The sequence below is a fragment of the Pseudoalteromonas sp. 78C3 genome (assembly GCF_002836695.1).
GTDB classification, from domain to species: domain Bacteria; phylum Pseudomonadota; class Gammaproteobacteria; order Enterobacterales; family Alteromonadaceae; genus Pseudoalteromonas; species Pseudoalteromonas arctica.
The window spans coordinates 57314-99784 of record NZ_PJAV01000147.1 but is presented as its reverse complement, the minus strand read 5'-3'; the positions used below and the strand labels follow the sequence as shown (position 1 = coordinate 99784).

General features: G+C 39.5%; 30 protein-coding genes, 1 pseudogene and 1 riboswitch (1 of these 32 running past the window's edge). Of the genes and pseudogenes, 15 read left to right on the top strand and 16 right to left on the bottom strand.

Annotated elements, in window-relative coordinates; all coding sequences use genetic code 11:
* The 6 genes and pseudogenes from CXF76_RS11885 to CXF76_RS11860 all read right to left on the bottom strand — a co-directional run.
* A pseudogene (locus CXF76_RS11885) lies at window positions 1-694 on the bottom strand (sensor histidine kinase); the annotation flags it as partial.
* A complete protein-coding gene (locus CXF76_RS11880; protein ID WP_101163764.1) occupies window positions 694-2025 on the bottom strand; it encodes a sigma-54-dependent transcriptional regulator in 1332 nt (443 codons plus the stop codon). The gene CXF76_RS11880 and the pseudogene CXF76_RS11885, both read right to left, overlap by 1 nt.
* 71 nt (window positions 2026-2096) lie before the next feature.
* Window positions 2097-3305: an ABC transporter permease gene (locus CXF76_RS11875; protein ID WP_101163763.1), complete on the bottom strand. Its 1209-nt coding sequence runs from the start codon at window positions 3303-3305 to the stop codon at window positions 2097-2099.
* A gap of 11 nt (window positions 3306-3316) precedes the next feature.
* Window positions 3317-4630, bottom strand: a complete 1314-nt coding sequence (locus CXF76_RS11870; protein ID WP_101163762.1) for an ABC transporter permease — start codon at window positions 4628-4630, stop codon at window positions 3317-3319.
* 3 nt (window positions 4631-4633) lie between these two features.
* Window positions 4634-5344: an ABC transporter ATP-binding protein gene (locus CXF76_RS11865; protein ID WP_101163761.1), complete on the bottom strand. Its 711-nt coding sequence runs from the start codon at window positions 5342-5344 to the stop codon at window positions 4634-4636.
* 42 nt (window positions 5345-5386) lie between these two features.
* On the bottom strand, window positions 5387-6640 hold the full coding sequence (locus CXF76_RS11860) for an efflux RND transporter periplasmic adaptor subunit (protein ID WP_101163760.1): 1254 nt from the start codon (window positions 6638-6640) through the stop codon (window positions 5387-5389).
* Window positions 6641-7338: 698 nt separating this feature from the next.
* On the opposite strand from CXF76_RS11860, the gene gltB reads away from it, so the two are divergent.
* From gltB to CXF76_RS11840, 3 genes are all read left to right on the top strand, one after another.
* Window positions 7339-11796 (top strand): glutamate synthase large subunit, encoded by a 4458-nt coding sequence (gene gltB, locus CXF76_RS11855; RefSeq protein WP_101163759.1) that lies wholly within the window; start codon window positions 7339-7341, stop codon window positions 11794-11796.
* A 9-nt stretch (window positions 11797-11805) separates the two neighbouring features.
* Window positions 11806-13221: an FAD-dependent oxidoreductase gene (locus CXF76_RS11850; protein WP_007375839.1), complete on the top strand. Its 1416-nt coding sequence runs from the start codon at window positions 11806-11808 to the stop codon at window positions 13219-13221.
* A 923-nt stretch (window positions 13222-14144) separates the two neighbouring features.
* A complete protein-coding gene (locus tag CXF76_RS11840) occupies window positions 14145-15167 on the top strand; it encodes a GGDEF domain-containing protein (RefSeq protein WP_332870244.1) in 1023 nt (340 codons plus the stop codon).
* A 371-nt stretch (window positions 15168-15538) separates the two neighbouring features.
* Here the strand turns inward: CXF76_RS11840 and recN are convergent, their stop codons facing one another.
* The 3 genes from recN to nadK all read right to left on the bottom strand — a co-directional run bounded on the left by recN (window position 15539) and on the right by nadK (window position 18807).
* Entirely contained in the window at window positions 15539-17212 is a 1674-nt protein-coding gene (gene recN, locus CXF76_RS11830) for a DNA repair protein RecN (protein ID WP_007584560.1), read from the bottom strand.
* Between the two features lie 75 nt (window positions 17213-17287).
* Window positions 17288-17845, bottom strand: a complete 558-nt coding sequence (locus CXF76_RS11825) for a hypothetical protein (protein ID WP_007584558.1) — start codon at window positions 17843-17845, stop codon at window positions 17288-17290.
* A gap of 77 nt (window positions 17846-17922) precedes the next feature.
* Entirely contained in the window at window positions 17923-18807 is an 885-nt protein-coding gene (nadK, locus tag CXF76_RS11820) for an NAD(+) kinase (RefSeq protein WP_004335384.1), read from the bottom strand.
* A 154-nt stretch (window positions 18808-18961) separates the two neighbouring features.
* Here nadK and CXF76_RS11815 point away from each other — a divergent pair, with 154 nt between their 5' ends.
* Together CXF76_RS11815 and grpE are read left to right on the top strand one after the other, a co-directional pair.
* The gene (locus CXF76_RS11815) at window positions 18962-19927 is read left to right on the top strand and encodes an HrcA family transcriptional regulator (RefSeq protein WP_024590838.1); all 966 of its coding nucleotides are present in this window, start codon (window positions 18962-18964) and stop codon (window positions 19925-19927) included.
* Between the two features lie 58 nt (window positions 19928-19985).
* Window positions 19986-20597 (top strand): nucleotide exchange factor GrpE, encoded by a 612-nt coding sequence (gene grpE / locus CXF76_RS11810; RefSeq protein ID WP_007375833.1) that lies wholly within the window; start codon window positions 19986-19988, stop codon window positions 20595-20597.
* 34 nt (window positions 20598-20631) lie between these two features.
* Here the strand turns inward: grpE and CXF76_RS11805 are convergent, their stop codons facing one another.
* Window positions 20632-21834, bottom strand: coding sequence for a Bcr/CflA family efflux MFS transporter (locus CXF76_RS11805; RefSeq protein ID WP_010553412.1), 1203 nt, complete (start codon window positions 21832-21834; stop codon window positions 20632-20634).
* Window positions 21835-22031: 197 nt separating this feature from the next.
* Between CXF76_RS11805 and CXF76_RS11800 the strand changes: the two genes are divergently transcribed.
* Complete coding sequence (locus CXF76_RS11800; RefSeq protein WP_010553413.1) at window positions 22032-22829, top strand: M48 family metallopeptidase; 798 nt, start codon at window positions 22032-22034, stop codon at window positions 22827-22829.
* 234 nt (window positions 22830-23063) lie between these two features.
* Here CXF76_RS11800 and CXF76_RS11795 read toward each other — a convergent pair whose 3' ends face one another.
* The 3 genes from CXF76_RS11795 to CXF76_RS11785 all read right to left on the bottom strand — a co-directional run bounded on the left by CXF76_RS11795 (window position 23064) and on the right by CXF76_RS11785 (window position 26477).
* Window positions 23064-24080: an alpha/beta fold hydrolase gene (locus CXF76_RS11795; protein ID WP_101163756.1), complete on the bottom strand. Its 1017-nt coding sequence runs from the start codon at window positions 24078-24080 to the stop codon at window positions 23064-23066.
* A gap of 161 nt (window positions 24081-24241) precedes the next feature.
* Complete coding sequence (locus tag CXF76_RS11790) at window positions 24242-25030, bottom strand: nucleoside-binding protein (RefSeq protein ID WP_101163755.1); 789 nt, start codon at window positions 25028-25030, stop codon at window positions 24242-24244.
* Window positions 25031-25163: 133 nt separating this feature from the next.
* A complete protein-coding gene (locus CXF76_RS11785; protein ID WP_024607544.1) occupies window positions 25164-26477 on the bottom strand; it encodes a Na+/H+ antiporter NhaC family protein in 1314 nt (437 codons plus the stop codon).
* A gap of 372 nt (window positions 26478-26849) precedes the next feature.
* Between CXF76_RS11785 and dapB the strand changes: the two genes are divergently transcribed.
* The 6 genes from dapB to ribB all read left to right on the top strand — a co-directional run bounded on the left by dapB (window position 26850) and on the right by ribB (window position 35348).
* Window positions 26850-27653, top strand: coding sequence for a 4-hydroxy-tetrahydrodipicolinate reductase (gene dapB / locus CXF76_RS11780; RefSeq protein WP_024592675.1), 804 nt, complete (start codon window positions 26850-26852; stop codon window positions 27651-27653).
* Between the two features lie 362 nt (window positions 27654-28015).
* Window positions 28016-29152 carry a glutamine-hydrolyzing carbamoyl-phosphate synthase small subunit gene (gene carA, locus CXF76_RS11775; RefSeq protein WP_007375827.1) on the top strand — a complete coding sequence of 379 codons (1137 nt, stop codon included), beginning with the start codon at window positions 28016-28018 and terminating at the stop codon, window positions 29150-29152.
* Between the two features lie 16 nt (window positions 29153-29168).
* Window positions 29169-32387 (top strand): carbamoyl-phosphate synthase large subunit, encoded by a 3219-nt coding sequence (carB, locus tag CXF76_RS11770; protein WP_010553418.1) that lies wholly within the window; start codon window positions 29169-29171, stop codon window positions 32385-32387.
* 48 nt (window positions 32388-32435) lie between these two features.
* The gene (gene greA, locus CXF76_RS11765) at window positions 32436-32912 is read left to right on the top strand and encodes a transcription elongation factor GreA (protein WP_010553419.1); all 477 of its coding nucleotides are present in this window, start codon (window positions 32436-32438) and stop codon (window positions 32910-32912) included.
* Between the two features lie 241 nt (window positions 32913-33153).
* Window positions 33154-34212, top strand: a complete 1059-nt coding sequence (locus CXF76_RS11760; RefSeq protein WP_101163754.1) for a S66 family peptidase — start codon at window positions 33154-33156, stop codon at window positions 34210-34212.
* A gap of 80 nt (window positions 34213-34292) precedes the next feature.
* A riboswitch (FMN riboswitch) is annotated at window positions 34293-34459 on the top strand.
* Between the two features lie 235 nt (window positions 34460-34694).
* Window positions 34695-35348, top strand: coding sequence for a 3,4-dihydroxy-2-butanone-4-phosphate synthase (ribB, locus tag CXF76_RS11755; protein WP_101163753.1), 654 nt, complete (start codon window positions 34695-34697; stop codon window positions 35346-35348).
* Window positions 35349-35427: 79 nt separating this feature from the next.
* Here ribB and CXF76_RS11750 read toward each other — a convergent pair whose 3' ends face one another.
* On the bottom strand, window positions 35428-36084 hold the full coding sequence (locus tag CXF76_RS11750; RefSeq protein ID WP_101163752.1) for a nitroreductase family protein: 657 nt from the start codon (window positions 36082-36084) through the stop codon (window positions 35428-35430).
* Between the two features lie 133 nt (window positions 36085-36217).
* Here CXF76_RS11750 and CXF76_RS11745 point away from each other — a divergent pair, with 133 nt between their 5' ends.
* The 3 genes from CXF76_RS11745 to rhlP all read left to right on the top strand — a co-directional run bounded on the left by CXF76_RS11745 (window position 36218) and on the right by rhlP (window position 38620).
* Window positions 36218-37153 carry a LysR family transcriptional regulator gene (locus CXF76_RS11745; RefSeq protein ID WP_101163751.1) on the top strand — a complete coding sequence of 312 codons (936 nt, stop codon included), beginning with the start codon at window positions 36218-36220 and terminating at the stop codon, window positions 37151-37153.
* A 13-nt stretch (window positions 37154-37166) separates the two neighbouring features.
* The gene (locus tag CXF76_RS11740; RefSeq protein WP_231620504.1) at window positions 37167-37511 is read left to right on the top strand and encodes a lactoylglutathione lyase; all 345 of its coding nucleotides are present in this window, start codon (window positions 37167-37169) and stop codon (window positions 37509-37511) included.
* Window positions 37512-37825: 314 nt separating this feature from the next.
* Complete coding sequence (rhlP, locus tag CXF76_RS11735) at window positions 37826-38620, top strand: rhombotarget lipoprotein (protein ID WP_101163766.1); 795 nt, start codon at window positions 37826-37828, stop codon at window positions 38618-38620.
* 69 nt (window positions 38621-38689) lie between these two features.
* Here the strand turns inward: rhlP and CXF76_RS11730 are convergent, their stop codons facing one another.
* Together CXF76_RS11730 and CXF76_RS11725 are read right to left on the bottom strand one after the other, a co-directional pair.
* Complete coding sequence (locus tag CXF76_RS11730) at window positions 38690-39580, bottom strand: dienelactone hydrolase family protein (protein WP_004335418.1); 891 nt, start codon at window positions 39578-39580, stop codon at window positions 38690-38692.
* 228 nt (window positions 39581-39808) lie between these two features.
* Window positions 39809-42471: the 3' portion of an efflux RND transporter permease subunit gene (locus CXF76_RS11725; RefSeq protein WP_101163750.1), read on the bottom strand. The gene runs 487 nt beyond the window's last position; 2663 of the gene's 3150 nt are visible here — the last part of the coding sequence; its start codon lies off the right edge, out of view; it ends in the stop codon at window positions 39809-39811.

Genomic DNA, 42471 nt, shown 5'->3' with positions numbered 1-42471 from the left:
ACACGGCAACTTCTTGGCGACTAAGCTCACGGGTTAATTGTTTAAATATATATAAATGATGCTTTTGGTTATTGAGTAAAAACTCCCCGATGGCTAAATGCCAAGTTTGCGAGTCTTGATTCTCTATTTCTATATTAAAGAGGCCATCAACACCGTGCTCTATAGCTGCTATTAATTGCAGGGGCGAATTTTCGAGCAATTTACTTAGCTGCATACCTTCAAGGCGGGTTGCGCTATTAAATAAACTACGGCTAATTAAATTACTAAATACCACCGTATTATTATCATTGACCAGCAATAACGCTTGCGGCGAGCTTTGCAATACTTTATCAAGCATTAACTCGCGCTGGTAAATCCATTGTTTTTCTTGGCGAAGCTGTTTAGCGGTTTGATTATAAAGTCGGCATAGTTTTCCAAGTTCATCATTACTTTTATACGCTAGTAAGCTGGAGAGCTCACCATCTTTAAAATTAAGCAACCCGGTTTCGAGCGATTGCATACCAAGCTTTATTGGTTTGGTGAGAGCTCTTGAAAGCAAGGTGCTAAATGCAAGCGTTAGTAATATTAAAAACAGAGTGTAGTACATATCAAAACCACTAAGTGCGGCAATAATAAAAACAGGCAGCGCGCTACAAAGTGCGCAAATTAACACAACCTTTTGGCTTAGGGTAAAGTGGCTAATAATGTTTGGCATTAATAATCAATACCCATTTTTTGTAATCGACGATAAAGAGCTTGTCGGCTTAAACCAAATTCACGGGCCACTTTGGCTATAACACCTTGATGAGCGCGCATTGCGTGTTCTATTTCCTGTTTGGTCGGTTCTGCTTTTGCTTCTTGTTGAGCAGTAACCGATGACGAAAGTGCAAAGTCATCGACTGTAAGCGCACCTGTTGGTTTTAGTACCGCTACACGTTTACAAGCATTTTCTAGCTCTCGAACGTTACCTGGCCATTTATAATGTTGAAGTGCTTGCTCTGTGTTTATAGTCAGTTCTCGGTGAGGTAAGAAGTGGCTAATGAGTGCTAAAACATCATCTTGCCTTTCGCTAAGGGCAGGCACATTGAGTTCAATTACATTAAGGCGATAATATAAGTCTTCCCTAAATCGACCTTGTTCAATTGCTTGTAGTAAGTTTTCGTTAGTGGCCGATATAACCCGCACATTTACCTTTCGTGTTTGTGTTGAGCCTAAACGTTCAAACTCGCCGGTTTGTAGTACGCGTAGTAATTTTATTTGTCCTGAAAGTGGTAAATTACCAATTTCATCTAAAAATAACGTACCACCATCAGCTGCTTCAAATCGACCAATACGTTGTTTGGTAATCCCCGTGTATGCACCTGCTTCAGCGCCAAAAAGTTCGGCCTCTATAAGTTCTTGCGGTAGTGCACCAGCGTTTACCTTAATAAAAGGCTGCGATACAAGCGGGGAGTTTTTTTGAATAATATGCGCAATGCACTCTTTACCACTCCCATTAGGGCCTGTAATTAATGCAGATATATCAGATTTAGCCACTTGTAGCGCCATAGTGACCAGTCGTTCCATAGCCGTGCTTTTAAATATTAGCCCAGCAAGGTCTGCATTTTTAAATGTACCTTCACGTTCTTGTTGATGGCGATTAAGTGTCGCCATTATTTTTTTAGCACTGCCTAGCTCTATTAAGTTACCGATACAAACTAGTAGTTTTGCATCATCCCAGGGTTTTGGTAAGTAATCAGCAGCACCGGCTTTTACAAGCTCAATGGCGGTGGCAAGTTCGGTCCAGGCTGTAATAAGTATAATAGGTAGGTGTGGGTTTATTTCTCGTAGTTCATAAAACAACGCTTTACCTTCTTCGCCAGAGGTGGTGTCGCTGGTAAAGTTCATGTCTTGAATTACAAGCTCAATTCGTTGATAGCGAACTATTTGCAGAGCATCAAATGGATTTGTTGCAGTGACTACCGAAAAGTCGTGGATCTCGAGCAACAATGAAAGTGCGTCGAGTACTGCTTGGTTATCATCAACAATGAGTATTTTATGAGTCATAGGTTATTTTTATAATTTTTTAATGGCTACACTGCCTTACTAAGCAGTGTAGCATAGTGATTTACATATTATTAAATAGTGCGAGTTGCGATACTGGGCGAAATATTGGCAGCGCGTTTGGCCGGCGCTAATACTGCAAGTAAACTCATTAAAAATACGGCAATGGCGGTAACGGCTATATAACTTGGCGGTAGTGCGGCTACAGAAAAATACTGCATTAACATTTTCCCAAGTAGTATTGCTGTTACTACACCTAAGGCTAAACCTAGGCTACAAATTAATGCATTTTCTACTAAAAAGTAGCTAACAATAGCTGACTTTCTTGCGCCAAGTGCTCTGCGTGTACCAATTTGCTTAGTACGTTTGCTAATATTAAATAAGGTTAAGCCAAAAATACCGAGAGCGGTTATAAGTACTAAAATAGTGATTAATACTATGAGCATGCGCATCATAAGGCGATCTTGAGCGGTATACTCATTTTTTAATTCATCAAGCCCTTTAATGTTGTTAATAACGCGTTTGCTGTAGTTTTCGAGCATAGCATTTTCTATTTCTTTCATTACAGCTGCTCGCTGACCAGGCTTAGTACGAACGGCAACTTGTGCATAACTTGCTGCTTTAATATAAGGAATAAACGCAAGATTATCGGGTTTACTGTCTTTGAGCCACGGGCCTTTCATGCTTCCGATCACGCCAATAATTTTAAGTGGTAGGTCACCAAAATAAACTATTTTCCCTAAACCATCTCCATCAGGGTAGAGCTCATCAAGTAAGGCTTTAGTGACTATAGTGACGTTGGTACGCTTTTGTGTAATTTCGTTTGTAACGAGCACTTCATCTTCGGTAAAGTTTCGCCCTGCAATTAAGTTAACGCCGTAGGTATTAATTGCGTGGTCATCTATAAAAATATAAGCGGTCCTGACACTTAGGCCTTCTTGTGGAGCAGGTTTTAAATTAAAGCTCGAAGCGCTGCCACCCCCTGATAGCGGAATACTACTGCTTAATGCGGCATCAACTACGCCTGGCATTTTTCTAAGCATGCTTTCATCAAGCTCAAACTGCTGACTTAAGTTAATATCAGTACCAAAGGTCATTACATTAAACTTAAATATATCTTGTTCGGGGTAGCCCGTTTCTTGGTTTAAATAGCTAATTCTGTCTTGAATAATAAATGCAGCATTACTAACTATAGCTGTAGTAATTGCAATTTGAATTAGCAGTAATACAGCGCCCACCTTTGAGCGGCATAAGGCGTTGAATATAGGTTTTATTTCTAACATTGTGACATTCCTTATTGGCTCTTAAGATAAATAGCAGGATTGGTTTTACACACTAACCAAGCTGGGTACAAACCAGCTAAAATGCAGGTTGTAATTGCAATCAATGGGGCGCTCAATAGCATGGTTAAATCCATTGTCGCTAAGTTTTCATAGTAGTCGTAGCTTTGCCCTACGCCCATTAAGCCAAGTTGTGCTAGTACAATTCCTAGCATGCCACCTATAAAGCCAAGCATGGCGACCTCAACTAAGTGCTGTAAAAATATTTGCCTTTTACTAGCACCTAATGCGCGTCTTACACCTACTTCTGGCGCTCTGCGTAAAAATTTAGCTAAAAGTAAACCTAAAATATTGGCTAAGCAGACACCTAAAAACATAAAGCTCAGGCCCACTAAAATTTTATTGTCTTCGGTGACGACGTTGTTGTATTGCATCCATTGGTTTACATCGCGAAGTTTATACTCAAGTTCTTTACGATTAAATCGACCACGTTTTTGTTGTTCTTGCATATAGGCTAATAAGTAATTTTGATAGGCTTGTTTTTGTTCAAGCGTATTTAGCTCTGCCCAAAACTGGATCCATACTTGCTCAGATTGCAGTTTATCTGCAAAGGTTGGTGTGTTTTCGTGTTTCCATCCATTGCTATTGCCCCAACTTACGAGCTCTTTTGCCTTTATTAAGCTAAAGGGCATAAATAACTCTTCTACTTGATTAAATGCACCGTTATTTAAATCATAATACTTAATATTGAGAGGCCAATGGTTAATAACACCAACTACTTGATAGCTTGCATCATCTAAGTAAATCAGTTCTCCGACGGAGTTTTGTCCTGCAAATAGTTTATCGTTTATCTCTTGAGTAATAACAACCACAGGTGCGGCTGAGTTTTCTTGCTCTTTGCTCCAAGCCCCCCCGTATAAAAATGACAAATTAAACATGCTAAAAAAGTCAGGCGTTGTCATGCGAGCATTACCTATAAAAGGTTTTATTTTGTCGGAGTCCAGATAAACTGAAAAGCCGGTACGCATCATAGCCACTTTTTTCTCTGGCGTGGGTGCGTTTAATAAGTTCTCTGCATCTTGATAGGTCAGTTGCAGTGGCATGTTATCTTCTGTCCACCACGTACTACCATCGTCCATTGTTTGTAATTGCACACTGTAAAGTTGGCTGCTTCTATCTGGGATAGGATCGGCCGACATCATATGATAAACACTAAGGCTGGTCATTGTTATGCCTATACCTATCGCAATGGCAAGTACCATTAAAAAGCTAACCAGTGGGGTGCGCTTGAAGCTGCGCCAACTTAAATCTAAATAATGAATAAACATTAGTTAAACCCCCGATGCTGTTTTTATAGTTTGCGCGCCTTGATAAAGCGTAAAGTCGGCAAGTTGTCCATCAACTACTTGAATATTACGCGGAGCACGGCGGGCTAATTCGCTATCATGCGTTACCATTACAATAGTGGCACCGTCGCGATTGATTTGTTCAAGTAACTCCATAACTTGGCGAGCCATTAAGCTGTCAAGGTTACCTGTTGGCTCATCGGCAAGTAAAAAACGAGGTTCACCAGCAAGCGCACGGGCTATTGCCACACGTTGTTGCTGGCCACCGGAGAGTTGTTGAGGTAAGTGTTTAGCGCGAGATGCTAAACCAACTTGTTCAAGGCATTGCTCAATTCGACGTTTTCGCTCATTTGCTTTAATCCCTCTGTAGCGAAGAGGAACTTCTATGTTTTCATATAAATTTAAATCGGGGATCAAATTAAAGCCTTGGAATATAAAGCCAATTTTTTGATTACGTAAATCAGCACGTTGGTTATCGTTTAGGCTGCCAACATTAAAGCCATCCAACAGGTATTCACCTTCGTTAAAAGGCTCGAGCATACCTGCAATATTTAAAAAGGTTGTTTTTCCTGAGCCGCTAGGACCGGTAACAGCAATAAATTCGCCTTCGTTTACTTGCAGATTAAAATCTCGAAGCGCATGGGTTTGTACCATTTCTGTTTGGTATACTTTACTTACATTGTTCATTTGTAACATGGTTGTTCCTAATTATTTTTAGCGTTGGTTGAGAACGTCTGTTTAATTTAATAAAATCGTGTTGGCTTGCTTAAAGTCGCTGTAGCTTGAAATAATAATTTCATCGTTTTCTTTTAGTCCGCTTAAAAGCTCAACCGCATTAATGCTGGTGGCGCCTATTGTAATAGGTATACGCTTTGCGATATTGCCATCGACTTTATAAGCTATAATTCCGCCTTGCTGCATAAATGCACCACGCTTTACTTGCATTACACCTTCTCGGTTGTCGAGTAAAATACGTGCAGTTAAGCGTTGGTTCTGACGAATGTTGTTAGTAACACCTTTAAACCGGACGCGTGCTGTTACTTCACGATTATTAACTTCTGGTGATATGGCGGATAAATTCCCCATCACTGTTTCATTGCCTAACTTAAGCTCTACTTCCATACCGAGCCCTAATTCGTTTGCGTAACTTTCAGGAACTTGGAGTTCGGCTTCAAAATTACTTAAGTCGACGAGAGTCATAAGAGGTTGGCTTTGCGTCACTGCGGCTTTTTGTTGCACTAATAGGTTACCCACGATCCCTGTAACGGTAGCCTTAATAGATAGGTTGCTTACTTTTCGGATTAAGTCATCAACAATAAGTTGTTGGCGGGTCACATCACTTTTAGCAGCTTGTAGTTCAAAAGTGAGCGTGTCTTTGGCAAGCAATACCTCTTGCTGCGCATGCTTATAGGAGAGCTTAGCTCGGGATAAATCATCAACTGCTTTTTCTAGATCAATTTGGCTAATTAAGTGCTTTTGTATTGATAACTGTGCGCGACGATTTTCGCGCTCAGCGGCGTTAAGCTCGACTTGTGCCATATCGAGTGTTTTATTTAAGGTGAGTGTTTGGCGTCTTGCTTGCAAATGCTGCCTTTGCTGTTCGCCTTCAAGTCTTTTAAGTACAGACTCCTGTTGCTTTAATTCATTAGTTAACTCAGGGCTTTGCAGCAGGGCAAGTGTGTTGCCTTGCTTTACTGTATCGCCGGCCTTTACTTTTAAATCTATAAATCCCCGTTCTGGACTGTAGATTTTAGGGGCATTAGCAGCAACAATTTTACCACTGGCGGCAATGTCTCGAATGAGCGCTTTAACATGTACTTTTGCAATCTGTACTTTTGAGCGGCTAATAGAGCTTTTAGCGCTATGGCTCGTTAAAAAAATATAAGCAATTGCAGAGACCACAATGAAAACAATCGCAGTGATCATCGCGTATTTTTTATAGCTTATAGGTGCCTTTACCTGTACGTCTTGTGCGCTGGTATCTTTAATCATTTAATTTCCCCTAAATTGCTTTTATGTATTTTTCGCACAGCAGTAATAAAGCTGCTGTGCAAATAGCGGCAATAGGAGAGAGTAAAAATAAGCTTAGAGTAAACATAGTAATTCCAATTAGCGATTATATATAAAGCTATACGATTAATATGCCAACTATTATCTTATTGATATTTAAGTAATTTTATTTTTTTGTTATTGAAATTTATGTCCGCGGACAGTTTATGTGTCCGCATCGGACATAGTTTTAAATAAAAATTCACTATTAACGTACAAAAAATGACATGAACTTTCATAACTATACTAATGAGCAGCAATAATCAGGGATGTTAAGCCATTAAAGTAATGAAATAGCATAAAACTATCTAAATGTTAACTGAATAGCCCCTTTAGCGCTGAATACTTATTCACTTTCGGCTGCCTTTACGTTTACGTAAGCTGGCAGGCTGAAGGCTCGTGTTTTTTACAATATGTTAAACTTGACACCAGTGTCATGAAAAAATAGTGGTTAAAATAACGCTAAATGTTAAAAATAATGATAAAAAGAAATCTTGCTATGAAGTGAGAAATATTCAAGAATGTGAATATGTATTCAAAGTGCTATTGACTCTATTTAAGATAGAGGCTAGTTTTGTCCGTCTGTTAGCAAATCGTCGAGCAGTTCATCCACGCTAACAGTGCAGCAAGGGGAGGGGTCTATGTTATACGACTCAAAGTTAGAAAAAGAAAATTGTGGCTTTGGCTTAATAGCCCAAGTTAATGGTCAAGCTAGTCATAGGCTTATTCGTACTGCTATTACGGGGCTTGATCGCATGCAGCACCGTGGTGGTATATCTGCCGATGGTAAAACAGGTGATGGCTGTGGTTTATTATTACAAAAACCAGATAGCTTTTTCCGTGCTATTGCTAGTGAACATAACTGGCACTTAGGCAAAAACTACGCAGTGGGTATGATATTTTTAAATTCAGACCCTGTTTTAGCGCAAGCTGCAAAACAAATACTTAGCGAAGAATTAGAAAAAGAAACGTTAAATATTTTAGGTTGGCGCGTTGTGCCAACCGACCCATCTATGTTGGGTCCTATTGCTGTACAGCAATTACCAGGTTTTGAACAAATTTTTGTTAGCGCGCCAGAAGGTTGGCGTTCTAAAGACTTAGAGCGTCGCTTATATGTAGCACGCCGCCGCGCTGAAAAGCGCATTGTTGATGACGAAGCTTTCTATATCGCAAGTCTATCTGGTTTGGTAACTATCTATAAAGGCTTAATGATGCCTGCAGATTTACCAAATTTTTACCTAGATTTAGCTGATATTCGTATGACGAGTGCGATTTGTGTTTTCCATCAGCGCTTTTCTACTAATACTCAGCCGCGTTGGCCTTTAGCTCAACCTTTCCGCTATTTAGCACACAATGGTGAAATTAATACTATTGAAGGTAACCGCCAGTGGGCACGCGCACGCTCATATAAGTTTGCGTCACCGCTTATTCCTGATTTACAAAGCGCAGCACCGTTTGTAAACGAAACCGGCTCTGATTCATCAAGCCTAGATAATATGCTTGAGCTATTTTTAGCTGGTGGCATGGATTTATTCCGCGCTATGCGTATGCTCGTACCACCTGCATGGCAGAAAAACCGTGCAATGGACGACGATTTACGTGCATTTTACGACTTTAACTCTATGCATATGGAACCATGGGATGGCCCGGCAGGTATTGTTATGTCGGATGGTCGTTTTGCGGCTTGTAACCTTGACCGTAATGGACTTCGCCCAGCGCGTTATGTAATTACACAAGATGGCTTTATTACGCTTGCATCAGAAGTGGGTATTTGGGATTACACTGCCGATGAAGTAGTTGAAAAAGGCCGTGTTGGTCCAGGTGAATTATTAGTTATTGATACTAAGCTTGGCAAAATTTGGCACTCAGATGAAATCGATCAAGATTTAAAGTCTCGCCATCCTTACAAGTCGTGGCTTGAAGAGAACGTTAAACGTTTAGTACCATTTGAAGAGCTTACTGAGCAAGACGCCGGTAATCGCTCATTTGATGACGAAACGCTAGCTAAATATCAAAAAATGTTTGGTTATACCAACGAAGAGCTTGATAGTGTTATTCGTGTAATGGGTGAAAACGGCCAAGAAGCAACCGGCTCAATGGGTGATGACACGCCATTTGCAGTGCTTAGTGAAGGGCATCGTTCGCTTTATGATTACTTCCGCCAAAAATTTGCGCAAGTAACAAACCCACCTATCGATCCACTGCGTGAAAATCATGTAATGTCACTTGCGACATGTATTGGTAGTGAGCAAAACGTATTTAACGAAACAACAGGCCACGCTAAGCGCCTACAGTTTGATACGCCAATTTTAATGTACGCAGACATGCAGCAGCTATTAAATGCTGATGAAGCGCATTACAGCTACTGTAAAATTGATATTACCTACACAGTTGAAGAAGGTTTAGAAAATGCGGTAACGCGTATTTGTGACCAAGCACAAGAAAAAGCAGCCGCTGGTTGTATCATGCTTATTTTAACTGACCGTAACTTTAATGAAGCAAATTTGCCGATTCCAGCAGCTATGGCTGTAGGTGCGGTACAAAAACGATTAGTTGATAACAATCTTCGCTGTGAATCAAACATTATCATTGAAACCGGTAGCGTGCGTGATGCGCACCAGTTTGCTGTGTTATTAGGCTTTGGTGCTACGGCAATTTATCCATACCTTGCGTATGAATCGTTAGTTGCGATGAGCGACAGCAAAATTATTAATAAGTCGTATTGCGAAGTAACTCTTGCTTACCGTAAAGCCATTAACAAGGGCTTATACAAAATCATGTCTAAAATGGGCATAAGTACGGTTGCTTCTTATCGTTGCTCAATGTTGTTTGAAGCGGTTGGTTTATCTGACGCTATTGTACAAATGTGTTTTAAAGGTGTTGCGAGTCGCATACAGGGCGCATGCTTTACCGACTTTGATGACGATCAGCAAAGCTTACACAAACTCGCTCTAAGTAAGCGTAAATTATTAAGCCACGGCGGCTTGTTTAAGTACGTACATGGCGGCGAGTATCATGCTTATAATCCTGATGTAATCCAAACCCTGCAAAAAGCAGTTCGTTCTGGTGAATACAGTGATTACAGTGAATATGCAAAACTTGTTAATACGCGTCCTATTGCCACTTTACGTGACATGCTTGCGCTTAAAATTCCAGAGCAAGGCATTAGCATCGATGATGTAGAGCCTGCAGAAAACCTATACAAGCGTTTCGATTCAGCAGCAATGAGTATTGGTGCATTATCGCCAGAAGCGCATGAGGCTCTAGCAATTGCAATGAACCGCTTAGGTGGTTGTTCAAACTCTGGTGAAGGCGGTGAAGATAAGCTGCGTTATGGTACCGAGAAAAACTCGCGTATTAAGCAAGTCGCTTCAGGTCGATTTGGCGTAACGCCGCATTACTTACGCAGTGCTGACGTTATTCAAATTAAAGTAGCGCAAGGTGCAAAACCAGGCGAAGGCGGTCAATTACCGGGTGAAAAAGTAACCCCATATATTGCTAAGCTTCGTTATTCTGTTCCAGGTGTTACATTAATTTCGCCACCACCACATCACGATATTTACTCAATTGAAGATTTAGCACAGCTAATTTTCGATTTGAAACAAGTAAACCCTAAAGCACTTATTTCTGTAAAACTGGTTTCAGAACCAGGCGTAGGAACCATTGCAACGGGTGTTGCTAAAGCGTATGCCGATTTAATTACTATTTCTGGCTACGATGGCGGTACAGGCGCAAGCCCACTTACTTCAGTTAAATATGCAGGTAGCCCATGGGAGCTAGGACTTGCAGAAACGCAGCAAGCCCTTGTTGAAAATGGACTGCGTCATCGTATTCGCCTGCAAACAGATGGTGGCTTAAAAACAGGTTTAGATATAATTAAAGCGGCAATTTTAGGTGCAGAAAGCTTTGGCTTTGGTACAGGTCCAATGGTTGCGCTTGGTTGTAAATACTTACGAATTTGCCATTTAAACAACTGTGCGACCGGTGTTGCAACACAAGACGAAACACTTCGTCAAAAGCATTACCACGGCTTACCAGAAATGGCGATGAACTACTTTAAGTTTATAGCGCAAGAAGCACGTGAAATCATGGCTAGCTTGGGTGTTGTAAACTTAACTGATTTAATCGGTCGTTTAGATTTGCTTGAAGCAATTGAAGGCAAAACAGCAAAACAGAAGAAAATTGATTTATCTTCCGTAATTGCTCAGCCTAATAACCCAACAGGTGAAACACTTTATTGCAGTGCGCCTAATAGCTCACATTATTTAGGAAAACTTAATGAGAGCCTACTTGCTAAGGCGCAAGACGCAATTGATGCTTCAAGCGGTATTTCACTAGTAAGTCGTATTTGTAATACGGACAGATCGGTAGGTGCAATGCTTTCTGGCTATATTGCTGATAAATATGGCAACCAAGGTATGGCGGCAGATCCTGTAGCAATTGAGCTACATGGTACTGCGGGTCAATCATTTGGCGTGTGGAATGCCGGCGGCCTTGAAATGACACTGGTTGGCGATGCAAACGATTACGTAGGTAAAGGCATGGCGGGTGGCAAGTTAGTTATTCGTCCACCACTTGGCTCGTCGTTCGAAAGTCACAAAGCCACAATTGCAGGCAACACATGTTTATACGGTGCAACAGGCGGCAAACTGTTTGCTGCAGGTTGTGCAGGCGAGCGCTTTGCAGTTCGTAACTCAGGTGTGCAAGCGGTTGTTGAAGGTGTAGGTGACAACTGTTGTGAATACATGACCGGTGGCGTTGTATGTGTACTGGGCAATGTAGGCGTTAACTTTGGCGCGGGTATGACCGGTGGTTTTGCTTATATTTTAGATGAGCGAAATGATTTTGAAAAACGCATTAATCCAGAGCTTGTCGAAATAGTAACACTAGACGAATTAACGTCGCATCAAGAACATTTACGCGGCTTAATTGCTGAGCATTTAGAGCTTACGGGTTCGTGCAGAGCAGAAAGTATTTTGGCTAACTTTGAATTGTACTTACCGATGTTCAAATTAGTAAAACCAATATCAAGTGACGTAAAAAGTTTACTCGGGCATCGCGCTCGCAGTAGTGCCGAACTACGTGTTCAGGCGCAATAAGGGGGCAGTATGAGCGAAAATGTATATCAATTTATAGACGTGCAGCGTGTAGACCCACGCAAAAAACCAATCTCGTCACGTAAAAAATCTTTCGTAGAAATTTACGAACCCTTTTCAGAGAATCAGGTTAACTCACAAGCTGACCGTTGTTTAGATTGTGGTAACCCGTACTGTGAGTGGAAATGTCCAGTACATAACTACATTCCACAATGGTTAAAGTTAATACGCACGGGCCGTATTATAGAGGCGGCTGAGCTTTCTCATCGTACAAATAGCTTACCAGAGGTTTGTGGGCGTGTTTGCCCACAAGACCGCTTGTGTGAAGGCTCGTGTACGCTCGATGAAGAGTTTGGTGCGGTTACAATAGGTAATATTGAAAAATACATTACTGATGAGGCATTTAAAATGGGCTGGAAGCCTGATATGTCTTATGTAACATGGACTGACAAAAAAGTAGCCATTATTGGTGCGGGCCCTGCAGGTTTAGGGTGTGCTGATATTTTGGTGCGTAACGGCGTTAAACCAGTAGTGTTTGATCGTCACCCAGAAATAGGTGGACTACTCACATTTGGTATTCCTTCTTTTAAACTTGAAAAATCAGTAATGCAAAAGCGCCGTGAAATTTTCACTGAAATGGGCGTAGAATTTAAGTTAAATGTTGAAGTAGGTGTTGATATTACACTTGATCAAATTTTAGCTGATTACGACGCTGTGTTTTTAGGGGTTGGTACGTATCAGAGTATGCGTGCAGGACTTGAAAATGAAGATGCACCGGGTGTTCACGATGCTCTACCATTCTTAATCGGTAACACTAACCGTGTAATGGGCTACGATGAGACAAAACAACCGTGTATTGATATGGCTAACCAAAAAGTAGTTGTACTTGGTGGTGGTGATACAGCCATGGACTGTGTGCGTACATCTATTCGTCAAAATGCCGCAAAAGTAACGTGTGCTTATCGTCGTGATAAAGAAAATATGCCGGGCTCTAAACGTGAAGTTAAAAACGCGAAAGAAGAAGGTGTTATATTTACGTATAACGTTCAGCCTAAAGGCATTGTATTGAACGATAAAGGTAAAGTGACCGGCGTTAAAATGGTTAAAACTAAATTAGGTGAACCTGACGCAAAAGGCAGAAGCCGTGCTGAAGAAGTACCTGGTTCAGAACATGTTATTGAAGCTGATCAAGTTATTATGGCGTTTGGTTTCCAACCTCACAAAATGGATTGGTTAGAAAAATACGATGTAGAAATAAACAACTGGGGCGGTATTAACGCACCAGAACAAGGTGAGTTTACACATCAAACTACTAACCCTAAAATATTTGCTGGTGGCGACATTGTACGTGGTTCAGATTTAGTGGTAACTGCTATTTTTGAAGGACGTAACGCTGCAGAAGGTATTATGGATTACTTAAAAGTTTAATTTTTCGTTTTAAAATAACGATATTTAAAGCAAGCCAAGTGGCTTGCTTTTTTATTTGTTTTATCCAAATGTAATGTCAACGTAATTAGTGACAAATGGGGCTATATTTATACCACCTTTTGTATGGCTTTCTTGAACAACACCTTTTGTTAGTAACTTCATGTAGAAACCTTATATAGTAACTTTCAGAGAAACTGCTTTGTTATTATGGGTTGCTCTTTATAAGCCAAATGCGATTTCTTTGGGTATCTACTAAGCGGCTTTCAGGGCTCGTTTCATATATATAAACGTTATCGACACTTCTTTCTTCTATGTCGTTTATATACTCCAATACCAATTCGCTTAATTAAGTGATCTATTTTGAGATAACAAAATTATGTCGATAATGAGGCTAAAGTTTCGTTACTTAGGTGTTCTCGGCAATTACCTCTACATTGCTTTGTATTCATGCAGTCGTATCTCGAAAGTTTTAACGCAGTTAGCGCCAAGTTCAATCCTTGAAATTGATTGAGTATTATCGCGGATTGGTATAATGCGTGTATTTTTTTTGTAACGGCACTTTTATTGATTAATGTGTTGTTTACTCGGTCCAGGCACAATTCATAGAATAGTTACTACCATCTTTAACTATGCAGGTTTAAATTATTTTTTGACTACCAGTCAGTTCGATTATTGCAGGAATAAAAGGGCGTACTTATATAATTTAGCAAATGGTATTAGTGCCAAGCAATTTAATATCGTAAAAATGTACTTACCTGAGATAAATGCAAGAGGCTAAAAATATGTGCACAATTGTCAGTGCTAATTACTAACCTTAATAGTTGATTTAAATATAAAGTAGGTTCATTATTGCACGCTGTTTACGGTTTGCTTACTTTATATCTATAAGTTTGCTTTTATACATTAATAAATAAATAGAAATTATGTACGAATATTCAAACAATTTAGAAAGGAAGCTCATTGTTCGGTTCTTTTCCTCAATAGGCTTTATAGCAACGTTTTCGATGGCTAGCTTAGCATTTATTAACAGCAGCTATTTATTAGCATTTACTTTGGTTGTTTCTTCGTTTGTTTACTTATCGGCGTTTAATATAGGCAGAGGTGTAGAGAAGTCTGCAACTGTAATTTTATATAACCTGTATGCACTGATGTTTTATCTGGTACTTACAGGAGGAGCACAAGGTACAGGGCCTATATGGATATTTATAGTGTCTCCTGTTACTTATTCAATTCGAGGGCTTAAACGAGGGACGTTTGATATTGTTTTATTTTTATCGGCGATTGTTCTCGGTTTCTATTGCGCTGATACATTTAATATATATGACTACAATCCTGAGCAGTTTCCAGTCAGAATCATACTCGCTTTTATAATTGTTGCATCGCTGAGTGGTTATTACGAATTTTCAAGAGAAAAATACAGCAGTAAATTAATTGCTTTAAGCCAAAAAAATGAATTTTTAGCAACTATAGATCCACTCACTAATCTGCCAAACCGCCGTTTCACTATGAATAAGCTTATAGCTTTTAAAAATGAGCTTAAAAATAATAATATCCCGTTTGTAATATTATTAGCTGATGTAGATAATTTTAAAAAAATTAATGATCAATTCGGCCATGATTTTGGCGATGAAGCTCTTATCCATTTAGCAAAAACGTTTGGAAATAATATTCCGCAAAATGCGATTGCTTCACGTTGGGGCGGTGAGGAGTTTTTAATTGTGATTCCAAATGTAACCGTTGATGAGGGCGAGCTCGTTGCAGAAAAAATCCATAATGCCCTTAAAGCTTCAGCTGTAAGCTTATTTTCAGATAGTGTAAATATAACGCTAAGCATTGGCATCACAGCTGCAAACGCTGAGCGCTCAATTGACCTAGATATTAAGCATGCTGATGAACTACTTTATAAAGCAAAAGAGCAAGGTAAAAACAGAACGTGCTCTTTTTAAATGTTTATTTACTTTAATCCATTGAAAACGAATCAAGGGATGGCCTTATTTTAGCCTTTCTGCGTTTTAAGCTCATGTAGCATATTACAATACACGCAATCTGCATTGTAATTAAAACCCAATAACTAACACCTAAATCACTTAGTCCATTTATTTTTTCGCTAGTAAAGTAATAGGCCACAACGATTAGTTGAAAAACTAAAAAGCTATTTAAAAACTTAAATAAACGTTGTTTAAAACAAGTATGTTTATATTTACTAAATATAATTAAACAGGTGCTTAGTACTAATAACAACCAACTTAAAATTATACAAAAATCAACTAAAGTACTGTGCATTATTTAATCCTTGAAGACGTTATTTACTAACACATTAGGCGTGAGCCATTATTAGTTCTTTAGCATTTGCTTTAGCTGTTTTGCTTATGTTATCGCCGCCAAGTAAACGGGCTATTTCATTAATACGGCCATCTTTATTTAAAGGCAGCATATGAGTAAACGTTTCGCCTTGTGCTATTTCTTTAGCTACAAAAAATTGCTGATGTGCACTACTGGCAACTTGCGGTAAATGAGTAACACAAATCACTTGAGTCGACTTACCTAATTGGCGTAATAGCTTACCTACAGCAGATGCCGTTGGGCCAGAAATACCTACATCAACTTCATCAAAAATAAGCGTTGGGGTTGTTACTTTTTGGGCAATAATTACCTGTATAGCAAGACTTATACGAGAAAGCTCACCACCTGATGCTACTTTAGCTAATGGCTGAAGTGGTTGCCCCGGATTAGTTGATACTAAAAACGAGACATTATCAAAGCCTAGGCTGTTTGGTGTACGATTACTCTCTTGAGTTAAGGCTATTTCAAAAACACCGTTTTCCATTGATAAATTAGCCATGCTTTCACTTATTAGTGTGTTAAGTGTATTAGCATACTCGCAGCGGCTTTTACTTAATTCATCAGCAGTTTGCTTGTAACTAAGTAACGCGCTTTCTATTTCTGACTCAAGCTGCTCCAGACGATTACTATTATTACTTATTGACTCAAGTTCTTGAGCAATCGATTGATGAAACTCAACTAACTGCTGTGGTTTTATATGATGCTTACGCGCTAAATCCATCGCTCCACTTAGCCTATTCTCTACTTCAACTAAGCGTGCCGGGTCTAAATCTGCTTGCTCAGTGTAATTGCGCACTTCGCGGCTTGCTTCTTCAACTTGTACAGCGGCTTCGCTAAGCATAGCAGCTACGCTTGCTAAACTTTCGTCATATTGAGCCAGTTCGGTAAATTGTTGAGCGCTGTGCTGTAGTAATGAGCAAGCGTTTTGCTCATCACTTTCATATAAGTGTTGTAACTCACGTTGGCACGATTCTAATATTGTTTGGCTATTGCTTAGTTTGTAATGCTCAGCCTCAATTAAATCAAACTCATTCTCTTGTAATGCAAATTCATCAAGCTCAGCAACTTGATACTCTAACAATTGTTTTTGCGCTGCTTGTTGCTGCTGTTGTTGTTCTAAGTGTTTAAATTCTTTTTGTAAGTTAGCAAACTGTTTATAGTTTTTATTTACTGAGTTTACTAAGTGGTGATGCCCTGCATAGGCATCTAAAAGCTGTAACTGATGCTCAGCTTTTAATAAATATTGGTGGGCATGTTGTCCATGAATAGATATTAAATATTGACCAAGTTCTTTTAATTGTGATGCGGTAACTGCACTACCATTAATATAGCTTTTACTACGGCCATTTTTACAAACAACACGACGTAATAAGCACTCGTTGTCAGAAGTGCTTAGCATATGTTGCTCTAAAAATGCTTGAGCAAGCGGTAGATCTGTTAAGTCAAATTGTGCACATACTTCCGCTTTATCAGAGCTTGGGCGAACTGCTGATGCTTCAGCGCGCTCACCTAAGCATAGCGATAGGGCATCAATAGCAATAGATTTACCAGCACCTGTCTCACCTGTGATCGCAGTCATACCGCTGCGCCATTCGGTGCTTAAATTACTTACGATTGCAAAATTTTTAACTTCTAAACCAATTAACATACTGTTTATCCATCCAGTCAATTAACTGTTAATTTATACAGTGTTTTGGTTTTTTGCAAATTAATTTTTTATTATTTAAGCAACACTTACATCTTGAGTAAACTGTGTATCGGAAGTTTGGGAAGATGCATCAATTTGATCATCAACAATATCAGTAGGTTGTATACTCTCTTCGGTTTTAAGCAGAGCAATGAGGGGAGGTAATGTATTAATATAAAAACTCTTATTGTATAAAATGCCTTGCTGGGGCAACTCAGATACAAAGTACTGTATATTATCAATCAATGGTTGAATTATATTTGTTTGATTGATTTTAATTAACTCGTTGGACAACGTATTAATTAGTAGGTCGGCGGTATCTTCAAGCTGTTGCAAGTTCTCGTCTGTATGTGATTGAACAACAAAAAAATTATTTACAATAGCTTGAATGCGAGGAACGTATTTTGGGCGAATTATTTTAGCATCAAGTAGATCATTAAGCTTTGCTTTAAGGCGCGTATTTACATGCGAAACACGTTCATTAAATAGCTTTTTTCTAGCTTCTATCGCTTTTTTACGGTTACTCTCAATTTTGAGGTAACTGTATAAAAGTGTAATTAATAGCAGTAAAGCAAAGAATACTACATAAGTCATTGCTACTCGTTCCTAAATTAGTTGATTATTATTTTAAGTCGCCATTTTGCTTTATAGTACCAAATTTGGCAATAAAATTAGTACAAACGACTACCCCAATTCAGTTTTGTACGTAAAACGTTGTAGTAAGAGTAATTTTTTGGATGAATTAAGCGCAATTGTTTATCGGCTTTTTTAATTACTACCTCATCGCCGGGTAATACGGCTAGCACTACGTGGCTGTCGCAGCTTACCTGTAGGCTATCTGTATTTTCTAGGCTTAGCTTTAAACGAACTTCATTATCGGCATCTACCACTAAAGGTCTGCTAGATAAGGTATGAGGAAACATAGGTACTAACGATATAGCATTTAGTTCTGGCGTTAATATTGGACCGCCACCTGAAAGTGAATACGCCGTAGAGCCTGTCGGGGTTGATACTATTAAACCATCGGAGCGCTGAGAAAACACAAAGTCATTATTTATAAAAGCTTCAAATTCAATCATGTGCGCTACTTTATCGGCATGAAGTACCGCTTCGTTAACGGCTGAGTTTGCACTTTTTAATTCGTTGTGGCGATATACTTCTACTTCTAATAAAAAACGTTTTTCTTCAAGATACTCACCACTGAGTACTTGCTCTAAGCTCGCTTCAAACCCTTCGGGGTTTAAATCAGTTAAAAAACCAAGGTTGCCTCTATTTACACCAATTACAGCAATGTTAAAGCGCGCAAGTACGCGAGCTGCGCCAAGCATGTTACCGTCACCGCCTACAACAATGGCTAAATCGGCTTGTTCACCTAAGTCGACTAACTTAACAAGTTTGTCATGCGGAATATCGTCTAACTGACTCCCTGTGCGTTTTTCTACTATTACCTCAAAGCCAAGCGCAAGTAAAAAGGTATGTAAACGCTGAAGGGTAGCAGCGGCTCCCGGGTGATTAGGTTTGCCAATTAGGCCTATGGTGTTAAAAGGAGAGTCCATAATGTACGCACAAAGAGATTTAATAATAGTAGAGTAACTCAAAACAGAAGTGTTTGAAAATACAGATTATAGCAATATTATAAACCTTCAATTTTATTCGCAGTGAGTTAGCTGCACTACTTGAAAAAGAACTAAACGCCCCGATATCTCTTTCATGCAACAAGATGTAGATACCATGAAACTAAACCCACGAGATCAGCAAATTTTTTCAGCTGTTATGAACATGTACTGTAATGGTGAAGGCTTGCCTGTTCCATCAACAAAAATTGCCAAGCTCAAAGGCATGGCAGTGTGTTCGGCTACGGTTCGTAATGCTATGGCTCGCTTAGAAAAAGTGGGCTTATTGTATTCACCTCATACATCCGCAGGGCGAGTGCCGACAAATGAAGGGTTTGATTATTGGTTTGACGAATTTTTTGTGCTTGCTGATATTGCTAATTATTGGCAACCACAGCAGTCACAACTCGTTGAGCTAGCGCATGGTTTGAGCCAAAAATACCAAGTATGTTGTTGTGTTGGTTTACCTCAAGCCAGTTCACAGCAAGTGTTTAGAGTAGAAGTGCTTGATTTTGATTCTACCGACTGGCTTATTTTATTAATAGATAGGGCAGGGCAGAGTCACAATATTTGTATTGATAAACCTCATGATTCGTCAGACTCTGTTCGTTATCAATTTGCCACTTGGTTGAACACTGTATTTAGCCAACAAACCTTAATGGAAGGTTTGTACCGTATGCAAGCTATGGCAAATACAGCGCCTCGAAATTGTCATGATTCGCTTAATCAATGGACGCGACAACTAAGCCAAAAATTAGGCTCAGATAATAGTATTGTTGTTGGTGAAAATTACCTCTACAAACAAATCGATTGCGAACAAAGTTTAAATATTGGTGTTTCGTTTTTAAATTATGTAGAAGATAAGCTTGCTTTTAAAAATGGTGTATCGGTACTTAATAGCGAAAAATTACCTTTTACTGAGTGCGATGAATTAATTGTAATAAGCGTGCCGTACTTTAAAAATCAAGAATATCAAAGCCGTTTTTGTATAATTTGTCCTAAATCAGCGCAGATTGAAGAAATAATTCAAGAATTTAAATTAATTGAGGCATCTAACTCTTGAATCTTTTTATTCAATCCCCATAATTACCGCAGTTGTAAAGAATTGGAGCACGTATTTTATGTCTGAGCAGACACAAAACCCTGAGCAAGAAGTAGAATTAAACGAAGAAATTTCTAAAATGCAGGCTGATGTAGAAGCAGCAGTAGAAGCCGCTGATCAGCATGCAGAACAAGAACAAAGCCCTGAAGCAGAAATTGCGATGTTATATGCAGAGCTTGAAGCTGCAAAGCAAACAATTGCTGATCAAAAAGACGGTGTTGTTCGTGCCGCAGCAGATGTAGATAATATTCGTCGTCGTGCAGCACAAGATGTAGAAAAAGCGCATAAATTTGCACTAGAAAAATTTGCTAACGAATTGCTACCTGTAATTGATAACCTTGAACGTGCTATTGAATTTTCTGATAAAGAAAATGAGACACTAAAGCCGTTGCTTGAAGGTATCGATATGACGGTTAAGAGCTTTAATGACGCTGTTTCTAAATTTGGTGTTGAAATTGTAAACCCACAAGGTGAGCAGTTTAATCCAGATTTTCATCAAGCAATGTCAATTCAACCAAGTAACGATGTAACACCTAATACAGTACTTGCTGTTATGCAAAAAGGTTACACATTGAATGGTCGTTTATTACGCCCTGCAATGGTTATGGTTTCTAAAGCTGCAGACGCTTAATTAATTTAAGATTATTAGCTTTGATAAAAATGCCTCATATTGAGGCATTTTTTTTGTCTTTTTTATAGTGAATTAGCTGTACGAGCATAGTGAGTAACACAGCACTAAACATTAAACTTGAAAATGGCACTGCGCTTTTTGCATGCATAATGGCGAGTAGCGGGCCAACTAATGCACCACTACCAAAACGAAGTGTGCCAATTACGGCCGTTGCCGTACCTGTGTTTCTTTCAAACTTCATTAATATTAGCGAATCAGCATTACTTGCAGTGACACCTAAACTCATCATTAATGGCGCAATAGCAGCCACAATATAATAAAGTGATAAGTGCAATAAGCTAAATGTTAACAGCGCAAGCCCCGATACAAACCCACATACAAGCCCAATATAGAGCATTTTTCGAGAGCCCAGCCTTGGTACAATTCGCGTATTTAAAAAGTTACCAAACATCAGCGCCATTACATTAAACGCAAATAACACACCAAATAATTGTTCTGATACTTCATATAAATCCAAATATATAAAAGGTACTGAGGTTAAAAAGCAAAAAAATCCAAACGATACAAACATAGAACTGAGTATATCCGCACGTGCGTCTTTATTACTCAGTACAGTTTTATAGCTGTCAAAAAACAGAGCGAGGCCTTTCTTCTCATTTTTATGAATAGGTATATCTATTAAATACACTTGTACAAACGCTAATATTAAAAAGCTATATCCAGCAAGAACCAAGAATATGGTTGACCAAACAGAAAATCCTAAAATAAACGAACCAACAGAGGGGGCTACTAACGGTGCTACCATCATGATCATCGACACATACGACATTCCCTTAGCTGTATTTTGCTGATAAATATGGCGAATAATACCCGGTACGACTACGGTTGCTGCCGCTCCGGTAAATGCTTGCACTGCTCTAAGAGTCCAAAACGCATGAATTTCGGTTGTAAATGCGAGTGCAAGTGAGCTTGCGCCAAATAGGGTTAAGCCAATACGTGCGAGCTTACGGCGGCCAATTTGATCGGCAATAGGGCCAAAAAATAACATCCCCAATGAATAACCCGCTAAGTAAATACTCAACGATATTTGTACATTTGGCATATTAGTTTGTAAATCGCTTGCAATTACCAGCATGGCGGGCAAATACATATCAATAGCCAAAGGAGTAATCGCCACGATACTGGCTAATAAAGGCAATAAAATACGGGTATTAAAAGACGAGGCTGAGGCGTCCATGTGTAAACTCAACAATCACTAAAAACAAGGGCTATAGTGTAACAGGGCATTGTATTGGGATAAACTTAGTTTGCCTGCTAAGTTTATCGTCTTATCGCATCCTTTTAATATAAAGGTATATAAAGCAAATATTTTAAATTGGTACTGTGTTTGTTATTCTACAAGCAATAAAAAATTCATTACTTAAGAGAATTATCATGAAAAAACTAGTACTTGCAGTATTAGCGACAGCCGTTTTAGTCGGTTGTAAAACGTCACCAACAGGACGCACTCAAATAGCGCTTTACTCAGATCAACAAATGAGTGAAATGGGCACTGCTAGTTTTGCAGATATGAAAAAAAGCCAACCAATTAATAAAGATGCAAAAACAAATGCATATGTAAATTGCATTGCTGAAAAAGTAGTGGCTGTATTACCAAAAGAATACGCGTCGCAAAATTGGGAAGTAGTTGTATTTGAAGATGAATCTGCTAATGCTTTTGCACTACCTGGTGGTTACATTGGGGTTCATACGGGCTTATTAAAAATAGCCACCAATCAAGACCAACTAGCAACAGTGCTAGGGCACGAAGTAGGGCACGTAATTGCTGAGCATTCTAATGAGCGTGTTTCACAAAGCTCTATTTTAGATACCGGTATGCAACTTGGTAGTGCAGCACTTGAAATGGGTAACATTCAATACCGTAATGAAATTATGCAGGGTCTAGGCTTAGGCGCACAGTATGGTGTTGTTTTGCCATTTAGCCGTTCGCACGAGTCAGAAGCTGATGAAATTGGCTTAGATTTAATGGCTGAAGCAGGCTTTAATCCACAAGAATCAGTAACCCTTTGGCAAAATATGAGTGCAGCAGGTAGTGGTACAACACCTGAGTTTTTATCAACTCACCCAGCGCCAAGCAGTCGTATTAAAGACTTACAAGCACAAATGAGTAAAGCACTTAGTGAGCAAAGTACAGCTAAAGCACAGGGTAAAAACCCACAATGTAAGTTGTAATACCAACCTGCATAAATCTTTGATCAATTTAACGAATTAAATTGCACTATAACGTCGTTAAAAATTTTTTATTTAGAACAACTAGATACAAAAATTTTTGCCAAGTTATAGCGTAATTTTCTTAACGTTAAATAGACCCCATATATAAGCAGATTGGTATAATTTAGTTTAATTACTAAATAAAAACCCCTGTGAGTAATTACTTACAGGGGTTTTTGTATTCAGTACTCACCTTTATTTAGTTGTAAGCGCTTTTTGTAATACATTTTTAAAGCGTTCAAAATCTTCAATGTGCGGCAGGTGCCCTAAGTTATCTAGTTCGAATAATTGTGCGTCAGGAATAAGTGCTGCAGCGTGTTTGCCTAATTTATCGTATCGACCAAGCTCGTAATCAACATTATCTTTTTTCCAGTTACGGCCAGGACCGGTTCTATCGCGTGTACCAATAATTAATTTAACCGGCACAGTTAAATCTTTAAATTCGGTTATTACAGGTTGAGTGAAAATCATATCGTATGTTTTTGCATTCACCCATGCCATTTGTTCTTTATCTGGGCCTTGTATTTGCCCTGTTATAAAGTCAGTTAAGGCTGAATATGTTGTATTCCACTTACCATCGTAGTAATTTTTTTGTTGATATTTTTTTACACCTTCCGGTGTTTTTGAAAGCTCGTTTTTATAGAAAAAATTAGTATCTTTGTAATCAACATACTGCAAGTAGTTTTCAAGCCCAATAGGGTTTAATAAAATTAGCTTTTTAGTTGTATTTGGATACATTAATGCAAAACGACTCGCTAGCATCCCGCCCATAGAGTGCCCAAGTACAATCGACTCTTTAATATTAAGTGAATCTATTAACGCGTGAGTATGATGAGCAAGCGTCGCAAACGAATACTGGTAATTAGTTGGCTTAGACGACTTGCCAAAACCAATTTGATCAGGGATTAATACCCCATAACCTAAAGATTGCAGGTATTGCGCAGTGGTAGTCCAGTAGTCAGCATTAAAATTTTTGCCATGCATAAGTGTAACTGTAGGCATATCGGCTTTAGTTGGCTTTAAGTAAATATAAGCCATTTTTAATGATTGTTTTTGCGACTCAAGTGCAAAGTAATTTACCTTAAAATCGTATTCGTAATTGCTTAATAGTGCATCATAAGAAAGGGCGGATGTATCTTGAGAAGTGCCAGCTAAGGCATTGTTTGTTAGTACTAATAAAGTAGAGAAACAAATAACTTTAATCGACGACATTCAGTTACTCCTATTAAAGGCGAGCGCTTGGCTTAAAAAGAAGTACAACAATAACTAAGTATTTAAACCTGTTCAATTAAATGTTTTACGTGGACGAAAAAAAGCGAAGCTAAAATAGTGCTTCGCTTATTATTACTGAGTAAAGAGCTGATTGTTGAAGCTTAAAATGTCCACTCAATATGGATTTGTGGTACCGATTCAGTGACTTCAGTACCTAATTTGTTGTGCCAGTATTGTAATTCCATTCCCAGCAGTAGTGTGTTTTCTTTCATTTGAAGGGCGTGACCCATATCCCACACTAAAATAGGCTGTGCTAGTATCCAAGCTTGTACATCGTTACCAAATTCATCTTCACGCTCTGCGATGTATTCAGCGTGGCCTTTAAAGCTAAACTTTTGTGAGCCAATAGTGAAAGGATATTCAAAAGCTACATCAAGCATCCAACTATTAGTTTCAATAGGTGCGCCGCCTTTTGCTACACCTTCACTATCGTCAATGTAGGCTGTGAACAGCGTTTGAAAAAAGTTAAACCCAGGTACATCCCAGCTTAATTTTACACCTGGTAAATACTTCATTACTTTTGCATCACCAGCAACGTTAATACCGCCCGTTAGGCCAACATCTAATAATGCGCCAGAGCCAATTTGCTTACCAGTGATGGCAGATAAGCTAACCGTTGAGTACCACTCACCATAAAAATCAGCATCTTGGTAACCGTCATCTATATCGTCTTTACTGTAATCAATAAAAAAGAAATTATCGCCGTAATCGTAACCCGATGCATGTTGAACCGAGTAAACAGTGGTGTCTGACTCTTGCTTAGAAAATGGATTTTTTTGGCTGCCATTATTTATATGTACTGCTGTACTGCTCCAATTGGCAGCGAAAGCCGACGATGATAAAGCGAGAGAAGTAAGGGTAATAAAAGGGAGTAATTTTTTAAATTTCATAACTGTTTAATAACTATAATTTTAGTGACACGCGGAAGCGGCAATTATAGCAGAAGAGATTGATTTGTTGATCGCTAATTTAACACATGTTGCAGCCTACTTAATAAGCTGCAATATGTAATGACTCAATTTATTACGCTTTATTACGGCGTAAACAAATAATAGTAATCGCCGTAAATGCTAAAATAAAACAGTAATAAGAAGACGTTGATACTTCCCACGGGCTAATTTTAAACGTAGCGCCTAACAGTAGCGCTTGTGCGCCATAAGGAAGTGAGCCTTGCGTTACACAAGCAAATATATCAAGCAAACTTGCAGAGCGTTTACCGCTTATTTCACCGTCGTCGGCAAGCTTTTTAGCAATAGGGCCAGCAACAATAATAGATACGGTGTTATTAGCAATACACATATTACTTGTCATAACGAGTGCGGCAATACCTAATTGGTCGGCCACTTTACGGTGCCATTTTGCGATGATTTTAGTAATTGCCTGAATCTTATGAGCAATATAATCAAGGCCACCATTAATGCGAATAAATTCAGATAAGCCACCTATAAACATTGATAGTAAAAATATTTCCTGCATATCGGTAAAGCCTTTGTAAATATCTTTTACAAAGCTTGCGCCTTCATAACTTCCTGTAAAGCCCATTAATGCAGCAAAAATAATACCGCTAAACAACACTACAAATACGTTCAAGCCAGCAACCGCTAACACTAAAATAAAGGCATAAGGAAGTACTAACCAAATATCGTAATCTTTGGTTTCAACTACTTGTGCTGCAGGTGTTAAATAAAACAACAAGCCAATAGTTAGTATTGCAGCGGGTACTGCTATTTTAAGATTCTCTTTAAACTTATCTTTCATCTCACAGCCCTGCGTTCGCGTAGCTGCGATAGTGGTATCGGAAATAATTGATAAGTTATCGCCAAACATAGCGCCAGATACAATCGTACCGGCCATTAACGCAGGGTCGATACCTGTTTTGATGGATACTGCATAAGCAATAGGACCAATAGCACCAATTGTTCCCATCGACGTACCCATTGCAGTAGATACAACCGCTGCAATTAAAAATAAACCAGGAAGTAATAGCGAAGGTGGAATAAGTGATAAGCCAGCATTTACTACCGCATCTACACCACCGGTTGCACTGGCAACGGCAGAAAACGCACCTGCAAGTAAGTAGATTAAACACATGGTAATAATATTGTTGTGTCCGGCACCTTTAATAAAGGTCTCTACACATTCGTTTACTGTGCCTTTATTTAATATAAACGCAAGCATAATAGCGGGTAATATAGCCACTGGAGCAGGAAGTTGATAAAAAGCGTAATCAACCCCTTGCGATTGTAAATATAAACCAGAGCCCAAAAATAGTGCTACAAAGGTTAAAAGGGGTAGTAAAGAAAGTATTGCTTTGTTTTTGTTAAATGATGGCTGCATCATAATCCTCGAAACCAGTTAATTTACAACAGCCAAAAATTCCTCTTTTAGCTGAATTTAGCAAATCTACCTACTATGTTAATCATTAACAAAATTAGGAGAGTGCAGCGCCCGCAAGCCAAAGACCAAATCGACGCGAAAGAGAAGTTTAAATGTATAGATGGCTAAAGTAAACTGGTATTGTTATTATTATTAAATTAAAAGGTCACCTGACTATTGCATGACTTTTAGATAATATCTACAAAGTAACGCTATTTTCAGCGATTAATATTTGTCCAACTGCATAAAAATACCTAAGCGCGTATTTGTAATGCACCGGATATATACTTAGATTAGTAAAAAACGGATCCAAATTTAAATTAGGTAAAAACAATGACTACAAATCGAATAGGCGTTTTTGGTGCTAATGGCAGAATGGGCTTAGCTTTATTAGAAGCAGCGACAATTAAAGAGCAAACACAACTTACAGGTGCATACGTTCGTAGCAGTTCATCGTTATTAGGTATTAATGTAAATCAAGTAAATAGCGCCGCCGATAACAGTGTTAGCTTTAGCGAAGAAACCACAATAGATAATGTAGATGTTTTAATCGACTTTACGCTTCCCGCTGGTATGAAAAACCATTTAAAAACCGCTGTAGCACAAAAAATTCCTATGGTTATTGGTACAACGGGCTTAACAAGCGACGATATGGCACTTTTACACGATGCCGCTAAGCATATTCCTATTGTATTTGCGCGAAACTACAGTGTAGGAGTCAATGTACTACTGAACCTTGTGCAAACCGCAGCGACCAAATTTGGTGACGATTTAGATATTGAAATATTTGAAGCGCATCATCGTCATAAAATCGATGCGCCATCGGGCACAGCATTAGCCATTGGCGAATCAATTGCACAGGCTAAAGGCTGGGACCACGACGAGGTTGCTGTATACGACCGCAGCCAAGTGGAGACAGCTAAATCGCAAAATGAAATTGGTTATTCGGTACTAAGAGGGGGCGATATAGTAGGTGAACACACCGCATACTTCGCTACAATGGGCGAAAGGCTCGAATTAACCCATAAAGCAAGTTCAAGAATGACATTCGCTCTAGGTGCTGTAAGGGCTGCAAGCTGGTTGAAAAACAAACCTGTAGGACTTTATGATATGCAAGATGTACTAGATCTGAAGTAGTTTAGTTACTTTTTTAACTGTTTGGGTCTAATTTTGCCTACAGTGACTTGTTTGTAACAATTTACTAAATAATATTAGACCTAAAAGCTAACTTAATGTAATATGCAGCCAATTTGCCAAAAATTACTAAATGCGTGTTTCCAATTATACCCAAGTGGCTAGTAAATCCGGGGTTTCAGTGGGAATAAAAATAGTTTTAGGCAAGAAAAAATGATTGAAGGTTGAATGCTTTACATCTGCATCATTTAAGACTGCGTAAAACAATTTAAGCTCACAGAAATCTGGTTTTGACGATCCCTCTGGGTATTGGCGGGGTGTTAAGCAATTGCTTACTCCCGTTTTTTACTGTTAGGAGGTTTAACTTGACTAAATCCGCTCTGTTAGTCCTAGAAGACGGCACAGTGTTTCGCGGTACTGCAATCGGCGCTGACGGCATGTCAGTCGGTGAAGTAGTATTCAATACGTCTATGACTGGTTATCAAGAAATTTTGACTGATCCATCATACGCGGAACAAATCGTAACTTTGACGTACCCACATATCGGTAATACGGGTACCAACAGCGAAGACGAAGAAGCGAATCAAATTTGGGCTAAAGGCCTAGTGATCCGTGATTTGCCACTGCTAGCAAGTAATTTTCGTAACGAGCAATCGTTAGATGATTACTTAAAAGAACGTAATATTTTAGGTATTGCGGACATCGACACCAGAAAGTTAACTCGAATTTTGCGTGATAAAGGCGCACAAAACGGGTGTATTATTGCTGGCGACGAGCTAGACGAAAATAAAGCGCTACAAGCCGCGCAAGCCTTCCCAGGCTTAAAAGGTATGGATTTAGCAAAAGTTGTCTCAACCAAGGAAAATTTTGAGTGGCGCGAATCAAGCTGGACATTAGGCGAAGGATTTAAAACCCTTGATGCTGCTGATGAAAAGTTTCATGTTGTTGCCTACGACTTCGGTGTAAAGCGTAATATTTTACGTATGCTTGTAGACCGTGGTTGTAAACTTACAGTAGTACCAGCGCAAACCTCTGCCGCTGACGTACTGGCTTTAAACCCTGATGGTATCTTCCTATCTAATGGCCCTGGCGATCCTGAGCCATGTACTTACGCTATTGATGCAATTAAAACCTTTTTAGAAACCGACACACCAATTTTTGGTATCTGTTTAGGTCATCAGTTATTAGCCCTTGCCTCAGGTGCTAAAACAGAGAAAATGAAATTTGGCCACCACGGCGCTAACCACCCAGTTAAAGACCTAGACCGCGATGTAGTTATGATCACAGCTCAAAACCATGGTTTTGCAGCTCAAGAGTCAAGCCTGCCAAGTACGCTTCGTGCCACGCACAAATCGTTATTTGATGGAACGCTTCAAGGTATTCATCGTACAGATAAACCTGCGTTTAGCTTCCAGGGTCACCCTGAAGCAAGCCCTGGTCCGCACGATGCAGCCCCATTATTTGACCACTTCATCGATTTGATGCAAGCGCGTAAACACTAATTTAACTGGAGTAATAATGCCAAAACGTACCGACATAAAAAGCATTCTTATCTTAGGCGCAGGCCCAATTGTAATTGGTCAAGCTTGTGAATTTGACTACTCTGGTGCTCAAGCGTGTAAAGCACTTAGAGAAGAAGGCTACAGAGTTATATTAGTTAACTCAAACCCTGCAACTATCATGACCGACCCTGATATGGCCGATGCAACATACATCGAACCAATTCACTGGGAAGTGGTAGAAAAAATTATTGAAAAAGAAAAGCCAGATGCAGTACTGCCTACAATGGGTGGTCAAACGGCATTAAACTGTGCGCTTGAACTAGACAAGCACGGTGTATTGGCTAAACATGGCGTTGAACTAATTGGTGCAACGGCTGATGCAATCGACAAAGCAGAAAACCGTGAACGCTTTGACGTAGCAATGAAAAATATTGGTCTTGAATGTCCTCGTGCTGAGATTGCTCACTCTATGGATGAAGCCAAAGACATCATAACGCGCATTGGTTTACCATGTATTATCAGGCCTTCTTTTACTATGGGCGGCACCGGCGGCGGTGTGGCGTATAACTTAGAAGAGTTTGAAGAAATTTGTGAACGAGGCTTAGATTTATCGCCAACGAACGAATTACTAATTGATGAATCACTGATTGGTTGGAAAGAGTACGAAACAGAAGTTGTACGTGATAAAAACGACAACTGTATTATTGTTTGTACCATTGAAAACTTTGACCCTATGGGTGTTCACACTGGCGATTCAATCACCGTTGCACCAGCGCAAACGCTAACCGACAAAGAATACCAAATTATGCGTAACGCCTCTATGGCAGTATTACGTGAAATTGGTGTAGAAACTGGCGGTTCTAACGTGCAGTTTGGTATTAATCCTGAAGATGGCCGTATGGTTATTATTGAGATGAACCCACGTGTATCACGTTCATCTGCATTAGCATCAAAAGCAACGGGTTTCCCAATTGCTAAAATTGCAGCAAAACTAGCAGTAGGTTATACGCTTGACGAGCTTCAAAACGACATTACTGGTGGCAAAACTCCCGCGTCTTTTGAGCCTTCAATCGATTACGTTGTTACAAAAATTCCTCGCTTTAACTTTGAAAAATTTGCCGGTGCAAACGACCGTTTAACTACGCAAATGAAATCAGTTGGCGAAGTAATGGCAATTGGTCGTAACCAACAAGAGTCGTTGCAAAAAGCATTACGTGGTCTTGAAGTGGGTGCAACGGGATTTAACCCGATAGTTGCGCTTGATGATCCTAAAGCAAAAGAAAAAATCATTCGTGAACTACGCGAGCCAGGCGCTGAGCGTATTTGGTACATTGCCGATGCAATGCGCCATGGCATGAGTGTTGATGATGTTTACGAACTGACTAAAGTTAACCGCTGGTTCTTAGTACAAATAGAAGACATTTTAAAAGACGAAGCAAAAATAGCGAAAGTAGGCATGGCGGGTTTAAATGCTGACTTCCTACGTAAACTTAAACGTAAAGGCTTTGCAGATCCGCGTATAGCAGAAATTGCAGGTGTATCTGAAGCTGAAATTCGTAAAAAACGTCATTTATTAAACATCGTGCCAGTATACAAACGTGTTGATACGTGTGCAGCAGAATTTAGCTCAGACACTGCTTACATGTACTCAACTTACGATGAAGAGTGTGAAGCTAACCCAACAGATCGTGATAAAATCATGGTTATTGGTGGTGGTCCAAACCGTATCGGTCAAGGTATTGAGTTTGATTACTGTTGTGTACATGCCTCGCTTGCGCTTCGCGAAGACGGTTACGAAACTATTATGGTTAACTGTAACCCTGAAACGGTATCTACCGATTACGATACATCTGACAGGTTATACTTTGAACCAATTACGCTTGAAGACGTACTCGAAATCGTACGTGTTGAAAAGCCAAAAGGCGTTATCGTACAGTACGGTGGTCAAACACCACTTAAACTAGCGCGTGAGCTTGAAGCGAATGGTGTACCAGTGATTGGTACTTCACCTGATGCGATTGACCGTGCAGAAGACCGCGAACGTTTCCAACAACTTGTTGAGCGTTTAAACTTACTTCAGCCAGAAAATGCAACAGTAACTTCAACCGAAGAAGCCTTACTTAAATCAGTTGAAATTGGCTTTCCATTAGTTGTACGCCCGTCGTACGTACTAGGTGGTCGTGCAATGGAAATTGTATACGACGAAGATGATTTACGTCGCTACATGACCGAAGCTGTACAAGCATCAAACGAAGCACCTGTATTACTGGACCGTTTCTTAGATAACGCGATTGAAGTTGACGTTGACGCAATTTGTGACGGCGAGCAAGTAATTATCGGCGGTATTATGGAGCACATTGAGCAAGCGGGTGTTCACTCGGGTGACTCAGCCTGTTCATTACCAGCACATTCTTTATCACAAGAAGTGCAAGATGTAATGCGCAAGCAAGTAACCGACATGGCGCTTGAACTTGGTGTTGTTGGCTTGATGAATACACAGTTTGCAGTAAAAGAAGACAAAGTGTACTTAATCGAAGTTAACCCGCGTGCTGCACGTACTGTACCGTTTGTATCAAAAGCAACCGGTGTGGCGCTTGCAAAAGTAGCTGCACGTTGTATGGCTGGTCAGTCTTTAGCAAGCCAAGGTATTACTAAAGAAGTGATCCCTCCTTACTACAGCGTTAAAGAAGTTGTTTTACCATTTGCTAAGTTTCAGGGTGTGGATCCAATCCGTGGTCCTGAGATGCGTTCAACAGGTGAAGTGATGGGTGTTGGTGATACTTTCGCCGAAGCATTCGCAAAAGCACAATTAGGTGCAAGCAACACTTTACCACGCGGTGGTCGCGCGCTATTATCTGTTCGTAATAGCGATAAGCCACGTATTGTTGAATTAGCCAAAATCATGACCGACTTAGGTTTTGAACTTGACGCAACTGGTGGCACGGCACAAGCTCTTGAAGAAGCTGGCATTGAAGTACGACGTGTAAACAAAGTATATGAAGGCCGCCCGCATATTCTTGATTATATCAAGAATAAAGAGTACAGCTATATCGTTAATACCACCGAAGGTCGCCAAGCGATCGAAGATTCGAAGGTGTTACGTCGTGGTGCATTGCAAAATAAAACCAACTATACGACAACCTTGAACGCGGCATTCGCTAACTGTACTGCTAATAAAGCAGATGACCGCAGCAAAGTGACGTCAGTTCAAGAGCTACATCTGCGATTGAACTAAGGAAATGTGCCAAGGCCAACTAGGGCCTTGGTGTTAAGTGAGAAAAGTATGCAATCAATTCCGATGACAGTTCGTGGCGCAGATTTACTGCGTAAAGAGCTTAACGAATTAAAAACAGTTACCCGTCCTAAAATCGTAAGTGATATTGCGGTTGCACGTGAACATGGTGACTTAAAAGAAAACGCTGAATACCACGCTGCGCGTGAGCAACAGGGTTTTTGTGAAGGGCGTATTCAAGAAATTGAAGCTAAACTTTCAAATGTTCAAATTATCGACGTAACTAAAATGCCAAATACCGGTAGAGTTATTTTTGGCACTACGGTAACTATTGTAAATATAGAAACCGATGCTGAAGTAAAATACCGTATTGTGGGCGATGACGAAGCAAATATTAAAAACAACTTAATATCTGTTAACTCACCGATTGCACGTGGCTTAATTGGTAAACAAATGGACGACGCAGTGTCTATTCAAACGCCAAAAGGTATTGTTGAGTTCGAAATCATTGAAGTTGAGTATCTTTAACGCATAACTCACTTTAACGTTTTTAAATAAAAACCGATGTAATTACATCGGTTTTTTTATGTCTGTAATTTAACCTTTAATGGTAGGCGTGTTTGTACAGTATTCATATTCTATAAATATGGTCTATGTTGGTATAGTAGGTACTTATATCAATTTACTAAAAACATGAGCATTTAGCGCATCAAATAACTCGCTGATTTAATGTAATTGGTATTAACGTATTCTCTAAAAAGGAAAATATATGCCTAATATACTTTACCCAGCGCCTTTAAAAGTAGGATCAAAAATAGCAATTTGTTCACTTTCATCAGGCCTTAAAGAAAAGTACCATGCACGGTTAGACATTGTTATTAATGGATTAAAACATCGAGGGTATGATGTTGTTGAAGGAGAGTTTTTACGTCAAAGCAAACCGCATGGACAGCTTAACGCTAAAGCGCATGCTCAGCAGTTAATGGGTTTTTTATTAGATGATGATATAGATGCAATTATGCCTCCATTTGGTGGCGAGCTTGCAATGGAAATACTGCCCCTACTTGATTTTAATGCAATTAAAGAAGCAAAGCCTAAATGGTTAGTTGGGTTCTCTGATGTAAGCACCATTGCATGCGCACTCACGGCAAAATGCCAATGGGCAACACTACACAGCGCTAATCTTATGCAGTTACATCCTGACGAAAAAAGTCCTTATTGCCTGCAAATATTTGAAACACTAAGTTATGAAGCAGGTAGCAAATTTGAGCAAGCACCGTCATCGCATTATCAAAAAAATAGACCTGATTACGTACAAAACCCAAATGCATTGTTTGAACACACAGAAGTTACTCAGTGGCAGTGTTTAAATTACTTTGATGCACGCACTATTGAAATGTCGGGTCGTTTATTTGGTGGGTGCTTAGATACAGTCGGCTTATTACTCGACTCTCCATTTTTGGCACTACATGAATTTAAAAAACACAGTGCACCCGAAGGGCTTATTTTATACCTAGAAAACTCAGAGCTGACGCCAACAACCGTTGCACGGTTTTTACTTTCATTAAAATTAGCAGGTATATTTGACGATATAAACGGTATTATTATTGGTCGCAGCGTGATCACTCAAGGTCAAGATGCTTCTTTTGATTACCGCCACGCGCTTGATGTTGCACTAGGTGGGTGTTTATTTCCTGTGATTATTGATGCCGATATTGGTCATGCTCCACCTAACTTAAATTTAGTAAACGGCGCTACTTGTACAATCACCGCTGACATAAATGAAGGTAAAGTAGTCAAAGCCTCATTAAATACCGAGCTTTGTTAGAAGTTTATTCACTTACCTTTGATAAGTAATTAAGTTAAAGGGTATAATAAGCCCGCTTTTATAGCGCTTTAGTTCTAAAAGTACATTCTCAGGGCGGGGCGAAATTCCCCACCGGCGGTATGTTTAATGTTATTTATAACTTAAACGAGCCCGCGAGCGCTTTATTTAACCTAGGTTCAGTAAAGGTCAAGCAGATCTGGTGAGATGCCAGAGCCGACGGTTACAGTCCGGATGAAAGAGAATATGGCTTATTCAATTTTATTAAAGACACGATCATTGTATCGCGTTAAGTGAGCTATTTTTTAGCGTTATAATAGGTCACTAATTTAATGCCGTTGGTATAACAGTGTGCGCTGCTTTTTGCTGCGTGCTTTTTGTATTTTATTTAAGCTATTTTGGTAGTGATCGTTTTAAATTTAAAGCGATATATTACTGATCCTTTCACAGTCCTGAATCTATTATTTTTTATTTGGAATATAATGATGATTCAGTCTCTACTTACTCAATTCGGCGAAAGCCATATCCGCGTACAAAGCGCAATTACTGCACTACAGCAAGGGCAAGGCGTACTTGTTGTTGATGATGAAAACCGTGAAAATGAAGGCGACTTTGTATTTTCAGCTGAGCATTTAACGACTTCTCAAATGGCCGAAATGATCCGCGAAGGCAGCGGTATTGTTTGCTTATGCATGGGGGAGGAGCGCATTAAACAGCTCGACTTACCGCAAATGGTAACCCACAACACCAGTCAAAATAACACCGCTTATACAGTCACTATTGAAGCTAAGCATGGCGTTACAACAGGCGTGTCTGCTGCTGATAGAGTAACTACTATAAAAGCAGCGACAGGCGATAACGCTAAACCAAGTGATTTATCGCGCCCTGGGCATGTATTTGGTTTAAAAGCACAAACGGGCGGAGTATTAGTTCGTCGTGGTCATACCGAAGCATCCGTTGATTTAATGCAGCTTGCCGGCTTAAAACCATTTGGCGTAATTTGCGAACTAACAAATCCAGATGGTTCAATGGCGCGCTTACCTGAGGTGAGTGATTATGCTAATAAACATAATATGACTGTGGTTTCTATTGAAGATTTAGTGCAATACATTCAGGCTGCGCATCTTCAAGTAGGTTAAACTGCTTTAAAGCAAAAAACCACTTATTTAAATAAGTGGTTTTTTAATATTGTTATCATTTAAGTTTATAACGTATTACTTATAAAACCTGAATAACTTGCTCTTTTGCCAAGCGAGATTTAGGTAATTTAGCATTATAATCTTCTGCGCTATCGTGATAGCCAAGTACTAATGCTACGTCGCACACGTAACCATCAAGTTCTTTTTCAAAAACTTCGCCAATCAGCTCGGCATCTACGCCTTCCATTGGAGTAGAGTCAACACCTAAGCGTGCAGCTGCATGCATAGTGTTACCCAGTGCAATGTAAGTTTGTGCTTTAGTCCACTCTTCATTATTGCCTTGCTCATCAGTATTCATATCAACAAACGCGTAAGCACCAAAAGCTTGTTCGCGATTTTCTGCTTTAGTACGACCATTTTTAATATCTGCATCAATGATTTGTGCGTAATCATCGCGGGTATATTTAGGGTTGTGAGCAAATAATATTATATGCGAAGCTGTTTTAATGTGTGGCTGGTTAAACGCAAATTTATTAGCAAATGTACTATGCATACGCTCTTTAGCCTCATCAGATTCAATAACTATAAACTTCCAAGGCTGCGAGTTAATAGATGAAGGAGACAATCGCATAGCCTCATAAATAACGGCTAAATCGTCTTGCGATACGCGCTTAGTGGCGTCGTAACGTTTTGCAGTGTAGCGTTTTTCTAAGTCATTAATAATTGGGTGAGCCATTTTTAATCTCCAAAAGTTATAGGGTTTGCGATTAAAAGTACGTGTTAATTACTTTATGCGAAGATAATACAGCTTGCTTTGCATTAGATAAACAGCATAATTATTGAATCATTATCAAATATAAATAGATAATATGAACATAGAAGATTTAAAACTTATTTTAAAAGTCGCTGAGTTTAGAAGTATTACGCTAGCAGCTGCTAAGTTAGATATGCGTACAGCCACAGCAAGCGCCGCTATTAAACGCGTGGAGTTAGCGCTTGGTAGCGAGCTGTTTGTTCGTACCACACGTCATTTGAGGTTGTCGGCTGCTGGGGAGCGCTACATACCACAATGTGAACAGGCTTTAGCAGTGCTTGAGCTCGCAAAACAAAACCTTAAAGGTGAACACGACGAAATAGAAGGCGAATTGCGTGTTGCACTTTCATCTGACTTAGGGCGTAACTTGGTGATCCCATGGATTGATGAACTCATGGACACTTATCCAAAGCTAAGTTTAAGAACCCATATAAGTGATAGTAATATCGACTTTTATCGTGACTCAGTTGATATAGCACTTCGTTATGGCTCGCCTAATGATGCTAGCGTTTATGGTTTTAAAATTTGTAACGTACCGCGCTTATTATGTGCAACTCACGAATACCTCTTACAAAACGGGACTCCCGTGCATCCTGATGATTTAGCGTCGCATCAAGGTTTGTTTTATCAGTTGCAGGATATTATAAATAATACGTGGGAATTCACCGATGGTGAATCAAAATATAAAGTTAAAATGGATGGCAGGCGCGCCTCAAACGATGGCGATTTAGTCAGGCGCTGGTGCGTTGCGGGTAAGGGCTTAGCTGTAAAGTCGGCTCTTGATATGGCTGATGATTTACTCAATGACAGGGTGGTTACTGTAATGCCAAATTATCAACATGTTAATGGTGAACTTTGGCTTATTTGCCCAAGTAGGCAGTCAATAACCCCTGCGGTGCGTTTACTACGTGATGTATGCAGAGCAAAATCCCAAGCTATTTTGCAGCAGTTGGTCAATAAAGGAATTATTGATAAAAGCGTACTGAGCTAATTAAGGAAGAGTTATGCAAGTTGATGATATTAGAATTTTTATTCCCTGTAAAAATTATGAGCAATCTCAGCGCTTTTATAAAGCGCTTGGATTTAAGATTGAAGATGCCTCAAATGATTTATGCGTGTGTACTTTTGGCGAATGTACGTTATTTTTACAGCGTTATTATAATAAAACGTTTGCTGAAAACTTAATGCTGCAACTTTGTGTGTTAAATATAGATGAAGCATACGAACTCATTAGTAATTTAAACGGTTTTGATATCCGCTTTGAGGGTATAAAACGAGGGCGTGTTGAACTTTATGGATTGAAATTTGTTCAATCTAGGGGCGATTTAATCGCGGCGCAGGGTTTGTAACCTAGTGGGCTAAGTAAAAACCGAGCAACAAAGAGTCAATCGCCCCTAGAAAGAACCCAAAGGGCAGCGTATGTTTGGTCTTTATGCTACGTTATCGCCTATGTATGGGGAACAACCACATATCATAGGCTCTGCCTTGCCTAAATACCAAACACACAGCTGCAAATTCAACCACCAAAGGTCAACACGCCCTAGACCCTTGGGGTAGCGTTATTTACTTATGGGGACCATCGGGTGAGCTTTGGCACGTAACTGAATTAAATTAAAAATAAAAAGGAATAAATGTGAGATTTAATAAATATATAATCATTTTTATGGCGACCTTACTGGCTTCTTGTAGTTCGTTTGTGAGCAACAATACAGGTAAAAATACGCAATCTAGTAGCTTAATGGATTTCTTATATCCTGATCAACAAAGTCGCTCTACCTATAAACCTGAAATACCTGTTTTAAAACTCCCTGTTACTGTTGGAATTGCATTTGTACCGTCTAAAAACTGGCAGCCAGACGGGTTAGAGACCCAAAATCAAGTTGAGTTACTCGAAAAAGTAAAAAAGTCATTTCTACAATATGATTACATTGACCGCATTGAAGTTATACCAAGTACCTATTTAAAAGGAGGTGAAGGTTTTGCAACACTGGAGCAAGTCGGGAGGCTTTACGATGTAGATGTAATGGCACTGGTTTCATATGATCAAGTTACGCAATCTTATGAAAATAATGCAGCCTTACTTTATTGGACAATAGTGGGTATGTACGTTATTCCAGGTAATGAAAATACAATTCAAACCTTTGTGGATACAGCTGTTTTTGATATTAAAAGTAGAAAAATGCTATTTAGAGCACCAGGTATAAGTAAACTTGAAAAAAGAACAACAGCAATAGGTATTGATGAAACGTTATCTGAAAAGTCGGCTGAAGGTTTTAATCTAGCGGTTAGTGATATGAGTACTAATTTAGATGCAGAACTAGCAAGGTTTAAAACACGTGTTAAAGAAGAAAAAATTGCAAAAGTCGAAAATAAAGATGGCTCTAACAGCGGAGGCTCTTTGAGTATTTATTTACTCGTTTTGTTGTCGTTATTAGTTATGCGTAGCAAAAAAAATTAAAGTTGATAAAAAACCAAGTATTTTTAATAGTGCCACCGGCTTAGAGCTGGTGGCATTATTCTTTATTAGCTAACTTAGCTTTTTATTAAAAAACTCAACGGTACGTTGCCATGCAAGCTCGGCATTGTCTTTATCATATCGACCTGTAGAGTCGTTATGAAATCCATGATTTGCCCCTTTATACATATGCATAGTGTATTCAACATTATTAGCTTTTAAATCTTGTTCGTACTGTGGCCACGACGCGTTTACACGTTTATCCAGCTCGCCCAATTGAATCATTAATGGTGCTTTAATATTTTTACGTAAACTTTCACTGGCTGGAGTACCGTAAAAAGGCACTCCGGCGCTGATTAAATTACTATCTACTGCCGCTAAATAATTAACAATGTAGCCACCAAAACAAAAACCGACAGCGCCTAACTTACCGTTACTGTTAGCATGCGATTTTAAAAAGTGTGCTGCGGCTACAAAATCGTTTTGAATTTTAGCGCGATCCATGGTTTTTTGCATAGCGCGTCCTTCATCATCATTACCAGGGTAGCCACCCAGTGGAAATAGCGCATCGGGTGCAAATGCAATAAAGCCTACCTTCGCTAAGCGTCTTGCTACATCCTTTACGTATGGGTTTAATCCACGGTTTTCGTGTATCACAAGAACAACAGGAAGCTTACCTTCTATGTTTTTAGGGGTTGCTAAGTAACCTTTGCCTTTACCGTGCCCGTCTGGCGAATCGAATTCTTCGTATGTTGCTTTAATATCATCGTCATTAAACGATACTTGTTCAGCCAGTGCGTAATTAGGTAATAATGCTGATGTAAGTACAGCCATCGAAAAGCCAAGAGCAGCAAGGCCACCGAGTTTTTTCATAAAAGTACGTCGGTCCATTAAACCGTGGGCGTATTCGTCATACCAATCAAAGGCTTCTTGAGGAATGTGATCAGAGGGAGATGTATTCATGGCTGTTCCTTAACTTTATTATGTCTATTTATTATTTAAATACCATAACGTATTAGGGATAAAAAACGAGCAATATTTCTCTCAATTATTAGGGGGGTTAATAAATCCTGCTTGTTAAACAATGGGTAGTAGAGGCAGTATTAGCAAATAGGTGAATATCATTTTTAAGCTAAAAATAAAAAGCTCGGCATAATATGCCGAGCTTTTTTGGTTGGGATGTTACTTAATTTAGCTGTGAGTAGGGGCTGGTTGGGCATCTACTAGTGGTGGCTTGCCACGCATTTTACGTACTAATCGTTTAGCATCTTCTAGTGCAACGTACTGGCACGGTATAAGTATCAGTGTAATTACTGTGGCAAATAACACACCAAAAGCAAGTGATACAGCCATTGGGATAACAATTTTAGCTTGTAAACTCGTTTCAAAAATAATTGGCATTACACCAATAAAGGTAGTGATTGAGGTGAGTAATATTGCTCTAAAGCGACGAGCACCGGCTTGCATTACAGCATCCTTAATCGAAACACCTTCAGCGCGGGCTTTGTTTACAAAATCAACCATAACGAGGGAGTCATTTACGACCACACCCGCTACAGCAATAATGCCAAACATAGATAAGCTACTCATGGTCATGCCTAAAATCATATGCCCAAACATGGCGCCAACTACACCAAACGGAATAACCGACATTATAATAAGTGGCTGCGAGTAAGATCTAAGCGGAATGGCTAACAAGGCAAATATAATCATCATTGATATACCAAAATCACGAAGCTGCTCTGAAGCGCTATCCATCTCTTCTTGAATGCGCCCAGCTACATCACTTGTAACGCCAGGGTAGCTTTTAAGTAATGTTGGTAAGTATTCATCACGAATTTCTTCTGCAATTGCAAATGGTTCGGCTTGGTCAGTATTTACCGCAGCCCATACGTTTACAGTACGTTTAGAGTTTTCGCGGCGAATACGGTTAACACCGTCAACAAGCTTAACTTCGGCTACTTCACTTAGCGGTACTTCAGCGCCAGTAGGTGTAATAATACGCACACTTGCGATGTCACTAATTGAGTTACGTTCGTCTTCTGGGTAGCGGATCATAACTTTAATTTCTTCGCCTTCACGCAATATTCGCTGCGCTTCTAAGCCGTAGTAACTAAAGCTAACTTGCGATGCTACATCAGCAAGCGTTAAACCCATGCTGTAAGCGAGTGGTTTTAAATCAAGTTGCACTTCGTCGGTAGCGCTTTGCATTGAATCGTTTACGTCGCCAACGCCTTCCATTGTTTGTAATTTGGCTTTTAATTTACCAGCCACTTCTTTTAGCTCGTCAGCATTTTTGCCTTCAAGTTTAAAGCTAACGTCGCCATCATCTCGACCGCCATTCATTATACTGTCTTGAATGGTCATGGTTTTAATGCCTGGTAGGGCGGGCATTTGCTCACGCCATAATGCACTTAGGGCAAAGGTGTCGATAGGGCGTAAGTCAGGCTCTACCAAAATGGCCATAATATTTGCTTGCGTTCGTCCGCGCAGGCTTACCGATAAATCGCGGATCATCGGTTTACCGTATTGCTCTTGTAGTTGCTGATCGACCTTTAATAACACGCTTTCTATTTTACGTGCGGTTTCAAGCGTTGCTTGCTCAGATGAGGCAAGGTTCATCTCTATATCAATACGTGGAAAGTCGTGCGGTATTTTAGGGTTTGGTACAAACTTAACTAAACCACCTGCAAACATACCTGCGCTTACAATAAGCAAACACATAAAGCCAACAATTACGGTATAGCGGTAGTGAATACAGCGGCTAACAAAAGGAAGGTAGTAGTTATTCACAAAGCCTTTTAAACCACTATCAATCACCATACGTAAGCGATGTAATAGGTTTTTAGGATTTGGTTTACGCGGGTTCATTGCTGCAATATGCGCAGGTAAAATAAGTTTTGATTCAATGAGTGAAAAAATCAAACATAAAATAATCACGCCACCAATTGCCTTAGAAAAAGCAGCACCAGGGCCGGTTGCGAGTGTTTGTGGTAAAAATGCCGCAATAGTTGTTAGTACACCAAAGGTTGCTGGCATCGCAACACGTTTTACGCCGCGTACTACATTATCAAGTGTATGGCCGTATTTTTCTATTTCGGCACTGGCTGACTCGCCCACAACAATGGCGTCATCCACTACAATCCCGAGTACAAGTATAAAGGCAAAAAGAGAGGCTAGGTTAATTGTTACGTCTAAAAAGCCAATGGGCATAAACAAAAAGGCACCTAGAAAAGACACCGGTAAGCCCATCATTACCCAAAATGCCAAGCGTAGTGGTAAAAATAGTGCCAGCACTATCATTACTAACAAGCCACCCCAAATCATGTTATCGACCATCATATCAAGTCGACCTTCAAGGTAGTAAGTTAAATCAACAATAGGAGATAGCTTAACGCCTGCAGGTAAAAGTGGCTCTTTAGCCGCCATGTAGCTTTTAAGAACTTTTGCTACATCGGTAATATCTTGATCTTTTGATGCATTAACTTCAAATGAGAGTGAATTTTTACCATTATATTTTGAATACTGTAGGCCTTCTTCAAAGCCATCGTTAATGGTTGCTACATCGCCTAAATAAATTTGTGCGCCATCAGCAAGGGTAATAAGGGGGAGTTTTTCAAACTCAAAGCCACGGTAGGCTTGTTTTTCAACACGCATCGAAATATAACCGTTTTCAGAGCGTATTTGCCCCGCCGACATATTGGCCGAAAAGTTTTGTACAGCGCCTGCAATATCTCTAAATGTTAAGCCATATTCGCGCAGTTTATCGGGGCTAACTTCTATACCAATTTCGTACTCTAAACCGCCGTTAAAATTAACAAGGTTAACGTGAGGCAGTGCTTGTAACTCGTCTT

Coding starts and splice junctions, on each gene's coding strand:
- CXF76_RS11850 (WP_007375839.1), top strand. CDS start 11,806: ATGAGCGAAAATGTATATCAATTTATAGACGTGCAGCGTGTAGACCCA.
- CXF76_RS11785 (WP_024607544.1), bottom strand. CDS start 26,477: ATGCAGCCATCATTTAACAAAAACAAAGCAATACTTTCTTTACTACCC.
- CXF76_RS11815 (WP_024590838.1), top strand. CDS start 18,962: ATGCAACAAGATGTAGATACCATGAAACTAAACCCACGAGATCAGCAA.
- nadK (WP_004335384.1), bottom strand. CDS start 18,807: ATGGACTCTCCTTTTAACACCATAGGCCTAATTGGCAAACCTAATCAC.
- CXF76_RS11805 (WP_010553412.1), bottom strand. CDS start 21,834: ATGGACGCCTCAGCCTCGTCTTTTAATACCCGTATTTTATTGCCTTTA.
- CXF76_RS11860 (WP_101163760.1), bottom strand. CDS start 6,640: ATGATTAAAGATACCAGCGCACAAGACGTACAGGTAAAGGCACCTATA.
- CXF76_RS11790 (WP_101163755.1), bottom strand. CDS start 25,030: ATGAAATTTAAAAAATTACTCCCTTTTATTACCCTTACTTCTCTCGCT.
- carB (WP_010553418.1), top strand. CDS start 29,169: ATGCCAAAACGTACCGACATAAAAAGCATTCTTATCTTAGGCGCAGGC.
- CXF76_RS11875 (WP_101163763.1), bottom strand. CDS start 3,305: ATGTTAGAAATAAAACCTATATTCAACGCCTTATGCCGCTCAAAGGTG.
- CXF76_RS11795 (WP_101163756.1), bottom strand. CDS start 24,080: ATGTCGTCGATTAAAGTTATTTGTTTCTCTACTTTATTAGTACTAACA.
- CXF76_RS11865 (WP_101163761.1), bottom strand. CDS start 5,344: ATGTTACAAATGAACAATGTAAGTAAAGTATACCAAACAGAAATGGTA.
- rhlP (WP_101163766.1), top strand. CDS start 37,826: ATGGCGACCTTACTGGCTTCTTGTAGTTCGTTTGTGAGCAACAATACA.
- CXF76_RS11760 (WP_101163754.1), top strand. CDS start 33,154: ATGCCTAATATACTTTACCCAGCGCCTTTAAAAGTAGGATCAAAAATA.
- CXF76_RS11740 (WP_231620504.1), top strand. CDS start 37,167: ATGCAAGTTGATGATATTAGAATTTTTATTCCCTGTAAAAATTATGAG.
- CXF76_RS11800 (WP_010553413.1), top strand. CDS start 22,032: ATGAAAAAACTAGTACTTGCAGTATTAGCGACAGCCGTTTTAGTCGGT.
- greA (WP_010553419.1), top strand. CDS start 32,436: ATGCAATCAATTCCGATGACAGTTCGTGGCGCAGATTTACTGCGTAAA.
- CXF76_RS11880 (WP_101163764.1), bottom strand. CDS start 2,025: ATGACTCATAAAATACTCATTGTTGATGATAACCAAGCAGTACTCGAC.
- gltB (WP_101163759.1), top strand. CDS start 7,339: ATGTTATACGACTCAAAGTTAGAAAAAGAAAATTGTGGCTTTGGCTTA.
- CXF76_RS11825 (WP_007584558.1), bottom strand. CDS start 17,845: ATGACTTATGTAGTATTCTTTGCTTTACTGCTATTAATTACACTTTTA.
- recN (WP_007584560.1), bottom strand. CDS start 17,212: ATGTTAATTGGTTTAGAAGTTAAAAATTTTGCAATCGTAAGTAATTTA.
- grpE (WP_007375833.1), top strand. CDS start 19,986: ATGTCTGAGCAGACACAAAACCCTGAGCAAGAAGTAGAATTAAACGAA.
- CXF76_RS11745 (WP_101163751.1), top strand. CDS start 36,218: ATGAACATAGAAGATTTAAAACTTATTTTAAAAGTCGCTGAGTTTAGA.
- dapB (WP_024592675.1), top strand. CDS start 26,850: ATGACTACAAATCGAATAGGCGTTTTTGGTGCTAATGGCAGAATGGGC.
- CXF76_RS11750 (WP_101163752.1), bottom strand. CDS start 36,084: ATGGCTCACCCAATTATTAATGACTTAGAAAAACGCTACACTGCAAAA.
- ribB (WP_101163753.1), top strand. CDS start 34,695: ATGATTCAGTCTCTACTTACTCAATTCGGCGAAAGCCATATCCGCGTA.
- CXF76_RS11840 (WP_332870244.1), top strand. CDS start 14,145: ATGTACGAATATTCAAACAATTTAGAAAGGAAGCTCATTGTTCGGTTC.
- CXF76_RS11870 (WP_101163762.1), bottom strand. CDS start 4,630: ATGTTTATTCATTATTTAGATTTAAGTTGGCGCAGCTTCAAGCGCACC.
- CXF76_RS11730 (WP_004335418.1), bottom strand. CDS start 39,580: ATGAATACATCTCCCTCTGATCACATTCCTCAAGAAGCCTTTGATTGG.